General features: G+C 68.7%; 57 protein-coding genes (2 of these 57 cut by a window edge). 21 read left to right on the forward strand and 36 right to left on the reverse strand.

Annotated elements, in window-relative coordinates:
* Positions 1 to 284, reverse strand: partial view of a DEAD/DEAH box helicase gene (locus ABD156_RS06190; protein ID WP_344268507.1) — the beginning only. The gene continues 1,462 nt to the left of window position 1, outside the view; the window shows 284 of its 1,746 coding nt (coding positions 1-284); the start codon lies at positions 282 to 284; its stop codon lies off the left edge, out of view.
* Positions 285 to 511: 227 nt separating this feature from the next.
* On the opposite strand from ABD156_RS06190, the gene ABD156_RS06195 reads away from it, so the two are divergent.
* On the forward strand, positions 512 to 1,750 hold the full coding sequence (locus tag ABD156_RS06195; protein ID WP_344267622.1) for a YihY/virulence factor BrkB family protein: 1,239 nt from the start codon (positions 512 to 514) through the stop codon (positions 1,748 to 1,750).
* A 1-nt stretch (position 1,751) separates the two neighbouring features.
* Here ABD156_RS06195 and ABD156_RS06200 read toward each other — a convergent pair whose 3' ends face one another.
* Both ABD156_RS06200 and ABD156_RS06205 read right to left on the reverse strand, forming a co-directional pair.
* A complete protein-coding gene (locus ABD156_RS06200; protein ID WP_344267624.1) occupies positions 1,752 to 2,600 on the reverse strand; it encodes a hypothetical protein in 849 nt (282 codons plus the stop codon).
* Positions 2,601 to 2,725: 125 nt separating this feature from the next.
* The gene (locus tag ABD156_RS06205) at positions 2,726 to 2,968 is read right to left on the reverse strand and encodes a DUF3039 domain-containing protein (protein WP_020657970.1); all 243 of its coding nucleotides are present in this window, start codon (positions 2,966 to 2,968) and stop codon (positions 2,726 to 2,728) included.
* 84 nt (positions 2,969 to 3,052) lie between these two features.
* On the opposite strand from ABD156_RS06205, the gene ABD156_RS06210 reads away from it, so the two are divergent.
* Genes ABD156_RS06210 through ABD156_RS06220 form a run of 3 tightly spaced genes read left to right on the forward strand, consistent with a single transcriptional unit; the run spans position 3,053 to position 5,499 of the window.
* Positions 3,053 to 3,709 carry an HD domain-containing protein gene (locus ABD156_RS06210; RefSeq protein WP_344267626.1) on the forward strand — a complete coding sequence of 219 codons (657 nt, stop codon included), beginning with the start codon at positions 3,053 to 3,055 and terminating at the stop codon, positions 3,707 to 3,709.
* Positions 3,710 to 3,718: 9 nt separating this feature from the next.
* Positions 3,719 to 4,633, forward strand: a complete 915-nt coding sequence (locus ABD156_RS06215; protein ID WP_344267628.1) for a pseudouridine-5'-phosphate glycosidase — start codon at positions 3,719 to 3,721, stop codon at positions 4,631 to 4,633.
* Positions 4,630 to 5,499, forward strand: a complete 870-nt coding sequence (locus ABD156_RS06220; RefSeq protein ID WP_344267630.1) for a carbohydrate kinase family protein — start codon at positions 4,630 to 4,632, stop codon at positions 5,497 to 5,499. Before ABD156_RS06215 ends, ABD156_RS06220 begins: the two co-directional genes overlap by 4 nt.
* Before the next feature lie 379 nt (positions 5,500 to 5,878).
* Here ABD156_RS06220 and ABD156_RS06225 read toward each other — a convergent pair whose 3' ends face one another.
* Both ABD156_RS06225 and ABD156_RS06230 read right to left on the reverse strand, forming a co-directional pair.
* The gene (locus ABD156_RS06225) at positions 5,879 to 6,223 is read right to left on the reverse strand and encodes a DUF3099 domain-containing protein (RefSeq protein ID WP_344268510.1); all 345 of its coding nucleotides are present in this window, start codon (positions 6,221 to 6,223) and stop codon (positions 5,879 to 5,881) included.
* An 8-nt stretch (positions 6,224 to 6,231) separates the two neighbouring features.
* A complete protein-coding gene (locus tag ABD156_RS06230; RefSeq protein ID WP_344267632.1) occupies positions 6,232 to 7,524 on the reverse strand; it encodes an amidohydrolase in 1,293 nt (430 codons plus the stop codon).
* Positions 7,525 to 7,543: 19 nt separating this feature from the next.
* Here ABD156_RS06230 and ABD156_RS06235 point away from each other — a divergent pair, with 19 nt between their 5' ends.
* The 4 genes from ABD156_RS06235 (at position 7,544) to ABD156_RS06250 (ending at position 13,699) form a co-directional block, all read left to right on the forward strand.
* Positions 7,544 to 9,049 (forward strand): DUF7782 domain-containing protein, encoded by a 1,506-nt coding sequence (locus ABD156_RS06235; RefSeq protein WP_377928211.1) that lies wholly within the window; start codon positions 7,544 to 7,546, stop codon positions 9,047 to 9,049.
* Positions 9,046 to 9,471, forward strand: a complete 426-nt coding sequence (gene dtd, locus ABD156_RS06240) for a D-aminoacyl-tRNA deacylase (RefSeq protein WP_344267634.1) — start codon at positions 9,046 to 9,048, stop codon at positions 9,469 to 9,471. The genes ABD156_RS06235 and dtd overlap by 4 nt, the downstream gene beginning before the upstream one ends.
* A gap of 277 nt (positions 9,472 to 9,748) precedes the next feature.
* Positions 9,749 to 10,780, forward strand: a complete 1,032-nt coding sequence (locus ABD156_RS06245; RefSeq protein ID WP_344267636.1) for a sigma-70 family RNA polymerase sigma factor — start codon at positions 9,749 to 9,751, stop codon at positions 10,778 to 10,780.
* A 1,257-nt stretch (positions 10,781 to 12,037) separates the two neighbouring features.
* On the forward strand, positions 12,038 to 13,699 hold the full coding sequence (locus ABD156_RS06250; protein WP_116206878.1) for a fumarate hydratase: 1,662 nt from the start codon (positions 12,038 to 12,040) through the stop codon (positions 13,697 to 13,699).
* 18 nt (positions 13,700 to 13,717) lie between these two features.
* On the opposite strand, the gene ABD156_RS06255 is transcribed toward ABD156_RS06250, so the two are convergent.
* The 11 genes from ABD156_RS06255 to ABD156_RS06305 all read right to left on the reverse strand — a co-directional run bounded on the left by ABD156_RS06255 (position 13,718) and on the right by ABD156_RS06305 (position 22,636).
* A complete protein-coding gene (locus tag ABD156_RS06255; protein WP_344267639.1) occupies positions 13,718 to 14,155 on the reverse strand; it encodes an SRPBCC family protein in 438 nt (145 codons plus the stop codon).
* A gap of 495 nt (positions 14,156 to 14,650) precedes the next feature.
* On the reverse strand, positions 14,651 to 15,169 hold the full coding sequence (locus ABD156_RS06260) for a hypothetical protein (protein ID WP_344267641.1): 519 nt from the start codon (positions 15,167 to 15,169) through the stop codon (positions 14,651 to 14,653).
* Between the two features lie 44 nt (positions 15,170 to 15,213).
* Positions 15,214 to 15,708 carry a hypothetical protein gene (locus ABD156_RS06265; RefSeq protein ID WP_344267643.1) on the reverse strand — a complete coding sequence of 165 codons (495 nt, stop codon included), beginning with the start codon at positions 15,706 to 15,708 and terminating at the stop codon, positions 15,214 to 15,216.
* A 75-nt stretch (positions 15,709 to 15,783) separates the two neighbouring features.
* Positions 15,784 to 16,581, reverse strand: a complete 798-nt coding sequence (locus ABD156_RS06270; protein ID WP_344267645.1) for an ABC transporter permease — start codon at positions 16,579 to 16,581, stop codon at positions 15,784 to 15,786.
* The gene (locus tag ABD156_RS06275) at positions 16,559 to 17,422 is read right to left on the reverse strand and encodes a 2-aminoethylphosphonate ABC transporter permease subunit (RefSeq protein WP_344267647.1); all 864 of its coding nucleotides are present in this window, start codon (positions 17,420 to 17,422) and stop codon (positions 16,559 to 16,561) included. The genes ABD156_RS06270 and ABD156_RS06275 overlap by 23 nt, the downstream gene beginning before the upstream one ends.
* Positions 17,419 to 18,486: an ABC transporter ATP-binding protein gene (locus tag ABD156_RS06280; RefSeq protein WP_344267649.1), complete on the reverse strand. Its 1,068-nt coding sequence runs from the start codon at positions 18,484 to 18,486 to the stop codon at positions 17,419 to 17,421. Before ABD156_RS06280 ends, ABD156_RS06275 begins: the two co-directional genes overlap by 4 nt.
* Positions 18,483 to 19,517 carry a 2-aminoethylphosphonate ABC transporter substrate-binding protein gene (locus ABD156_RS06285; RefSeq protein ID WP_344267651.1) on the reverse strand — a complete coding sequence of 345 codons (1,035 nt, stop codon included), beginning with the start codon at positions 19,515 to 19,517 and terminating at the stop codon, positions 18,483 to 18,485. The genes ABD156_RS06280 and ABD156_RS06285 overlap by 4 nt, the downstream gene beginning before the upstream one ends.
* Positions 19,514 to 20,206 carry a phosphonatase-like hydrolase gene (locus ABD156_RS06290; RefSeq protein WP_344267652.1) on the reverse strand — a complete coding sequence of 231 codons (693 nt, stop codon included), beginning with the start codon at positions 20,204 to 20,206 and terminating at the stop codon, positions 19,514 to 19,516. The genes ABD156_RS06285 and ABD156_RS06290 overlap by 4 nt, the downstream gene beginning before the upstream one ends.
* Positions 20,200 to 21,318 carry a TIGR03364 family FAD-dependent oxidoreductase gene (locus tag ABD156_RS06295; RefSeq protein WP_344267653.1) on the reverse strand — a complete coding sequence of 373 codons (1,119 nt, stop codon included), beginning with the start codon at positions 21,316 to 21,318 and terminating at the stop codon, positions 20,200 to 20,202. Before ABD156_RS06295 ends, ABD156_RS06290 begins: the two co-directional genes overlap by 7 nt.
* Positions 21,319 to 21,423: 105 nt before the next feature.
* Positions 21,424 to 21,804 carry a DoxX family protein gene (locus ABD156_RS06300; protein WP_344267655.1) on the reverse strand — a complete coding sequence of 127 codons (381 nt, stop codon included), beginning with the start codon at positions 21,802 to 21,804 and terminating at the stop codon, positions 21,424 to 21,426.
* Positions 21,805 to 21,859: 55 nt separating this feature from the next.
* A complete protein-coding gene (locus ABD156_RS06305; protein ID WP_344267657.1) occupies positions 21,860 to 22,636 on the reverse strand; it encodes a GntR family transcriptional regulator in 777 nt (258 codons plus the stop codon).
* 76 nt (positions 22,637 to 22,712) lie between these two features.
* Here ABD156_RS06305 and ABD156_RS06310 point away from each other — a divergent pair, with 76 nt between their 5' ends.
* On the forward strand, positions 22,713 to 23,930 hold the full coding sequence (locus ABD156_RS06310) for an APC family permease (RefSeq protein ID WP_344267659.1): 1,218 nt from the start codon (positions 22,713 to 22,715) through the stop codon (positions 23,928 to 23,930).
* 294 nt (positions 23,931 to 24,224) lie between these two features.
* Positions 24,225 to 25,034, forward strand: coding sequence for a S1 family peptidase (locus tag ABD156_RS06315; protein ID WP_344267661.1), 810 nt, complete (start codon positions 24,225 to 24,227; stop codon positions 25,032 to 25,034).
* Between the two features lie 674 nt (positions 25,035 to 25,708).
* On the opposite strand, the gene ABD156_RS06320 is transcribed toward ABD156_RS06315, so the two are convergent.
* Positions 25,709 to 26,170 (reverse strand): MarR family winged helix-turn-helix transcriptional regulator, encoded by a 462-nt coding sequence (locus ABD156_RS06320; RefSeq protein ID WP_344267663.1) that lies wholly within the window; start codon positions 26,168 to 26,170, stop codon positions 25,709 to 25,711.
* Between the two features lie 61 nt (positions 26,171 to 26,231).
* Here ABD156_RS06320 and ABD156_RS06325 point away from each other — a divergent pair, with 61 nt between their 5' ends.
* Positions 26,232 to 27,125 (forward strand): alpha/beta hydrolase, encoded by an 894-nt coding sequence (locus ABD156_RS06325; protein WP_344267665.1) that lies wholly within the window; start codon positions 26,232 to 26,234, stop codon positions 27,123 to 27,125.
* A 3-nt stretch (positions 27,126 to 27,128) separates the two neighbouring features.
* On the opposite strand, the gene ABD156_RS06330 is transcribed toward ABD156_RS06325, so the two are convergent.
* On the reverse strand, positions 27,129 to 28,235 hold the full coding sequence (locus tag ABD156_RS06330; protein ID WP_344267667.1) for an NAD(P)H-dependent flavin oxidoreductase: 1,107 nt from the start codon (positions 28,233 to 28,235) through the stop codon (positions 27,129 to 27,131).
* An 8-nt stretch (positions 28,236 to 28,243) separates the two neighbouring features.
* Positions 28,244 to 29,839, reverse strand: a complete 1,596-nt coding sequence (locus tag ABD156_RS06335; RefSeq protein WP_344267669.1) for an acyl-CoA synthetase — start codon at positions 29,837 to 29,839, stop codon at positions 28,244 to 28,246.
* Between the two features lie 65 nt (positions 29,840 to 29,904).
* Between ABD156_RS06335 and ABD156_RS06340 the strand changes: the two genes are divergently transcribed.
* Entirely contained in the window at positions 29,905 to 30,693 is a 789-nt protein-coding gene (locus ABD156_RS06340) for a crotonase/enoyl-CoA hydratase family protein (protein ID WP_344267671.1), read from the forward strand.
* Between the two features lie 225 nt (positions 30,694 to 30,918).
* Here ABD156_RS06340 and ABD156_RS06345 read toward each other — a convergent pair whose 3' ends face one another.
* Complete coding sequence (locus ABD156_RS06345) at positions 30,919 to 32,448, reverse strand: acyl-CoA synthetase (RefSeq protein WP_344267673.1); 1,530 nt, start codon at positions 32,446 to 32,448, stop codon at positions 30,919 to 30,921.
* Positions 32,449 to 32,527: 79 nt separating this feature from the next.
* Here ABD156_RS06345 and ABD156_RS06350 point away from each other — a divergent pair, with 79 nt between their 5' ends.
* Genes ABD156_RS06350 through ABD156_RS06360 form a run of 3 tightly spaced genes read left to right on the forward strand, consistent with a single transcriptional unit; the run spans position 32,528 to position 35,727 of the window.
* The gene (locus tag ABD156_RS06350; RefSeq protein WP_344267674.1) at positions 32,528 to 33,511 is read left to right on the forward strand and encodes a Zn-ribbon domain-containing OB-fold protein; all 984 of its coding nucleotides are present in this window, start codon (positions 32,528 to 32,530) and stop codon (positions 33,509 to 33,511) included.
* A gap of 6 nt (positions 33,512 to 33,517) precedes the next feature.
* Positions 33,518 to 34,570, forward strand: a complete 1,053-nt coding sequence (locus tag ABD156_RS06355) for a thiolase domain-containing protein (RefSeq protein WP_344267675.1) — start codon at positions 33,518 to 33,520, stop codon at positions 34,568 to 34,570.
* Positions 34,567 to 35,727 carry a thiolase domain-containing protein gene (locus ABD156_RS06360; protein WP_344267676.1) on the forward strand — a complete coding sequence of 387 codons (1,161 nt, stop codon included), beginning with the start codon at positions 34,567 to 34,569 and terminating at the stop codon, positions 35,725 to 35,727. The genes ABD156_RS06355 and ABD156_RS06360 overlap by 4 nt, the downstream gene beginning before the upstream one ends.
* Here ABD156_RS06360 and ABD156_RS06365 read toward each other — a convergent pair.
* The 3 genes from ABD156_RS06365 to ABD156_RS06375 all read right to left on the reverse strand — a co-directional run bounded on the left by ABD156_RS06365 (position 35,724) and on the right by ABD156_RS06375 (position 38,883).
* Positions 35,724 to 36,752 carry a YhjD/YihY/BrkB family envelope integrity protein gene (locus ABD156_RS06365; RefSeq protein WP_344267677.1) on the reverse strand — a complete coding sequence of 343 codons (1,029 nt, stop codon included), beginning with the start codon at positions 36,750 to 36,752 and terminating at the stop codon, positions 35,724 to 35,726. The two genes, ABD156_RS06360 and ABD156_RS06365, sit on opposite strands and share 4 nt — an antisense overlap.
* Before the next feature lie 43 nt (positions 36,753 to 36,795).
* Entirely contained in the window at positions 36,796 to 37,572 is a 777-nt protein-coding gene (locus ABD156_RS06370) for a transglutaminase-like domain-containing protein (protein WP_377928402.1), read from the reverse strand.
* 84 nt (positions 37,573 to 37,656) lie between these two features.
* Complete coding sequence (locus ABD156_RS06375; RefSeq protein ID WP_344267681.1) at positions 37,657 to 38,883, reverse strand: cytochrome P450; 1,227 nt, start codon at positions 38,881 to 38,883, stop codon at positions 37,657 to 37,659.
* 255 nt (positions 38,884 to 39,138) lie between these two features.
* Here ABD156_RS06375 and ABD156_RS06380 point away from each other — a divergent pair, with 255 nt between their 5' ends.
* A complete protein-coding gene (locus tag ABD156_RS06380; protein WP_344267683.1) occupies positions 39,139 to 40,269 on the forward strand; it encodes a steroid 3-ketoacyl-CoA thiolase in 1,131 nt (376 codons plus the stop codon).
* A gap of 186 nt (positions 40,270 to 40,455) precedes the next feature.
* Here the strand turns inward: ABD156_RS06380 and ABD156_RS06385 are convergent, their stop codons facing one another.
* Both ABD156_RS06385 and ABD156_RS06390 read right to left on the reverse strand, forming a co-directional pair.
* A complete protein-coding gene (locus tag ABD156_RS06385) occupies positions 40,456 to 40,833 on the reverse strand; it encodes a VOC family protein (protein WP_344267685.1) in 378 nt (125 codons plus the stop codon).
* Positions 40,834 to 41,105: 272 nt separating this feature from the next.
* Positions 41,106 to 41,588 carry a pyridoxamine 5'-phosphate oxidase family protein gene (locus ABD156_RS06390; RefSeq protein ID WP_344267688.1) on the reverse strand — a complete coding sequence of 161 codons (483 nt, stop codon included), beginning with the start codon at positions 41,586 to 41,588 and terminating at the stop codon, positions 41,106 to 41,108.
* A gap of 82 nt (positions 41,589 to 41,670) precedes the next feature.
* Between ABD156_RS06390 and ABD156_RS06395 the strand changes: the two genes are divergently transcribed.
* Positions 41,671 to 42,486 (forward strand): alpha/beta fold hydrolase, encoded by an 816-nt coding sequence (locus ABD156_RS06395; RefSeq protein ID WP_344267690.1) that lies wholly within the window; start codon positions 41,671 to 41,673, stop codon positions 42,484 to 42,486.
* A gap of 25 nt (positions 42,487 to 42,511) precedes the next feature.
* On the opposite strand, the gene ABD156_RS06400 is transcribed toward ABD156_RS06395, so the two are convergent.
* From ABD156_RS06400 to ABD156_RS06415, 4 genes are read right to left on the reverse strand one after another with little or no spacing between them, the layout of a single operon-like run.
* Positions 42,512 to 43,675, reverse strand: a complete 1,164-nt coding sequence (locus ABD156_RS06400; RefSeq protein ID WP_344268516.1) for a low temperature requirement protein A — start codon at positions 43,673 to 43,675, stop codon at positions 42,512 to 42,514.
* Between the two features lie 41 nt (positions 43,676 to 43,716).
* Entirely contained in the window at positions 43,717 to 44,919 is a 1,203-nt protein-coding gene (locus ABD156_RS06405) for a metal-dependent hydrolase family protein (RefSeq protein WP_344267692.1), read from the reverse strand.
* Complete coding sequence (locus ABD156_RS06410; protein WP_344267694.1) at positions 44,916 to 46,349, reverse strand: sodium:solute symporter family protein; 1,434 nt, start codon at positions 46,347 to 46,349, stop codon at positions 44,916 to 44,918. Before ABD156_RS06410 ends, ABD156_RS06405 begins: the two co-directional genes overlap by 4 nt.
* Before the next feature lie 2 nt (positions 46,350 to 46,351).
* Positions 46,352 to 46,549: a hypothetical protein gene (locus tag ABD156_RS06415; protein ID WP_344267696.1), complete on the reverse strand. Its 198-nt coding sequence runs from the start codon at positions 46,547 to 46,549 to the stop codon at positions 46,352 to 46,354.
* Positions 46,550 to 47,049: 500 nt separating this feature from the next.
* Between ABD156_RS06415 and ABD156_RS06420 the strand changes: the two genes are divergently transcribed.
* The 3 genes from ABD156_RS06420 (at position 47,050) to ABD156_RS06430 (ending at position 49,537) form a co-directional block, all read left to right on the forward strand.
* Positions 47,050 to 47,337 (forward strand): hypothetical protein, encoded by a 288-nt coding sequence (locus ABD156_RS06420; RefSeq protein ID WP_344267697.1) that lies wholly within the window; start codon positions 47,050 to 47,052, stop codon positions 47,335 to 47,337.
* A gap of 105 nt (positions 47,338 to 47,442) precedes the next feature.
* Positions 47,443 to 48,477, forward strand: coding sequence for a fatty acid desaturase family protein (locus tag ABD156_RS06425; protein ID WP_344267699.1), 1,035 nt, complete (start codon positions 47,443 to 47,445; stop codon positions 48,475 to 48,477).
* A 10-nt stretch (positions 48,478 to 48,487) separates the two neighbouring features.
* Positions 48,488 to 49,537, forward strand: coding sequence for an MBL fold metallo-hydrolase (locus ABD156_RS06430; RefSeq protein WP_344267701.1), 1,050 nt, complete (start codon positions 48,488 to 48,490; stop codon positions 49,535 to 49,537).
* Positions 49,538 to 49,625: 88 nt separating this feature from the next.
* Here ABD156_RS06430 and ABD156_RS06435 read toward each other — a convergent pair whose 3' ends face one another.
* A complete protein-coding gene (locus tag ABD156_RS06435) occupies positions 49,626 to 50,804 on the reverse strand; it encodes an FAD-dependent oxidoreductase (protein ID WP_344267703.1) in 1,179 nt (392 codons plus the stop codon).
* Positions 50,801 to 51,394, reverse strand: a complete 594-nt coding sequence (locus ABD156_RS06440; RefSeq protein ID WP_344267705.1) for a PadR family transcriptional regulator — start codon at positions 51,392 to 51,394, stop codon at positions 50,801 to 50,803. Before ABD156_RS06440 ends, ABD156_RS06435 begins: the two co-directional genes overlap by 4 nt.
* 84 nt (positions 51,395 to 51,478) lie before the next feature.
* Here ABD156_RS06440 and ABD156_RS06445 point away from each other — a divergent pair, with 84 nt between their 5' ends.
* Entirely contained in the window at positions 51,479 to 51,733 is a 255-nt protein-coding gene (locus ABD156_RS06445; protein WP_009075408.1) for a Smr/MutS family protein, read from the forward strand.
* 21 nt (positions 51,734 to 51,754) lie between these two features.
* On the opposite strand, the gene hsaB is transcribed toward ABD156_RS06445, so the two are convergent.
* The 5 genes in view from hsaB to ABD156_RS06470 are tightly spaced (at most 32 nt apart) and all read right to left on the reverse strand, a layout consistent with a single transcriptional unit that may run on beyond the window.
* Complete coding sequence (gene hsaB, locus ABD156_RS06450; protein WP_344267709.1) at positions 51,755 to 52,342, reverse strand: 3-hydroxy-9,10-secoandrosta-1,3,5(10)-triene-9,17-dione monooxygenase reductase subunit; 588 nt, start codon at positions 52,340 to 52,342, stop codon at positions 51,755 to 51,757.
* Positions 52,339 to 53,238 (reverse strand): iron-dependent extradiol dioxygenase HsaC, encoded by a 900-nt coding sequence (gene hsaC, locus ABD156_RS06455; protein WP_344267711.1) that lies wholly within the window; start codon positions 53,236 to 53,238, stop codon positions 52,339 to 52,341. The genes hsaB and hsaC overlap by 4 nt, the downstream gene beginning before the upstream one ends.
* Positions 53,238 to 54,083: a 4,5:9,10-diseco-3-hydroxy-5,9,17-trioxoandrosta-1(10),2-diene-4-oate hydrolase gene (gene hsaD, locus ABD156_RS06460; RefSeq protein WP_344267713.1), complete on the reverse strand. Its 846-nt coding sequence runs from the start codon at positions 54,081 to 54,083 to the stop codon at positions 53,238 to 53,240. Before hsaD ends, hsaC begins: the two co-directional genes overlap by 1 nt.
* Positions 54,083 to 55,252, reverse strand: coding sequence for a 3-hydroxy-9,10-secoandrosta-1,3,5(10)-triene-9,17-dione monooxygenase oxygenase subunit (hsaA, locus tag ABD156_RS06465; RefSeq protein ID WP_344267716.1), 1,170 nt, complete (start codon positions 55,250 to 55,252; stop codon positions 54,083 to 54,085). The genes hsaD and hsaA overlap by 1 nt, the downstream gene beginning before the upstream one ends.
* A gap of 32 nt (positions 55,253 to 55,284) precedes the next feature.
* Positions 55,285 to 56,017, reverse strand: partial view of an FAD-binding protein gene (locus ABD156_RS06470; RefSeq protein WP_344267718.1) — the 3' end only. Its footprint extends 854 nt past the window's final position; 733 of the gene's 1,587 nt are visible here — the last part of the coding sequence; the start codon falls outside the window, past its right edge; its stop codon occupies positions 55,285 to 55,287.

Below are 56,017 nucleotides of genomic sequence, written 5' to 3' on the forward strand. Positions count from 1 at the left end.
GGGATGCCCGCCGCCGCGGCCGCGGACGCCCACTGGTGCTTCAGGTGTTCGGTGGGGGTGACGATCGTGACGGCCTCGACGGTGCGGTCCGACAGCAGTTCGGCGGCGATCCGGAGGCCGAAGACGGTCTTGCCCGCGCCCGGCGTCGCGACCGCGAGGAAGTCCTGCGGCCGGCTCGACAGGTACTTCGTGAGCGCTCGGCGCTGCCAGGCGCGCAGCGGGCGCGCGGTGGAGTCCTTCTCTGCGGGCGGCGCCCCGAGGACCGGCTGGGTCGTCTCGGACAAAACTCGGTTCACCCCCTCCTCGGGCCGCTCGGCGCGGCCGTGACGTGCGAAAACCCCCACTGTGGCACCGGCTTCGCCGCCGGGCGCCGCGATGAGGGCACGTCGGCCAGCTTACCTTCCGCGCCCGCGGGCGCCGGGCACCGCCACGGGTGGTGTCCTCCGACACGCCCCCTCTCGGCGGGGGTGACGAGCCAAAACCGCGCGCATGGACCATGCTGGGACACACCATGGGCGAGGTGACACCGGACGCCGGCGAGGCAGAGCCGGACGGCGAGGCAGTGCCGAAGAAGAGCGTGCCGGAGAAGACCGTGCGCAGGGGACCGTGGCGGCTGTTCACCCGCACCCTCGCGAAAGCGTGGGAGGGCAACATCTTCTCCGAGGCCGCCGAGGCGGCCTTCTGGCAGACGCTGTCGCTTCCGCCGCTGCTGCTCGGGCTGCTCGGCAGCGTCGGGTTCATCGGCGAGTGGTTCGGCCAGAACGTGGTCACCGCGGTGCACGACCGGATCATCACCTTCAGCCACACCATCTTCAGCGCGAACGCGGTGCAGGAGATCATCGAACCGACGGTGAACAGCATTCTCACCGTGGGCAAGGGCGAGATCGTGTCCGTGGGCTTCGTCATCTCGCTGTGGGCGGGTTCGTCGGCGATGTCGTCGTTCGTCGACGCGATCACCGTCGCGCACGACCAGTACGGCGTGCGCAACGAGGTGTGGCAGCGGATTTTCGCGCTGCTGCTGTACCTGTGCGCGCTGATCGGGCTCGTGATCGGGCTGCCGCTGCTGGCGATCGGGCCGGACCTGCTGCCGGAGTTCTTCCCGGTCGACTGGCGGCCGACGGTCTCGTCCTGGGTCGGCACGCTCTACTACCCGGTGCTGGGCGTGATGATCGCGCTGGCGCTGACGACGCTGTACAAGCTCGCGCTGCCGCGCCGGCTGCCCTGGCACCGAGGGCTGCCGGGCGCGATGCTCGCCGGCGTGGTGTTCCTGGTGTCGAGCATCGGGCTGCGGATCTACCTGAACTGGATCACCAAAACCGGCTACACCTACGGCGCGCTGGCCGCGCCGATCGCCTTCCTGCTGCTGATGTTCTTCATCGGACTCGCGGTGGTCGGCGGCGCGTATTTCAACAGCGCGATCCAGGAGCTGTGGCCCGCGAAGGCGACCCGGCGGCAGCGGCGCAAGTGGCGGCGGCTGGAGATGGAACGCGCGACCGAGCGGATGCGGGCCGAGGAAGGCCGCAAGCTGTGGGACCGCACGACGATGCCGTTGCGCCGGCCGAAACGGCATCCCGAACACGACACTGACGACTCCGCCGCTGGCCACGAGGAATCGAACGGCACCGAGGTCAACCACGCCGGGTCGGAGACCGTGCAGCTCCCGAGGCCTGAGCGCCCGTCCGAGGAGCGAGCCGGTTCCGAGCCGTCTCCCGGCCCGGAACCGCGTCAGCGCCGCCCGCAGCAGGGCTGAGTCAGCCCTGGCGGAACCGCCACGTCTTGCTGTCGAAGGCGATGCAGACGCTCGGCGACATCACGACCACGCGCAGGGTGCCGTCGCGTTCGTCGTAGTCGATGCCCTCGACCTCGAAATTGCCGCTGCAACCGCTTTGCAGCGGAAGCTGGCCGAGCGAGGTGACGTGCCCGGTGACGTCGGAGCCGGAGACCGGACCGGAGAGATCGACCTGCAGCAAGGGTTTGGTGGTGCCGAAGAGGCTGCCGTCCGGGTCGTCGGAGGAGCACATCATCCGGGTCGCGGACACGAAATCGCAGCCCTGGACGTCGCGCACCGGGTGGTCGAGCCGGATCGCCGAGGCGTACGGGAGGTTCTGGCCGGGATCGGTGGCCGCGACGCCGGGCATCGGGTAGACGAGCAGGCGGTCCATCGTGCCCCACTCGCCGGACACCAGCCAGCGCGCGTCGGGCGACACCGCGGCGAACGAGTTGTTGTTGGCCTCCCACGATTCCAGCGCGTGCTGGTAGTCGGCGCGGGAGCCGTCCGGGGCCTCGACGCGGAAGAGCTTCGCGCCCCGGTCGTCACGCTGATAGGGCTCGACGTACCAGCCCTTCGCGGATCCCGGGTCGCCGATGTGGTTCCAGCCCTTGGCGGCGAGACCGGGGTCGATCGTGCCGATGCCGGTGTAGCGGATGCTGGTGCCGGACGGGCGCTCGACAGTGGCGAGGCCCTGGCTTTCGTCGAGCGGACGGGCGCGGTCTGAGCCGACGGTGGTCCATCCGGTCACCGCGTTCGCGGCGCCCGCCGCGACGGCGCTGAAGGCGGACAGCAGGACGACGAGGGAAAGCACGATCCCGGTTGCGCGCATGCGGGGACACTCCTGCGGGGAGGCGACTGGCCGGACTGCAGGTCTACCAGTTCCTCCCCGGGTGCACAGCCACCGAGTGAAGGATTTTCACCTTTGTTCCCGCGCACCGGGACGCGCGGGAAGGATCAGTCGTCGCCGCCGGGACGGAGGCCCTCGTAGATCTTCTTGCACTTGGGGCAGACCGGGGACCCCGGCTTGGGCGACTTCGTGACCGGGAAGACCTCGCCGCAGAGCGCCACGACGTGCGTGCCCATGACCGCGCTCTCGGCGATCTTGTTCTTGCGCACGTAGTGGAACATCTTCGGCGAGTCGTCGTCGGTCGACTCGGTGCTGTCGGTCTCCGGCTTGGTCAGCGTTTCGGTGCTCACCCCACCATCATGCCTCAGCGCCGCGCCCGCGGTAATGCCCGGCTAGGCTCGCCTGACCTGCCAAGGGACCCCTCAGGAGCCCGGATGCCGCACGAGCCCGCACCCCGGTGGCACAGCGCGCTGACCCGTCTCGGCGGCGACCACCACGTCGGCCGCGACGCCTGGGCCGACCTCGAAACGCGCTACACCGAACCGCACCGCCGCTACCACGACCTAGCCCACGCCACCGCCGTCGCGCACGACGCGGAGCAGTTGGCCGCCGACCTGCCCTTCCACGAACGCGCCGTCGTCGTCCTCGCCGCGTGGGCACACGACGTGGTCTACGACGCGGTACCAGGCCAAGACGAACAGCGCAGCGCCGAATGGCTACGCCACTGGCTTACTCGCGCGGGGGTTGCCGACGCGCACATCGACCAGGCCGAAGCACTCGTACTCGCCACCGCCGCCCACGAAGCACCCGAAGGCGACTTCGCCGCAGCAGCCCTCCTCGACGCCGACCTAGCCATCCTCGGCACACCGCCTGCCGTGTACGCGGCGTACGTGGACAACGTGCGCCAGGAGTACGCGCGCTACCCCGACGACGCCTGGGCAACCGGCCGCGCCGCCGTCCTGGAAAGCCTCCTCGCGCGCCCGGCGTTGTACCTCACCGAAGCCGCCCGCTCACGCTGGGAATCCGCCGCGCGGCGAAATCTGCAGGCAGAGCTGACCCGATGCCGCGGCGCACGCGGCGATCACAGATGATGTCCGTTCGTGACCACCCAGACCACTCCCCTGTTCGTCCACGAGGAAGTCGCCTCGGCGTTGCGCGACGGTCACCCCGTCGTCGCCCTTGAGAGCACGATCCTCTCGCACGGCCTCCCGTACGGACGGAACCTCGACGTCGGCCGCCGAATCGAGCAAACCGTGCGAGACGGCGGCGCCGTACCGGCCACCATCGCGGTACTGGACGGCCGGCCGGTCATCGGCCTCTCCCCCGCCGAGTTGGAGCGCGTCTGCGCCCCGGACGCCGACCTGGACAAGCTGTCCCTGCGCGACCTCGGCCCCGCAGTCGGCCTAGGCCGCTCCGGCGCGACGACGGTCGCCGGCACCTCCGCCCTCGCCGCGGCAGCCGGAATCGGCGTCTTCGCCACCGGCGGACTCGGCGGCGTGCACCTGGGCGCGGCACAGAGCTGGGACGTCTCGGCCGACCTCGGCGTCCTCGCCAAGGTGCCGACCGTGGTCGTGTGCTCCGGCGTGAAGTCGGTCCTGGACATCCCCGCCACCCTTGAGGTCCTGGAAACGAACTCGGTGCCGGTCCTGGGCTACCGCACCGACGACTTCCCCGCCTTCTACCTCCGCTCCTCCGGCCACCCCGTCGGCTGGCGCGTAGAGGACGCGAAACAAGCCGCCGCCGTAATCTCCGCCCACCGCCGCTACGCGAATTCCGGCGTACTGCTGACAAACCCGATCCCCGCGGAGTCCGAAATGGACCGTGCCCTGCACGACCGCCTCTTGCGAGAGGGTTTGGCAAAACTGGCCGACGCCGACGTGCACGGCGCAGACGTGACTCCCGTGCTGCTGGAACACTTCCATACCGCCAGCGAAGGCGTCAGCATCGACGCGAACGAAGCGCTGGTGCTCTCCAACGCCAAACTCGCGACCGAAGTAGCGGTGGCCCTGTCGTGACCGGAATCGTAGTAGTAGGCGACGCAGGCCTGGACGTAGTCGCCCGACACGACCAACCCCTCCCCCACGGCGGCGACGCAAGAGCAGCAATCCGCTTCACCGGCGGCGGTGCGGGAGCGAACACCGCCCTGTGGCTGCGTTCCCTGGGCGCGGAAACCACCCTGGTAGCCCGAATCGGCAACGACTCCGGCGGCCGCCTGATCAAGGCGGAACTGGAAGCCGCAGGCGTCCGCTGCGCCTTCGCGACGGACCCGGAAGCCCCGACCTGCTGCGTAGTCGTGCTGGTAGACGGAGAAGGCCAACGCAGCATGCTCGCCGACCGAGGCGCGAACAAACGCTTCGCCCCCGAAGACGTCACGCCCGAGTCGCTGACCGGCTCCACTCACCTGCACCTGTCCGGCTACGTCCTGCTGGACCCGTCGTCGCGCCCCGCAGGCCTAGCCGCACTGGCCGCTGCGAAGGAAGCGGGCCTGACCACCTCCGTGGATCCCCAAGCAGCCGCCCACATCCACGACCCCGCAGCCTTCCTGAACGACGTACGCGGCACCGACCTCCTCATGCCGAACACCGAGGAACTAGTCGCCCTGACCGGCTCCGCAGACCCGTCCTCCGCCACCGAACTGCTTGCCACAGTCGGCGCGGTCGTAGTCACCGCAGGCTTGGACGGCGCAAGCTGGATCGACGCGACCGGCGTCGCCTCAGTCCCCGCAGTAGAAACAACCTGCGTGGATTCGACCGGCGCAGGCGATGCCTTCGACGCAGGCGTCCTCACCACCTGGCTGGCCGGAAAGTCCACAGTGGACGTCCTACGCGCAGGCACCCAACTAGGCGCACTGGCAGTAAGCCGAATCGGCCCCCAACCCTAAGCCACGATCCGTGAGGGGAACCCTGAGGGACTCAGAGTCCCTCAGGGTTCCCCTCACGAACAAGCATTCCCTCAAGGGGCCCCTCACGGAACCAGATTCCCTCAAGGAGCCCTTCACGGCCCACCCAACAGGCACCCGCGAACACGCCCCAGCCAAACACCCAGGCCCCGCGCCCACCCACTCAACCGCACCAGCGCACCCAACAATCGAGGCACCCAGCCCCTCCCCCGCACCCCGATACGAAGCCTCCCTGCGGTTCGGGGGTGCTTGTCAAGGCATCTTTCCCGCCTTGACAAGCACCCCCGAACCGTCAGCACAATCAAGCTTCGGGGTGCCCCACGCAACCAACGGAGGGCCAATGTCGCCGCCAGGCGACGAGCTACCCGTCGATCACCCGATGCTTCCGCCCCTCAATCTGCTTCGCATCCCGCGCATACCTATTAACCTTCTCCGACTTCCGCGGCGGCCGATCATTGGCAATCAACACAGCAATCCAAGGCAACGGAATAGAAATCACCAAAAACAAAATAGCCAGCCACCACGTGTGATAAGTCAGCCCAGCCAAAACAAGACAAGGAATCCGGCAAACCATCATGATGACGTACTTCCGCTTCCGCGCCGCCAGCTGATCGTCCAGCGACGGCTCGGCCTCGGTGATCAACACAGGCTCGGGGCGGGGATCCGGTCCGTGGGGTGCGTTCACAGCACCACCTCCGCGTTCCATCGTCTCACTCACCGCCCTTCCGCGACACCCGGGCGAGCAAACCGGGACAGCGCGGCGACGACCAGCGTCTCGACCCCGGTCCGCAACGTCGGATGCAGCACCGGCGCGAACTTCGACGAGTGATTCGAAGGCACGTCGGTCTCGAACCGCCCCTCCGTCATCGCGGTGATCACCTGCTGCGCGTCAAACCCGCCGACCAGCCAAAACACCGACGGCACCCCGGCCGCCCGGCCGAACTCGCTGAAGTCCTCACTGCCGGTGACCAACGGCGCGGGCATCGTCGTCTCGGCCCCGAAGTGACCCCGGAACACCTCAGTCAGCTCATCCGACGCGGCGGCGTCGTTCGCCGTGACCGGATAGGACGCGACAACCTCCACGGTCGGCGGCTGAGGCGCTCCCGCGGCCGCGGCCTCACCGTTCACAATCCGCTCGATCGCCTTGCGCAGCCGCACCAGCACAGCGTCGTCGAAGGCGCGAGTGTTGACCTCCAACACCGCATGATCAGCGATCACGTTCGCCGCGGTCCCGACATGCATCGAGCCGACGGTCACCACCGCGGGCTCAGTCGCGGCGATCTCCCGCGACACGATCGTCTGCAGCTTGAGCACCACAGACGCCGCCAGCACCGCCGGGTCGACCGTGGTTTCCGGCCGCGACCCATGCCCGCCGCGACCGTGCAGGGTGATCCGCAAGGTGTCGGTCGCCGCCATGATCACGCCCGGACGAGTCAGCACCCACCCGGCCGGACCAGGCACGATGTGCTGCCCGAAGACCACGTCAGGACGCCCGACCCGGTCGAAGAGACCGTCGCGAACCATTCCCGCGGCCCCGTCCCCGGCCTCTTCCCCAGGCTGGAACACCGCGAGCAGCGTGCCGGACCACTCGTCCCGCGAAGCCGCGAGAAGATGCGCGGCACCGGAGAGCCACGTCGCGTGCATGTCGTGTCCGCAGGCATGCATCAGCGGCACGTCGCGGCCCTCGGAGTCGACGCCGCGCGCAGTGCTCGCGTACGACAGCCCCGTCTGCTCCTCGACCGGCAACGCGTCGATGTCCGCGCGAAGCAGCACAGTCGGTCCTTCGCCGTTACGCAGGACTCCTACGACGCCAGTGCGACCGATGCCGGTGTGCACCTCGAAGCCGTCTTCAGTCAGCCGTCGCGCCAGCTCTGCCGCCGTACGGGTTTCGGTGAACGCCAGCTCGGGATGAAGGTGCAGATCGACGTACAGCGCTTCAAGCTCCGGCAGTGCCGCTTCAAGCGGAGCCAGGACACGCTCGGTGGTCTCGGTGGTCACGATGCTCATCGTGGCAGGCTTACCCACCGTGAGCACGAACACGCCTCTTCCTGACCTTTCCGACGACGTCTGCGCGCGGCTGCGCGAAGCGTTCCGACGCACCGGCTACGACGCTGACGGCGTCGTAGACGCACTCGGCGGCGCGGCGCACACGGCGCTCGGCCGCGGCGAGCCCGAACCGGCCCGCCGCGCGAGCCTCGACGCCGGGGACCTCGGCGTCTTCATCCGGCTGTTCCTGCTCGGTCTCGCCGAGCCGGAGAAGACCGTCTCGTCGGCGTTCGCCCCGCTCAGCGCGGACGACGCGGTGGCCGCGGGCATCCTGCGGACCGTCGGGGACGAGTTCCGCGCCGCGCTCGACATCCGGCCGCACGGCGACGACGACGGCTCGTGGTGGGTCGTCTCCGACCTCGACGCCGACATGCTCGGCCACGTCGTGCCCGAGGACCACGTGCTCGGCGTCGGGCATGCGTCGCTGAGCCTGATCCGCGCGACCAGCCGCCGCCCCGTCGGCACCCTGCTCGACCTGGGCACCGGCAACGGCGTCCAGGCGCTGCACGCGACCCGGCACGCGCAGCGAGTGACGGCGACCGACGTGTCGGCCCGCGCGCTCGCCCTCGCCGCGGGCACGTTCCGGCTGAACGAGCTGGAGGTCGAACTGCTGCGCGGCGAGTGGTTCGCGCCAGTCGCGCGCCGCCGCTTTGACCAGGTGGTGTGCAATCCGCCGTTCGTGGTCGGCCCGCCGCGCGTCGACTACACCTACCGCGACTCCGGCCTAGCCGGCGACGACGCTAGCGCGCTGGTTGTCCGTCAGCTGCCGAGCTTCCTCAACGACGGCGGCACCGGTCAGCTCCTCGCGTCGTGGCTGCACCGACGCGGAGAAGACTGGGGCGACCGCGTCGCGCGCTGGCTGCCGCCTGAGACTGACGCCTGGTTCGTACAGCGCGACGTCGCCGACCCGGGCCTGTACGTCGGCACCTGGCTACGCGACGAAGGCATCGACCCGCGCTCGCCCGAAGGCCGCGCCAAAGCAGCGGCGTGGCTCGACTGGTTCAGCGAAAACGACGTACAGGGCATCGGATTCGGCTTCGTGACGCTGCGGCGCGCAAACGGTCAGACGCCGACTGTTGTCTGCGAAGACCTTCGACAGGCTTACGACGACCCGCTCGGCCCCGAAGCAGCGAACTGGCTCGACCGCGTCGAGTGGCTGCGTACGCACGGCGACAACGTGTTGGACGTAGCGTTTCGGGTACCCGAAACAGTGCTGCTCGAACGCGTCGATTCACCCGGCGACGAAGGCTGGGAAACGACCGTGCGTCGGCTGCACCGCACTGACGGACCGGGTTGGCAGCACGAAGTCGACGAACTCACGACGCGGCTTCTCGCGGGTTGCCGCGGGGCGCTGCCGTTGTCGGATCTGCTGGATCTGCTGTCCGCCGCGCAGGGCCTCGATTCGGCCGAGCTGACCGCCTCCGCGTTGCCGATCGTCCGCGAACTCGTGCGGCACGGCATGCTCGTGCCCGGTTCGCCGCAGTGAGGGCGGTGGCGGCGCGGGTCACCCGCGCGAGCGTGACCGTCGCGGGGGAGATCGCCGGAGAGATCAAGGAACCGGGCCTGCTCGTGCTGCTGGGCGTGCACCGTGACGACGATCTCGGGAAAGCCGAAACGATGGCTCGCAAACTGCACGAACTCCGGTTGCTGCGCGACGAAGAATCCTGCGCGACGACCGGCGCCCCGCTGCTCGTGGTGTCGCAGTTCACGCTCTACGGCGACACCCGCAAGGGCCGTCGCCCTTCGTGGACCGCCGCCGCCCGGCCGGAAATCGCCGAACCCCTGGTGGACGCCGTGGTCGCGGAACTGCGCGGCCGCGGCGCCACCGTCTCGACCGGACGGTTCGGCGCGGAGATGGCGGTGGAAAGCGTGAACGACGGCCCGTTCACCGTTCTCATTGAGGTCTAGACCACATTGGATCGGCGCGCGTAACATCGAAGGCACAGTGCGCGATTCGCACGCATTTCCCGGAGCGGGGCGGTTCTCAGCAAAACCTCAGTTTTGGTGGAGCAACCGCGAGGCGGGTACGCCCGTCCTCATTTCAGCGAGCCGGGAACGTTTCAGGTTCCCGGGGCGTTGAGACCAGTGTCCAGCCAAGCCGGCTGGGCCCGCGGACACGGGATTCCACAGGCCCCGTCCCGCAGGCGCCGGCGAGACACGTTCAGCCCGTGACCGGGGAGGCAGAATGTCAGTCCAGACTCTCGAACGCGAAGCGCGCGGGATTCGCGAGCGCCGGATTCCAGCACAGCAGACCGAGGAGCGTCCGAGCGTGGGGGCGCTCACCGACGCCGACCTCGACGCCCAGAGCCCCGCCGCCGACTTGGTGCGCGTGTACCTGAACGGCATCGGCAAGACCGCGCTGCTCACCGCGGCCGACGAGGTCGAGCTGGCGAAGCGGATCGAGGCCGGGGTCTTCGCCCAGCACATGCTCGACACCGCCGAGGACCTCACGCCGCAGCGCCGCAAGGAGCTGCGCGCGCTGATGCGCGACGGCCACGTCGCGAAGAACCACCTGCTGGAGGCGAACCTCCGGCTCGTGGTGTCGCTCGCGAAGCGCTACACCGGACGGGGCATGCCGCTGCTCGACCTGATCCAGGAGGGGAACCTGGGCCTGATCCGCGCGGTGGAGAAGTTCGACTACTCCAAGGGGTTCAAGTTCTCCACGTACGCCACGTGGTGGATCCGCCAGGCCATCACGCGCGGCATGGCGGACCAGGGCCGCACGATCCGGCTGCCGGTCCACCTGGTCGAACAGGTGAACAAGCTGGCGCGGATCCGCCGCGACCTGCACCAGCAGCTGGGCCGCGACGCGACGCACGAGGAATTGAGCGCCGAATCGGGCATTCCGGTGCACAAGATCTCCGACCTGCTCGACCAGTCGCGCGACCCGGTGAGCCTCGACATGCCGGTGGGCACCGAGGAAGACGCCCCGCTGGGCGACTTCATCGAGGACTCCGAGGCGACCGACGCCGAGAGCGCGGTGATCTCCGGTCTGCTGCAGGACGACCTTCGTCGTGTCCTGGCGACGCTGGACGACCGCGAACAGCACGTCATCCGGCTGCGCTACGGCCTCGACGACGGCCAGCCGCGCACGCTCGACCAGATCGGCAAGCACTTCGGCCTGTCCCGCGAGCGCGTGCGGCAGATCGAGCGCGAGGTCATGGCGAAGCTGCGCCAGGGCGAGCGCGCCGACCGGCTGCGGGCGTACGCCAGCTGAGTTTCTTCCCTCTCCGGGCCGGGGTTCGGGGCCCGGGTTCCGGAGAGGGCGGAGAAGCCTGCCGGCGAGCCGATTCGGGCTGCCGCGGCAGGCTGACCGGGCGTGGGGTCCGGTGAGCCAGGCCGAGGCAAGCACGCGGGCAGGCAGGTCGAGGTTTCCGCGGGGACCGGGTGGGGCCCGGTCGAGCGGGGCGGAAGCTTTCGGCCGCATCCATCATTCCGGTGAGCAGCGGGTGGTGCCGCTGGTTGCGGTTTCGATGGGCATCGGGTGGTGCAGCTGGCAGCGACTTCAGTGGCCAACATGCGGTGCCGCTGATCGCGATTTCAGTGGCCAGCGGATGGTGCGGCTAGCCGAGCTTCAGTGGCCAGCGAGCGGTGTCGCTGGCAGCGACTTCGATCGGCAGCAAGTGGTGCCGCTGATCGCGGCTTCAGCGGCCAGCGGGCAATGCGACTAGCCGCGCCTTCAGCGGCCCCGCCAGCGGTGCCACTAGCCAGCGACTTCGGTCGGCAACAATTGGTGCCGCTGATCGCCACTTCAGCGGCCAGCAAGCGGTGCTGCTAGCCGCGATTTCAGTCGCCAGCCAGCGGTGCCGCCGATCGCGACTTCGGTCGGCAGCGGGGCGGTGCCGCCGATCGCGATTTCAGGTGCCAGCGAGCGGTGCCGCAGGCAGCCGCAAAACCCTCGGTTCGATCTCCGGACCGGGGGTTTTCTCACGCCCAAGCCCCGATCTCACCCGCCCTGGCCGCCCCGGCGACCGCCGGGCAATTGACGACAAATCGCCTCATCAACACCACCAGCCTCACCAGCCACTTGAGCCCCACCAACCCCTTTAGCCCCCATAGCGCGCACGATCCTCCTTCCGTGCCCTGATTAATCCCATTAATCCCTCTTCGAGTTACACCCACCGCAATCCCGTCACCACTCTGTGCACCCGATCGTGGAATTCGCGTCTCGTTCGCGTTTGGCGGTTCCGGGCACTGGGTAGCAAGCGTTCGCGACCCCCGCTGTGCGGCGTCCGGTCAACGCGCCGGCGGGGGTCCCGTTAGTCACGCGGGACGGGTGTGTGCGCATCCGGTCCGCTTTCCCCGGGAGGTCGGGTCCGTCGGGGTGGGCCCGGCCTCCCGACCATGCCTGCCGGGAAGCCCGCGGGGAACGCCGTCGGCGTGCGCTATCCCACAGCGTCCCCGCGCCGGTGCGACCGGGCGGAATCCGCTGAGTACCGTGAGCCAATCCCGATCAGGGCAAAGGAGCCTCGCTGTGCCGCCCACCACGTTCCAGCACACCGAAGTCCTGCCGCTCGGCAAGGACACCACCACCGAATACCGGCTGGTCACCGCCGACGGTGTCGAGACCGTCGAAGCCGCCGGGCGGAAGTTTCTGAAGGTCGATCCGGAAGCGCTGACGACGCTCGCGCGCACGGCGATCACCGACATCCAGCACCTGTTGCGCACGTCACACCTGCAGCAGCTGCGCGCGATCGTCGACGACCCCGAAGCCAGCGGCAACGACCGGTTCGTCGCGATGGACCTGCTCCGCAACGCGGCCATTTCGGCAGGCGGTGTGCTCCCGATGTGCCAGGACACCGGCACCGCGATCGTCATCGGCAAGCGCACCGAGGGCGTGCTGTCCGGCGGCGACGACGAGCGCGCCCTCTCGCAGGGCATTTTCGACGCCTACCAGCAGCTCAACCTGCGCTACTCGCAGATGGCCCCGATCAACTTCTGGGAAGAGCGCAACACCGGCACGAACCTGCCCGCGCAGGTCGAGCTCTACCACAAGGATTCGGACGCGACGGACCCGTCGTACGAGTTCCTGTTCATGGCCAAGGGCGGCGGCAGCGCCAACAAAACCTTCCTGTACCAGGAAACCAAGGCGGTCCTGAACCCGAAGCGGCTCGCCCGGTTCCTGGACGAGAAGCTGCGCAGCCTGGGCACCGCCGCGTGCCCGCCGTACCACCTGGCGATCGTCGTCGGCGGCATGTCGGCCGAGTTCAACCTCAAGGTCGCGAAGCTCGCCTCCGCGCGCTACCTCGACAACCTGCCCGCCGAGGGCTCTGAGCTGGGCCACGCGTTCCGCGACCGCGACCTCGAGCAGCAGGTGCTGGAGATGACGCGCCAGTTCGGGATCGGCGCCCAGTTCGGCGGCAAGTACTTCTGCCACGACGTCCGGGTGATCCGTCTCCCCCGCCACGGCGCGAGCTGCCCGGTCGGCGTCGCCGTCTCGTGCTCGGCCGACCGCCAGGCGAAGGCGAAGATCACCAGCGAAGGCGTGTTCATCGAACAGCTCGAACGCGACCCGGCCCGCTTCCTCCCGGACGTCACCGAGGACGACCTGTCCGACGAGGTCGTGTCGGTCGACCTCAACCAGCCGATGGACCAGATCCGCGCCCAGCTGGCGCAGCTGCCGGTGAAGACGCGCCTGTCGCTGACCGGCCCGCTGGTCGTGGCCCGCGACATCGCGCACGCCAAGATCGCCGAGCGCCTGGACGCCGGCGAGGAGATGCCGCAGTACCTCCGCGACCACCCGGTCTACTACGCGGGCCCGGCGAAGACCCCCGACGGCTACGCGTCCGGTTCGTTCGGCCCGACCACGGCCGGCCGGATGGACTCGTACGTCGCCCAGTTCCAGGCCGCGGGCGGCTCGCTGGTGATGCTGGCGAAGGGCAACCGCTCGAAGCAGGTCACCGCCGCCTGCAAGGAACACGGCGGCTTCTACCTGGGCTCCATCGGCGGCCCGGCCGCACGGCTGGCGAAGGACTGCATCAAGAAGGTCGACGTCCTCGAGTACGCCGAACTCGGCATGGAAGCAGTCTGGAAAATCGAGGTCGAAGAGTTCCCCGCGTTCATCGTCATCGACGACAAGGGCAACGACTTCTTCTCCGAAACCAGCGAACCGGTACTGCAAATCAGCTTCCGCTGATCTCCAAGCACGCCGAGGTCACCCGGGAAACATCCCGCCCAACCGGGCGAGAGTCTTCTCGATGGCCTCGGCGTTGCGCTTGGGAAACCCCAGCAACCGAATCGCGAGCGGCGACCGAGCAGTAGACCAGTCAAAGGTCTCGGTCACTTCGGTGCGCCCGTCCCCCGTCGGCTCAAGCAGCCAGCGCCACCGATGCCCCGCGAAGTGCCGCCAGGCAATCAGCCGATTCTCCTCGAACTCGACCACGGTGTTCTGAATCCGGTACGGCGCCCCCATCCGCATCTCCATGCCGAACTCGGAGCCCAACGACAACCGATCCGGCGCCGCGCCACGACTGGCGCGCACCGTCCCGGACCCGTCGATGAGCGGATGCTGAGCCGGATCAGCAAGCAACGCGAAAATCCGTTCCGGCGCAGCAGCAACCACCGCACTGCGCGAAACCTGGCGAGTTCCCATAGCCGCAAAGCCTAGAGCCGCACGGCCACTGAGGCCATCGACGCACCCCCCGAACAGCCCAACGCGTCCACAGTGGACTCCCAACAAGAAGTCCGTGAGGGGAACCCTGAGGGACTCAGAGTCCCTCAGGGTTCCCCTCACGGACCACTCACCGCCGCAACGCACCCAACGCCACATTCGGTGCATCCCACGCACCCAACGCCACATTCGGTGCGTCACATGCACCCAACGCCACATTGGGGCGCAAGCCCCGCCCCACCTCGACCCGCAGCCGATGCACCCAACCATCGAGGCACCCACACCACCCCCGCACCCCGATACGAAGCCAAAAACGCGGCGCGGGGGTGCTTGTCAAGGCATCTTTCCCGCCTTGACAAGCACCCCCGCGCCGTCGTAACAATCAGCTTCGGGGTGCCCCACGCAACCACTCAAAGCAATGTCGCCGCCAGGCGACGAGCCGAATAACCCCCCGACGAAGTCATCCGGCAACAGGGGTCACCGAGGAGCAGACCGCTTCAAAACCACAGTCCTCTCCCCCAACGGCGCCGCCAACGCCACCGAAATCACCGGATGCCGCAAATCCATCGTGCACATCTGCCCGGTTTGCGCCTTGGTCTCGCTCAAATCCACCACAACCTTCTGGGCACTCTGCTCAACAGCCTCCCCAAGCGCATGCCCACACCCCCCTTCCTCAGCCCGCACCACGAGCACCGTCCCCCCGTTGTCCGAATAAACCTCCTTGGGAAACGTCTTAGGCAACGCCGCCCCGTCAACCCGATTGTCAGGAACCCGCACCGCCCCTTGCGGAGGGTCGAACTGGGGTTTGCCCGGCGGCGGCACCGGAGTCGAGGCGCTGGCACTGGCACTGCCGCTGCCGCTCGGCGGCGCGCTCTCGGTCCCGGACGCTGGTGCGTTCGCCATGCTCGTCGGACTGCCGCACGCGGCCGCCATCGTGAGCACCAGTGCCGCGCCCGCCAGTCGTGTCGTTCCGATCAGCTTCGTCGAGTACCTCATGATCCCTGGACGGATCGACCGCCCCGAGGGGTTGCACGCGATCTTCACGGGCCTGGCTTCAACACCAATTCCCGCCCGCCCAGCGGCGCGGCAAGCCGAACCGGCAACGAAATCTCGCGCACATGCATCGGACACATCTGCCCGTGCGGCGGCTTGGTAATCGTCACCAGCACCACAACCTGAGTAGCTGTCTGCTCTCCAGCCTTCGCGCTGAGCTTGTCGCATCCGCCCTCTTCCGCCTGGATCACCACCACCGAGCCACCCTCAGCGAGCGTGACGTCGTGCGGATACCCAGCCGGAAGCGCCGAAGCGTTGATCTGCCCGGCAGCAGGCGCGGTATCCCCAGGCGGCACGCCCTGCGTCGGACGGCTCTTCGGCGGCCCGGACGCCGGCGGCGGCGCGACCGACGGCGAAGAAGAGGTCGGCGGCGGCGAGGAAACCGACACCGAACTCGACGCCGGGCCGGAGGAAGCCGGCGCGGCTGTAGTCCCGTTGCTCCCGCACGCCGCGACCGTCAGCAGCAGCGCGCTCGCTCCCACGATTTTCCCTGTTGTCCGCATGCACCGCGGACGGAATCGAGCCCCCGGAGGTTGCATCCGCGCGCGAAAACTATTTCACCGAGCGGAAGCCTTCCCCCGCACCAGCCCCAGCAGCACCACCCCGGCCAGCGTCACCACCAGCAACAGCACCGTGCTGGCCGACGCGAGAAACACCTGTCCCCGGTCGGTAAGGGAGAAAATGGTCGCCGGGAGCGTTCGCCAGTCCGGCGGATAAAGCATCATCGTCGCGCCCAATTCGCCCATCGACATCGCCAGCGCCAAACCGGCCGAAGCCGACATCGCGGGCAACAGCACTGGCAACCGGACACGCAGCAGCACCCGCAACGGACGCGCGCCGAGACTCGCCGCGGCCTGCGCGAGCAGCGGGTCAACGCGTTGCAGCGCGGCGGAAACCGTGCTGTACGCAAACGGCAGCAGGATCATCAGGTGTCCGGCGAGGACGATCCAGCGCGTGCCGTTGAACGCCACCGGCGGGCGGCTGAAGGCCACGAGCAACGCCAGCCCCAGCACCACCGACGGCACCGCGATCGGCAGGTGGAACAGCGAATCCGCGATCCGGCGCAGCCGCGGCGGCGCGTGGTCGACAGCCAGCGCGGCCCAGGTCCCGATGAGCACCGAGACCAGCGACGTGATCACCCCGGTCTGCACGCTCACCGACAGGCTCGCGAACGTCTCGCCGGAGAGCGCCTCGGCGTAATGCGCTCCGGTGAGCCCGCTGGGGAGTACACCCGTCCAGCTCCCGGCGAACGACGCCAGCACGATCATCACCAGCGGTGCGGCCACTACACCGAGGAAAACCACCCCGAAAACCAGCCACACCAGCAACCGGCTACGCCGCGTCCACAGCAGCACGACGGCCTCCCCTTCCGACCACTCGCCGGTAAACCGTGTAGAGCACCAGCGACAGCACCACGTTCACCACCGCGACCACCGACGCGGCCGGGAAATCGAAGGTGACGATTCCCTTGCCGTACACCAGCATCGGCAACGTCGAGACGCCCTTGGCCCCGAGGAACAGCACGATGCCGAACTCGTTCATCGTCAACAGCAGCACCAGGCACGCGCCGGACGCGAGCGACGGCAATGCTTCCGGCAGCACGACCCGCCACAGCACCCGGCCTGGCCGCGCGCCGAGACTCGCCGCTACGTCCAGTTGCGCCGAAGGAACTTGACTGAACGCGGCGAGCGCGGGCCGCATCACGAAGGGCGTGTAGAAGGTAATCTCGGCGAGCAAAACACCCCATGGCGAGTACAGAAACCCAGCGGTGCCAAAGACTCCCGCGCCGCCGTAGAGGAACGTGAAGGCCAGCGCGATCAGGAACGACGGGAAAGCCAGCACCGTGTCGACCAGCCGGGCCAGCAGTGTCGCGCCGGGAAACGGGACGAACGCGACGACCAGCGCGAGAAATCCGCCGAGCAGCACACAGCCGACCGTGGAACCCAAGGCCAGCAACACTGTCTGCCACACCGCACGGCCGAATTCCGGCGACGACAGCACTTGCGTCCACACCGAAAGCCCGAAACTGCCGTCCTGCGCGGTGAACGACTGCAGAATCACCAGCACGAGCGGGTAACCGAAGAATCCGGCGACCACGATCGCGGGCGGCAGCAGCCAGCCGATCCGGTACCGGCGGGGCCGAGTGCCGCGACGGGCCGGGGCGAGCGCGGCGGTGCCGAGGGCGAGGCCGGTCATCCGCCCACCCCCACCAGCGGGCAACCGTCCGGAATGGACACTCCGACCCGGTCGCCGACCGCGGGCAGCACCGGGCTGTCCGGCACCTCGGCGCGGAGGTCGCAGACCTCGTCGGTGAGCCGGAGGTCGAGCCGGTACCCGGAACCGCGCCACTGCACGCCGCGCACGAGCGCCGGGAAGGTGTCCGGTCCGGGTTCGCCGACCGAAATCCGGTGCGGCCGCACGCCGAGCGCCACCGGCCGCTCCGGCTGGAGCGTGCCGGACGGTTCGGCGGACAGCTCGCGCCCGGCCAGCCGGACGGTCGCAACCGACCCGTCCGCGCGCACCAATTCGACCGGGATCAGGTTCGCCGCACCGAGGAAGCTCGCGGTGAACTCGGTGGCCGGGCGACGGTAAAGCTGTTCGCACGGACCGAGTTCGACCAGCCGGGAATCGCGCAGCACCGCGATCCGGTCCGCGAGCGCGAGCGCTTCACTCTGGTCATGAGTGACGTAGATCAGGGTCGTGTCCGGCAATTCGGCCCTGAGCCGCAGCAATTCCGCGACCATGTCCTCGCGCAGCGCCGCGTCCAATGCGGACAGTGGCTCGTCGAGCAGCAGCACGTTCGGCCGGATCGCCAGCGCCCGCGCCAACGCGACCCGCTGCTGCTGCCCGCCGGACAGTTCACGGGGATACCGGCGCGCGTACTCGCTCATCCCGACCAGTTCCAATACCTCGCCGACGCGCTGCGTCACGTCCGCGCGGCGCATCTTCCGCGCCTTCAGTCCAAACGCGACATTGTCGGCGACCCGCTGATGCGGGAAGAGCGCGTAACTCTGCACCACCACGCCGAGCCCACGCCGGTGCGGCGGCAGATCGGTGACGTCCTGGCCGTCGAGCAGCACCCGCCCGGCGCTCGGCCGGAGGAACCCGGCGAGCGCCTTGAGCGCGGTCGACTTGCCGGAGCCGGACGGTCCCAGCAGGGCCAGCGTTTCGCCGCGCGCTACCGAAAGATCCAGCGGGGCAAGCGCTTGCGTCGCTCCGAAATGGACGGATACGCCGCGGAACTCTACTGCCGGAGTCACTGTCCGGTGGCCTTCCGGTACGCGGCGAGGTCGGCGTCGAGACGGCCGAGGACGGAGTTCCAGTCCGGCGTCCAAATGTCCACTCCGGACATCGCGGCGGTGATCTTCTCCGCCTTCGGTCCCTGCGGCTTGACGTCGGAACGGGCCGGGATGCCGTACGCGTCGCTGGCCTTAGCCTGGGTCTCCGGCGAGAACAGGAAGTCGAGCAGCTTGCGGGCGTTGTCCGAATGCGGCGCGTTGTTGACCAAACCCGCGAAGTACGGCAACGCGAAGGTCGAGCGCTTTCCCTGCGCGTCGGCCGGGAAGAACACCGAGAACCCGCCGCTCTTGTCGATCTCGGCGAGGTTCATCTGCAGGTCCCCGTTCGCGACGAGCACCTCGCCCTTCGCGACCTTCGGCTGCAGCTTGCCGGTGGACGACGACGGCCCGACGTTGTTCGCCTGCAGCTTGCCGAGGTATTCGAGCGCGCCCTGGTCGCCGAACACATGCTGGGCCTGCAGCAGCACCGCGGTGCCGTCGCCCGCCTCGCCGGGCGTGGAGTACTGGAGCTTGCCCTTGTACTTCGGGTCGAGCAGATCGTTCCAGCTCTTCGGGGCCGGGTTCGCCTGCTGCGGGTTGTAGATGAAGCTGAGGTAGTTGTTCATCAGCGCGTAGTAGCGGCCCTGCGGGTCCTTCTGCGCGGCCGGAACCTGGTCGACGCCCTTCGGCGCAGACGTCGCGAGCAGGCCTTCCTTCGCTGCCTGCTGCACGAACGGCGGGAGCGTGACGAGGACGTCGGCCTGGGTGTTGGCCTTTTCCTTGCCTACGCGCGAAACAACCTCGGCGGAACCGGCGGTGACCGCCTGGACGGTGATCCCGGTCTGCTGCTTGAACTCGGCGAACCGGGCGTTGTACCAGTCTTCAAGGCCATCCGCGGTGTACACGGTGACGGTCTGGTCGCCGGACGCGCCGCCCGCCGTGCCGCCGCACGCGGACAGCAGGCCGGCGAGGGTGGCGACGAGAGCGACGACGGTCGCTTTCCGGATTCTCATGACTGGGTGGCTCCTTCAAGATCGAGCACGGCGGGGAGGGCGGAGACGGAGTCGAGAACGTGGGTGGCGTGCGCGGCTTCCAGTTCGCCGCGGTTGCCGGCACCGGTGAGCACCCCGGCGACGATTCCGGCACCGGCGGCGAGGCCGGTGCGGACATCAGTGGGGGTGTCGCCGACTACCGCGATGTTGCGGACGTCGGTGACCTTCAGCTTCAGTGCGACAGCGAGGATCAAATCGGGATACGGACGGCCGCGCACGCCATCGCCAGGCGCAAGCGCGAGGTCGGCGAGGTCGTGCCAGCCGAGCGCGTCGAGCAGCGCGCGCTGAGTCGTGGGTGCGAAGCCGGTGGTCAGCGCGACGCGGACGCCCTTCTCCCGCAGGCCGCGGATGGTTTCCTCGGCACCGGGAATCGGCTTGCACTCCCCGGCCGCGACCAGACGTCCGTACGAGCCTTCGAATTCGGCGTTCGCGCGCTGGGCGAGGTCTTCGTCGCCGAGCAGCGCGCGGAACACGGTGATCTTCGACTGGCCCATGGTTTCCCGGACGTAGTCGAGCATTCCGGCGTAGCGTTCGTCCTCTTCGGACACTCCGGCGGCGGCGATCGCGGCGGTGAAAGCCCGTTCGACCAGTCCGTCGTCCGCGACGGTCGTTCCGGCCATGTCGAGCACGACGAGTTCGGTGGTCACCAACCCAGCTCCTTTGCGGTGTCTTCGGCGATTGCGGGCGAGCAGGTCATGCCCCGGCCACCGGGACCGGTGACGAGGAAAGCGTTGCCGGACAACCGTTCCCGGTGCACGACCGCGGTCTGATCGGTTGCCTGTGCGTACACGCCGGCCCAGCGACGGCGGATCTTCGGCAATGGACGACCGAGCAACGCGCCCGCCACTTCGGCGAGGTGTTCGTACGGGTCTTCGGTGACATCGAAGGAGAACGGCTGCGCGTACTCGTGCGTGTCGCCGATGGTGAGCGAGCCGTCGCGACGCTGCACCATCAGCAGCTGCATCGCGTTCTGCGCGGCGATTTCGCCCTGCGGGTGACCTTCGTTCATCGCGTCGAGCGCCGCGCCGCGGTAGGCCGGGTAGTACCGGAAGCTGTCGCCGTCCGCGACGCTGGTGGGCAACGGCTCGTCCAGCGGTTCGGTCTGCGCCATCTGCAGCCGGACCCGCCGTACCGGGATCTCGCCCGCGATCTCGCGTACCAGCCCGCCGAGCCACGCGCCGGTGCAGAACACCACGACGTCGCCTTCGTGGCGCCCGCCGTGATCGTCGACGACGCCGTTTTCGGTCAGGTTCCGCACCTCACGGCCGGGCAGCCACTGGTAACGACCGCTCGCCTTGAGCGCTTCGCGGAGAGCAGGCTGCGCGGTCCGCGGCTCGACCGCCGCGTCGCGCTCGCACCACAACGCGCCGGCGAAGTTGCCGCGCAGAGCCGGGTTCAGCGCCCGGGTCTCGTTCGCGTCGAGGAGTTTGAAACCGCGCTCAGCCGCCTCCGGCCCGGAGACGACCTCCTGCGCGACAGCCAGCTCGGCGTCCGTGCGGACGACCGTCAGCGAGCCGTTCGGCCGGAAACCCAGCGCGGGCACGCGTTCGCCGATCCGCTCCCACAGCTCCCGGGCGCGCACCGCCGTCTCCAGCTCCGGACCGGCCGCACGACCGCCGACCCACACCAGCCCGAAGTTCCGGACGGACGCTCCGCGCGCCTCCGGCTCGCGTTCGAGCTGGAGGACTTCGTGACCGCGTTCCACGGCCTGCCAGGCGTGCTGGGTGCCGAGCACACCGCCGCCAACGATGATGATTCGCACGGCCGCAACAGTCGCCGCCCGCGCTCAACGGAGCCTGTCGGCACGGGGAACGCCAGGTGAAGCAGCCTCGAATATTGGACCAGATGAGTTACCGTTCCGTTATCTTCAGAGTCGGCCCGCCGCGACGAACACGCATACCGCCAGAATCACGACATTCGCCGCGACGTTGCGGTACTCCGCGGGGCGGTGCTCGGTGACGGCCAGCCTGGCGTGGCCCGCCATCGCGCCGACCATCACCACGGCCAGGCCGATCGCCGCCCACCCGGTGAGCGCCGGGGCGATCCCGGTCAGCCTCGGCAGGATCAGGCCGGCCACCGCGACGAGTTCGCAAATCGCGGCGAAGCGCACGACCGGCATCGGATACGCGGCCACCCCGGTTTGCCCGGTCTCGATCAGCCGTTGCCGCGACATCGTCGACTTCAGCACGCCGGACAGGGCGAAGAGCAGGGCGAGAGCCGCCTGGGCGATCCACAGTGCGATGTCCATGGTTGTCCCTCCGTTCGACGCAGAGGGAACGAAGGGGCGACGCCGGATGTGACAGCTACTCGACGCGGCTCAGTCGCGTGACGAAACTCAGCCGGTCACCGCGGTACAGCGACCGGACCCGCTCGAACGGCTCGCCGTCCGGACCCCACGACACGCGGTGCATCAACAGCATCGGCAGAGCCGGGTTCGTGCCGATGAGCAGCGCTTCGCGGGGTGTCGCGAGCACGGTCTCCACGCGTTCCTCGGCCCCGTCGAAGACGACGCCCAGTTCGTCGCGCAGGAACGCGTACAGCGACTGCTCCGGGTCGAAATCCTCCGGCAGCGTGGGGAACTTGTCGGCGCGGAGGAAGGTCGATTCGAGACCGACGCGCTCGTCGTCGGCGAGCAGGACGCGCTCCAGGTGAATCACCTCGGCGGCCGGTTCGATCCGCAGGTCGGCGGCCAGTCCGGTGCCCGCCGCGCGACGTTCGAGCGTGATCAGCGTGCGACCGGGCCGGATGCCTTGGCGGCGCAGGCCTTCGGTGTAGCTGACGAGCGCGAGCGGCTGGACCAGCTTCGGCGCGGCGACGTACGTTCCGCTCCCCTGCCTCCGCGACAGCCTGCCTTCGAGCACCAGCTCGCCCACCGCTTGCCGGACCGTCGCGCGGGACACCTCGAACCGTTCGCACAGTTCGCGTTCCGTGGGCAGCGCACTGCCTTCGCCCAATTCGGCGATGACGGCCAGCAGTTCGACCTTCACGGCGTAGTAGCGCGGCACTCGGCCGTGATCCGGGATGCCGTCGCGGACCGGTCCGTCGGCGGACAGGCGGGACAGCGGCGAAGACGTGGGCACGAGACCCGAGCCTATGCCAGACACGCGGCGCGTGGTTCGCTGTCTCGCGAACTGACCCCACGGGAGGACCCCCGCAATGCCGTTGGCCCGCCGGTTAGGCCTCGCTGACGCCGTATTCATCGGACTCGGTTCGATGATCGGCGCCGGCGTTTTCGCCGCGTTCGCTCCCGCCGCGCGTGCCGCGGGTTCGGGATTGCTGCCCGCGCTCGCCGTGGCCGCGTTAGTCGCCTACTGCAACGCGACTTCTTCCGCCCGGCTTGCCGCGCTGTATCCGGAATCCGGTGGCACCTATGTGTACGGACGCGCTCGGCTCGGTGAATTTTGGGGATACATAGCGGGTTGGGGATTCGTCGCCGGGAAAACGGCGAGCTGTGCGGCGATGACGCTGACCGTTGTCGCGTATGCCGCTCCCGGGCTCGGGCAGCCTTGGCGGAGCTTGCTCGCAGTGGGCGTGATCGGCTTGGTCACCGGCGTGAATTACCTGGGCGTGCACCGGTCCGCTTTGGCTACTCGGGTGATCGTTTGCATCACTCTCGTGGTGCTTGCCTTGGTCGCGGTTTTCGGTTTTTCCGGCACGCACGTTTCCCCATGGACTCCGTTCCACGGCGGCGGAGTGCTCGAAGCGGCCGGATTGCTGTTCTTCGCGTTCGCCGGCTATGCCCGGCTGGCGACGCTGGGCGAGGAAGTCCGCGACCCGGCCCGTACGATTCCGCGGGCGATTCCGCTCGCTTTAGGACTGACTCTCGTGGTGTACGCCGTGGTGGCGGTGGTGCTGCTGGTGACGTTGGGGCCAGACGGGATCGGAGCGAATCCCGATCCGCTCGCTGCCGCCGTGCCGTGGCTGTCACCGGTGGTTCGCGTTGGTGCGGTGGTGGCTGCGTCGGGGTCGTTGCTGGCGTTGGTGCTGGGCGTTTCGCGGACGACCCTCGCGATGGCGCGGGACGGGCATCTGCCGCGGTTTTTGACCGCGGTGCATCCTCGGTTTTCGGTGCCGCACCGGGCTGAGCTGACGGTGGGCGTGGTGGTCGCGGTGCTGGCCACGACGACGGATTTGCGTGGTGCGATTGGATTTTCGTCCTTCGCGGTGCTCGCGTACTACGCGGTGGCGAACGCTTCCGCGCTGACGCTGCGCCGGGACGAAGGGGCCGCGCCGAAGGTGGTTGCGGCTGGCGGGCTGGCGGGGTGTGCGGTGCTGGCGTTCAGCTTGCCGCTCTCTTCGGTGCTCAGCGGGTGTTTGGTGCTGGGGCTCGGAGGGGTGGCGTACTTGGTGCGTCGGCGAAGGGTTGCGCGCTGAGTTTTTGTTCTCTGGCACGGGTTCCAGCCGGTGCCGCCGTATCCGGTGCGCGAAAGTCCCCCTCGCTCCGCCCCCGACCGGTTACTCCGAAAATCATCCACCCCCAGGTCAAAGCCGCTTTTACCGCGGTTTCCGGTGCCGAAATCTGCCGGATCCGGTGAAGAATCCGAAAGATCCGAAGAAAGTTGGTTGTCCACTTACCGTCGCTCTGGTGTAGTCGATTCGTCACCGCACGACACCTCCCCGCCCCCAGGGAGCGGAAGCTCCACAGTGGACACCGGAAGGACAATCCCCTTGGCCGACAAGCGAAACTTCAGCATGCTCACGCGAGTACTGGCAGGCGCGGCAGCACTCGCGGCCGCCGCCGGACTGGCGACGCCCGCCATGGCGTCGACGCCGCCGTCGCCGGGCGCGGAGCCTCAGGTTGTTGGCGGGACTCGCGCCGACCAAGGGGAATTCCCGTGGATGGTCCGGCTTTCGATGGGCTGCGGCGGGGCGCTGTACACCGATCAGCTCGTGCTGACCGCCGCGCACTGCGTCGACCGCACCGGAGCGGACTCGTCGATCACCGCGACGCTCGGCGTGGTCGATCTGCAGAGTTCGAGCGCCAAGAAGGTGCGCTCGACCTACGTCTACCGCTCCCCGACGTACGACTCCACCGGCGGCGACTGGGCGCTGATCAAGCTCGCGAGCCCGGTGAGCGGCGTCCCGACCCTGCCGATCGCGAAGAACGCCGACAACAACTCCGGCACGTTCACCATCGCCGGCTGGGGCGCGGCCCAGGAAGGCGGGGCGCAGCAGCGCTACCTGCTGAAGGCCGAGGTCCCGTTCGTGGACGACTCGACGTGCCAGTCCCAAGGCGGGTCCTACGCCGACCTGAAGCCGGACGCGGAACTGTGCGCGGGCAAGCTCGACACCGGCGGAGTCGACACCTGCCAGGGCGACTCCGGCGGCCCGATGTTCCGCCGCGACGGAGCGGGCGAATGGATCCAGGTAGGCATCGTCAGCTGGGGCGACGGCTGCGCCAGGGCGCACGCACCCGGCGTGTACACCGAGGTGAGCTCGTTCGCCTCGGACATCGCGTCGGCGGCCGGGAAGATCTGACGTTCTGACTGCACACCGAGCCGGGTGCGGGACTCCGTCGGGGTTCCGCACCCGGCCTGTGCGGCGTTTTCCGGTGCGGTGGTGCGGTGCGGCCGGGAACCGCGAGGATGGATCGGGCACGCCGCACGCGAGCATCGGTCCGCCGGGTCTCGGGCCGCGCGGGGTGAAGTCCGGGACGGGGTCCCCGCTCCGCCGGCACGCCCGAAGCGGGGCCAGTGCCAGAACGCCAAGCCGTCAGCCACTCCGGTAGCCCGCCGGAAACTCCGCGCGCCGCTCCACGAGCACCACCTGACGCGCGGAAAGCACCGCAACACCAAGGCCAGCCCCGTTAACCGCCGGAAACCCCGCGCCGCCCACCAACACCCCCGGAGCAGGGCAACCACAGCAACACCAGATCGTCAGACAGCCCTGCCGACCCACCAGAAGTCCCGCGTTCCGCTCCAGCAACACCGCCCCACGCGCGGCAAGCACCTCAACACCAAGCCCGCCAGACAACCCCGCCAACCCGCCAGAAACCCCGCGCACCGCCCCACCAACACCAGCGAAGCAGGGCGAGCACCGCGCCTCCAGCTCGTCAGCCAGCCCCGCTAACCCGCCAGAGACCCCGCGCAGCGCCCACCAACGCCAGGGAAGCAGGGGCCAGCGCCGCAGCTCCAGCTCGTCAGCCAGCCCCGCTAACCCGCCGGAAGTCCCGCGTTCCGCTCCTCCAAAGCCCCCCGAAGCGCGGCGAGTGCCGCAATGACCACCTCGGTCTGGTCCTCTCCGAGCACCGAGCCGACCAGCGTCTCGAGCTCCGTGCGAAACGTCTCTCCCGCCGCCGCGGCCAGGTGCCGGCCTGGAGGGGTCAGCTCGACCAGTGACGACCGCCGGTCGTCCGGATTCCGCACCCGGCGCACCCAGCCGCGCGCTTCGAGGCGGTCGATGCCCTTGCTCGTCGCCCCGATGCCGATGGCGAAGTTCATCGCCAGGTCCGCGACCCGCGACTGCGGATGCCGCTCCAGATACCGCAGGAACTCGAACTGCGAAGCGACGATCCCGTGCTCGGCCTTGAGCCGCTCCCCCACCGCGTTGTAGAGCCGGGTCTCGGAGCGCACCAGATGGTCGAAGAGCTGCTCGTTTGCCGAAGTACCTGCCACGGCATATAGTCTACCATTACATGCCTCAGAATATACTTCCGCAGAATCTTCAGGAGCACAGATGAGCAGGGAACAGCGCCGCGCGATCGACGAGCAGCTGCGGCGGGTACCAAAGGGGGCCGGACCGGTGCCGGTCGAGCAGATGCGGGCCGGGTTCGCCGCGTTGATGAGCGGGTTTCCCGTCCCCGCCGAACCGCGGCAAAGCAGCGCCACGCTCGCCGGGCGGCCAGCGGTCCTGGTCGAACCGCCGGCCACACAGCGGCCGGGCACGATTCTGTACTTCCACGGAGGATCGTTCTCGCTGGGATCGCCGCACACCGCGATGGCGCTGACGGCGAATCTCGTTCTGCGCACCGGAATCCGCGCGCTCTCGCTCGACTACCGGCTAGCGCCCGAGCACCCGTTCCCGGCCGGGATCGAGGACTGCCTCGCCGCCTACCGGAGCCTGCTGGAGGACAACGACCCGTCCTCGATCCTCTTCGCGGGCGATTCCGCGGGCGGCGGCCTCGCCGTGACCACGACTCTGGCCGCCCGCGACGCGGGGCTGCCGATGCCCGCCGGGATCGTCGCGTTCTCGCCGGGGCTGGACCACACCCGCACCGGGGCGTCGATGAAGACTAAGGAAGCCCTCGACCCCTTCTTCACCAGGGAAAGCATGGGCCGCACCGGCGAGCTGTACCTGGCAGGCGCGGATCCCGCCCAGCCGCTGCTCGCCCCGGCGGCCCACGCCGACCTGACCGGGTTCCCGCCGATCCTGCTGCAGGTCGGCACGAACGAAGTCCTGCTGGACGACTCGGTCCGCCTAGCGGAACGCGCGCGCGACGCGGACGTCGACGTGATCCTCGACATCACCGCCGACGTCCCGCACGTCTTCCACACCTTCACCGACACCCTCGACGAAGCAGGGCAAGCCCTCGACCGCGCCGCCCTCTTCATCCAGCAGCGCCTCGCCTGAACCTCAGCGGATCTTGTCCAACCGGGACACCGTCTCCTCGAACCCCTGCACCAGATCCGCCATCACCTCGGCCACCGGGCGGACCCGGTTCATCCTGCCGACGATCTGGCCCACCGGCATCGACACCACCGACGGGTCCGCTGCGGCGTGGATCCGGTTGTGCGCGTGGGAAACCAGCAGGTTCTGCAACGGCATCGGCAACGGTTCCGGCGCGCCCGGCGCTGCCCACGCCTCCGTCCAGCGGGTCCTCAGCAGGCGAGCGGGCTTGCCGGTGTAGATCCGGGTCCGGACGGTGTCCGCGGAGGTCGCTTCCACCAAGGCGTTCTGCATCGCCTCCGATTCGGGCATCGTTTGCAGGTATTCCTGCGTCGCGAGCCAGTACGAGCCCATCCACGCGCCCGAAGCGCCCAAGGCCAGCGCGGCGGCGACCTGGCGGCCGGAGCCGATGCCTCCGGCTGCCAGCACCGGGGCGCGGTCGCCGACGGCGTCGACGATTTCCGGCACCAGCACCATGGTCGCGATTTCGCCGGTGTGGCCGCCTGCTTCATGTCCTTGCGCGACAACGAGATCCACGCCGTTGTCGACGTGCCGAGCCGCGTGTGAGCCCTTTCCGGCGAGGGCTGCGACCGGAACGCCCGCGTCGTGGGCTCGGGTGATGACGTCGGTCGGAGGCGAGCCCAGCGCGTTGGCGATCAGGCTGATCCGGTGGTTCAGCGCAACGTCCACATGGGACCGGGCGACGGAGTGCAGCCAGCCGAGAACGCCGGCTCGTTCGTCGGTGTCGTCGGGCAGGGGCGGGACCGCGAGGTCCTTCAGCACTTTATCGACAAACGCCCGGTGCCCCGGCGGGATCAGCTCGTTCAGGTCGGTCTGGGTGCCTTCGGAAGGGATCTTCGCCGGCATCACGATGTCGACGCCGTAAGGCTTTCCGTCGGTGTTCTCGTCCATCCAGGACAGCACCGCGTCGAGTTCGGCGGCGTCGTTGAACCGGACGCAGCCCAGCACGCCCATGCCGCCCGCGCGGCTGATCGCCGCCGCGACGTGTTCCGACGGGGTGAATCCGAAGATCGGCACCTCGATGCCGAACCGGTCGCACAACGATGTGCGCATGCGCCCTCCTAGGCGGGTTCGTGTTCGGCGGCGTACCGCTGGGCCCACGGATAATCCGGCTTCCCGCTCGGCGAACGGCCGATTTCCTCGGCCAGCCACACCGTCCGCGGCACCTTGTACCCGGCGACCTCGGTCCGCACATGCGCTTCCAAGGCGGCCAGATCCGGCTGCACGCCGGGACGCGGCTGGACGACAGCGGCGACGCGCTGGCCGAGCCGGTCGTCCGGGATGCCGATGACCAAGGCGTCGAAAACGTCCGGGTGCGATTTCAGCGCGCCCTCGACTTCTTCCGGATACACCTTTTCGCCGCCGGTGTTCACGCACTGCGATCCACGGCCCAGCAACGTAACCGTGCCGTCTTCCTCGTAGCGCGCGTAATCGCCGGGCACGACGTAACGGACGCCGTCCACCTCGGTGAAAATGGTGCGGGTTTTCTCCGGATCGCCGTAATAGCCGAGCGGAACGTGGCCGCGGCGGCCGATCAGCCCGATCGCGCCAGGCTTCGGTTCGACCACTTGGCCGTCGTCGTCCAGCAGGATGGCGTCCTTGCCGAAGTTCACGCGCGGGCCCGCGGAATGGTCGGAATCCTTGCCCACCATGCCGATTCCGGTAAACCCGCTCTCCGACGAACCGATCGCGTCGGTGATCACGACGTTCGGCAGCATCTCCAGGAATTCCTGTTTCACCGAATGCGAGAACAGCGCCGCGTGACTCGACACCGCGACCAGCGACGACGCGTCGTACTCACCGGAGCGGTAGGCGTCCACGAGCGGCCGGGCCATCGCGTCGCCGACGATCGTCAGCACCTGCACCTTGTGTTCCTGCACCGCGCGCCAAACGTCGTGCGCGTCGAACTGCGGGACGAATACCACCGGGCTGCCGGTGAACAGCGCGCCGAACGCGGCCCACTGCGCCGCTCCGTGGATCAGCGGCGCGGCCGGCAGGCGCACGAGCGAACCGGATTTGCCTTGTTCGCTGAGCGTCCATTCGTCGGGCACGTACTCGCCGGTGACGAAGTTGATGCCGCCGCCGAGCGCGCGCCAGATGTCCTCGTGCCGCCACAGCACACCCTTGGGATAACCCGTGGTGCCGCCGGTGTAGAGGATGTACAGGTCGTCGGCGCTGCGCTCGCCGAAGTCGCGTTCGTCCGACTCGCCCTCGAGCGCCGCCTCGTACTCGACGCCCGTCTCGTACGGCGTGCCCGAACCGTCCTCGACGACTACAACGTGTTTCAGTTTCGGCGTTTCCGGAAGCACCGCCGCCACCCGGTCGGAGTAGCGCCGCTCGTGCACCAGCGCCACCAGGTCGGCATTGGTGAACAGATAGCGGAGTTCTCCGTGGACGTAGCGGTAGTTCACGTTCACCGCGATCGCGCGCAGCTTGTACGCGGCGAACATGGCTTCCAGTGCCTCGATGGAGTTCCGGGAATAGACACCGATGTGGGAGCCGGGTCCCACGCCGTGCGCGGCCAGATGGTGCGCCAGCCGGTTCGCGCGCTTCTCCAGTTGCGCGAAGGTGACCTGGCGTCCGCCGCACACGACCGCGACGCGTTCCGGCACGGCGTCGACGGCGTGCTCGAGTAGATCCGCGATGTTGAGTGCCACGCACCCAAAGTAGAACATGTTATCGTTCTGGGCAATGACCCCGGCCCGTTATTAAGGAGGCCCCGGTGGCCGAACCCCACGCACTCGTCAGCCTCGAAGGCCACACGCTCGTGGTGACGATGAACCGCCCGGAAGCCCGCAACGCCCTCACCGGCGAGATGCTTTCGATCATGGTCGAGGCCTGGGACCGAGTGGATTCGGACGACCAGGTGCGCAGCTGCGTCCTGACCGGCGCCGGCGGAGCGTTCTGCGCGGGCGCGGACCTGAAGTCCATGTCCCGCAACGCCCCCGACAAGTCTTTCTCGAACGGCTCCTTCGACCCGAGCCGCATCGAAGGCTTGCTCAAGGGCCGTCGTCTCACCAAGCCGCTCATCGCCGCCGTCGAAGGCCCGGCCATCGCAGGCGGCACGGAGATCTTGCAAGGAACCGACATCCGGGTGGCCGCGGAAAGCGCGAAGTTCGGCGTCTCCGAACCCCGCTGGGGCCTGTTCCCGATGGGCGGTTCAGCCGTGCGGCTGCCCAGGCAAATCCCGTACACCGTCGCCGCCGACCTCCTCCTCACCGGCCGGCACATCACCGCGGCGGAGGCGCGCGACATCGGCCTGGTGGGCCACGTCGTCCCCGACGGTCAAGCGCTGGCTCGCGCGCTAGAACTCGCTGACCTGATCAACGACAACGGCCCCCTGGCGATACGCGCGATCCTCAAGACCATCCGCGACACCGAAGGCATGCACGAGGAGGAAGCCTTCAAACTCGACGCCAAGTACGGCATCGAAGTCTTCGCCTCCGCAGACGCGAAGGAAGGCCCCAAAGCCTTCACCGAAAAACGCAAGCCAAACTTCCAAGGCCGCTGACCACTGTCCGTGAAGGGCTCCTTGAGGGAATCTAATTCCCTCAAGGAGCCCTTCACGGACCTCAGCACACCCACCCAAGCCGCACACGGGGGCACCCAGACCCCCACAACCCCGATACGAAGCCAAAAACACGGGCGGCGGGTGCTTGTCAAGGCATCTTTCCCGCCTTGACAAGCACCCGCCGCCCGTAGTCACCATCAGGCTGAGGGGTGGTGGGCCCCCACCTCACGACACGTACTGATCCCGCAACTTCCGCTTGTAAAGCTTCCCATTGGGATCCCGAGGCAACTCCGGCAAGTAATCCACCGAGCGAGGCAACTTGAACCGAGCCAACCGAGTCTCCGCATACGCGAGCAACTCGGCAGTCAACTCCGCAGACCCCGAAACCCCGTCCGCAGGCTGCACCACCGCCTTGATCTCCTCGCCCCAATCCTCATGCGGCACCCCGAACACAGCCACATCCGCGACCTTCGGATGCATCACCAGCTCACCCTCGATCTCCGCCGGATAAATATTCACCCCGCCGGAAATGATCATGTCCGCCTTGCGGTCATGCAGGAACAGATACCCGTCCTCGTCGAGATGCCCGACGTCGCCGAGCGTGAACAAGTCCCCGACCCGGGCCTTCTCCGTCTTGGCCTTGTCCCGGTGATACTCGAACTTGGAGTCGCCCATCTTCATGTACACCGCGCCGGTCTCGCCCGTCGGCACCTCTTCCCCGGCGTCGTCAAGAATCCGAATCGTCGACCCCGGCCAAGGCAGCCCGACAGAACCAGGCTTGCGCAGCCAGTCCTCGCCGTTGATCACCGTTCCGCCGCCCTCAGTCGCCGCGTAGTACTCGGTGACGACGGGACCCCACCAGTCGAGCATCTGCCGCTTCACCTCAAGCGGACAAGGCGCCGCCCCGTGAATCATCACCCGCAGTGAACTGTGGTCATATTTCGCGCGCACGTCGTCCGGCAAGCCCAGCAACCGACGGAACTGCGTCGGCACCATGTGGCTGTGCGTAACCCGATGCCGTTCGATCAACCGCAGCATCTCCTCTGCATCCCACCGGTCCATCAGCACCGCGGTATGCCCCAACTGCAGCGAAATAGCCACAAAATTCAGCACCGCCGTGTGATACAGCGGCGACCCGCACAAATGCACGTGATCGTCGAACGGCCGCAGCCCGAACACCCCGAAGAACCACGTCGAAGCAGCAGGCACCTGATCCGGATCAGCCCCGGTCAACGGCCGCTTGACGCCCTTGGGCCGCCCGGTCGTACCGGACGTGTAGAGCATCGGCGACCCGGCAGTCCGCTCGTCCGGCCGCCCGTCCCCGAGCCCGGCGCCCAATTCCTCGGCTCGACGGAAGCCAGGCACCGCACCGACAGCGAACCGCGCCGAAGCAGGCAGCCCGGCCTCATCAGCCGCAGCCACCGCGACGTCGGCGAACCGCTCATGCGCCAGGAACGCCTTCGCCCCGCTGTCGGAGAGGATGTACGCGACTTCCGGCCCGACCAGATGCCAGTTCACCACCACCACGTACAGCCCGGTCTGGATCGCCGCGAAGTACGCCGCGACCAGGTCGTCGCCGTTCGGCAGCAACAGCACCACCGAATCGCCGACGCCCAAGCCCAGCTCTCGCAAGCCAGAGGCGTACCGGTTGGCTTTCGCCGTCAGCTCGCCGTAGGAGATTTCCCGCCCGTCCGGATCCACCAGCGCCACCCGGGCGGGCTCGGCCGCGGCGATGGTCCACAGTCCCAGGTCCATCTCCCAAATCTAGAACGCGTTCCACCTAGACACAACAGGTTCCTTGCCTCGGATTCGAGAACGTGTTTCACTCGGAGCTGTGACGGTTTCGGATGCCCCTCTGTCGGCGCCGCTCAACGTCGGCTTCGACTACACCCGTTCCACCGGCCCGGTGCTCGGCCGCTTCGTCAACGCGCTGCGCGAACGCCGGATCGAGGGCGTGCGCGGCAGCGACGGACGCGTGCACGTGCCGCCGGTCGAGTACGACCCGGCCACCGCGGACCCGTTGACGGAGTTCGTCCCGGTGAGCGCGGAAGGCGTTGTCGTTTCCTGGTCCTGGTGCGCGGATCCGCTCGACGGCCAGCCGCTGTCGCGTCCGTTCGCCTGGGTGCTGGTGAAACTCGACGGCGCGGACACCAGTCTGCTGCACGCGCTCGACGCCGGTTCCCCGGACAATGTCCACATCGGACAGCGCGTGCGCGTGCGGTGGGCGGACGAGACCGTCGGCCACATCCGCGACATCGCGTACTTCCTGCCCTCCGGCGCACCGGACACCACGCCCACCGAGACTCCGCCGCCGGTGGCGAAACGCGAGGAAGGCGCGCCGGTCAGCGTGATCATCACGCCGGTGCACCTGAAGTACCAGCATTCCGCGTCGCCGGAGGAAAGCCGGTACCTGCGCGGCCTCGCCGAAGGACGGATGCTCGGCCAGCGCTGCCCGGAATGCGGCAAGGTCTACATCCCGCCGCGCGGCGCGTGCCCGGTGGACGGCGTGCCGACCACCGACGAGGTGGAACTGCCCGACACCGGCATCGTCACGACCTTCTGCATCGTCAACGTGCCGTTCCTCGGCCAGCGTCTCAAACCGCCGTACGTCGCGGCGTACATCCTGCTCGACGGGGCCGACATCGCCTTCCTCCACCTCGTGCTCGGCTGTGCCGCCGAGGAAGTCCGGATGGGCATGCGCGTGCGCGCCAACTGGCGGCCGCGCGAGGAATGGTGGACGTCGCTGGAGAACATCAGCCACTTCGAACCCACCGGCGAGCCGGACGCCGCGTACGAGACTTTCGCCCACCACCTGTGAGGAACCATGCCTGAAGTAGCCGTAGCCGGTTTCGCGCAGGCGCCCAACGTCCGCAAGACCGAGGGCACCACCAACGGCGTGGAAATGCTCGTGCCGATCCTCGCCGAGGCCTTCGCCGCCACCGGACTGTCCAAACAAGACATCGGATTCTGGTGCTCCGGTTCGTCGGATTACCTTGCCGGACGCGCGTTTTCGTTCATCGCCGCGGTCGACGCGCTGGGTGCGTTCCCGCCGATCAACGAGTCCCATGTGGAAATGGACGCCGCGTGGGCGCTGTACGAGGCGTGGCTGAAGATCCGCACCGGCGAGGTCGACACCGCGCTCGTGTACGGCTTCGGCAAAGCCAGCGCCGGACAGCTCCGCCGCGTCATGGCGATGCAGCTGGACCCGTACCTCGTCACTCCACTGTGGCCGGACTCGCTGGCGATTGCCGGCCTGCAAGCCCGGCTGGGCCTCGAAGGCGGGCTGTGGTCCGAAAAGGACCTCGCCGAAGTCGCCGCCCGGTCTCGCGCGGATGCGGCGAACAATCCGGCCGCGCAGCTGTCCGGAACCGTGGACGTCGCTGATCTGCTCGACACCCCGTATGTCGCCGATCCCCTTCGTGCGCATGACATCGCGCCGGTAACCGATGGCGCGTCGGTGATCATCCTGGCGTCGGAGGAACGAGCCCGCGACCTCGTGGAGCGGCCCGCGATCATCTCCGGGCTGGAGCACCGCATCGACTCCCCCGTGCTGGGCGCGCGCGACCTCACACGCTCCCCGTCCACCGCCATCGCCGCAGATCGGCTGGATCTCGACGGCGTCGAGCTGGCCGAACTGCACGCGCCGTTCACACATCAGGAACTCATCCTCCGCCGCGAACTTGGTTTCGACGACAACGTACGGATCAATCCGTCCGGCGGCGCGCTCACCGGGAATCCGATGTTCTCCGCCGGTCTCGCGCGGATCGGCGAGGCCGCCACGCGGATCCATCGCGGCGAGGCGGCCAAGACGCTCGCCCACGCGACCAGCGGACCCGCCCTGCAGCAGAACCTCCTCGCCGTGCTGGAGGCACGATGACCAAGCAGCTCGCTGCGGTGCTCGGGACCGGGCAGACGCACCACCGCGCGAAGCGCACCGACGTGTCGATGGCCGGTCTGCTCCGCGAAGCGATCGACCGCGCGATGGCGGACGCCCAGGTCGGCTGGGACGACATCGAAGCCGTCGTGATCGGCAAGGCGCCGGACCTGTTCGAGGGCGTCATGATGCCCGAACTGTTCCTCGCGGACGCGTTGGGCGCGAACGGAAAGCCGCTGATTCGCGTCCACACCGCGGGTTCGGTCGGCGGCTCGACCGCACTGGTCGCCGCTTCGCTGGTCCAGTCCGGAGTGCACCGGCGCGTGCTGACGGTGGCGTTCGAGAAGCAGTCCGAATCGAACGCGATGTGGGGCCTGTCGATCCTGCCGCCGTTCCAGATGCCGGTCGGAGCTGGAGCCGGCGGGTATTTCGCGCCGCACGTGCGGTCTTACATCCGCCGTTCCGGTGCGCCCGAACACATCGGGGCGATCGTGGCGGCGAAGGATCGACGCAATGGCGCGCTGAATCCGTTCGCGCACTTGCAACAGTCCGACATCACGGTCGAGTCGGTGCAGGCGTCGCAGATGCTGTGGGATCCGATTCGGTACGACGAAACGTGTCCGTCCTCCGACGGCGCTTGCGCGATGGTGCTCGGCGATGAAGCCGCCGGAGACGCCGTGCCCGGCGGCGCGGCCTGGATCCACGCGACCGCGATGCGGACCGAGCCCACGACGTTCGCCGGACGCGACCAGGTCAGCCCGCAAGCCGGTCGAGACGCGGCTGCCGCGTTGTGGCGCGACGCGGGCATCACCGATCCGCTGTCCGAAGTGGACGTCGCGGAGATCTACGTGCCGTTCTCCTGGTTCGAGCCGATGTGGCTGGAGAATCTCGGCTTCGCTGCCGAAGGCGAAGGCTGGAAGATCACCGAAGCCGGGGACACCGCGATCGGCGGACGGCTGCCGGTGAACGCTTCTGGCGGCGTGCTGTCGTCGAATCCCATTGGCGCGTCCGGGATGCTGCGGTTTTCCGAGGCAGCGAAGCAGGTGATGGGCCGCGCTGGGGATTACCAAGTGGACGGTGCCCGAGTCGCATTAGGACACGCCTACGGCGGCGGCTCGCAGTACTTCAGCATGTGGGTCGTCGGATCGGAAAAGCCCTAGTCTTTTCGTCGGCCTCGCAACGCGAAGAGTGTCCCTAGCGCCCCGACCATCGCGCCCAGCACAGCAGCTCGCGCACTGTGCTGCTTGGGCGCGATGATCGGGCGCAGCTGCGTCGCGGCCGGAGGCTGGATCGGTTTGCGCGGCGCGTCGCGAGCGGTGGCGGTCCAGGCGGTGATGTACACGAGCATCCGCGCGATCAGCGAGATGAAGAACAGCAGACCGATCACCGAACCGAACGCGACTCCGGACGGCGACACGCTGATCAAGTTGAGGTAGAACCCGCCAGCCTGTTTGAGCAGCTCGAATCCCACTGCCGCCGCCACCGCGCCGCGCATCGCGCTGCGCCAGCCGACGCGTTCGCGCGGCAGCCGGGTGAGAACCCACAGGAACACCATCCAGTCGGCCAGCAGCGCCAGCGGCACCGAAACGAACGACAGCACGGTGTGGCCCCAGCTCGTGTCCTCGACACCGACCAGGCTCAGCAGCGAGCGGCCGACCGCGGTGCCGGACGCGGAGATCCCGAACGACACCAGCAGCGCGGCGGCCAAGCCGAGCAGCGCGAGCACGTCCATCAGGATGGTGCGCAGCAGCGGCCCCTCGGACCGGTTCTGGCCGTACATCGCTGTGAGCGCGTCCCGCAGTGCGTTCATCCAGTTCCAGCCGGAGTACAGGCCCACGACCAGACCGGCGACCCCGACGCCGGTGCGCTGGTCCACGAACTTCGTCAGGATCGACGACACCTGCTCGCCGATCGGGCCGGGCAGCGAGCCGGAGATGCCGCGCACCAGCGCGTCGAGCAGGTGCGGTTGCGTCGCCAGGACGAACCCGGCCGCCGACGACGACAGCATCAGGATCGGCACCAGCGACAGCAGGCTGAAGTAGGTGATCGACGCGACGTAGTGGTAGCCGCCGTAGTCGATGTACCGGTTGGTGGCGCGAGCGATGTGGTCCAGCCATCGATACCGGGCACGCGCGCGGGCCCATCTGCTCGGCCCAGGGGTCTTGCGGGAACGCTTCACTGTCACTGTCTACCCAGCGGACGCGCTGTTTGTCGCAAAAGACACGCATTCAGGCCAGTACGACCGGGGCGTGCCCGTCGTCACGCGGCAGCGGCCCGTCGGTCGTGGCGAAGACGGTCGCGCCGAGGAAGTCGAGTTCGCAGCCCAGGGTCGCGAGGAACGGGGTGTCGGCGGCGTCGCGTCCGGTCGCGATGCGGAGCATGGTCTGGCGCGGGGCCAGCCGGGTGGCGTCGAAGACGTACCAGCGGCCGTCGATGCCCGCTTCGAAGACCGCGTGAAAATCCATCGGCTGCAAGCCCGGCGCGTACACCGACGTGTAGCGCGCGGGGACGTCCACGATTCGGCAGAGCGCGACGCATACATGGGCGAAGTCGCGGCACACGCCTTCGCCGGCGAGGAGCGTGTCGATGGCGTCGTGAGTGGGGCCGCCGGAGCCGACGACGTACGCGAGCCTGCGGTTCACGTGCTCGACGATCGCCTGCACCCGCTCGCGCGCAGTGGCGAGATCGCCGATGCCCAGCGGAAGGAGCCCGCCCATCCGGTCGGACGGGCAGTACCGGCTGGGCCGCGTATAGCGCGCGACGTCGGCGAGCGTGACCGGTTCGGCGCTGCCGCGGTGCAGCACGCGTTCGCCGTGATAGGCCACGCGATGCTCGCCCTCGGCTAGGTCGTACACCTCCGCGCGCGTGCCGTGTTCGAACTCGGCGGTGCGTGCGGAACCGGCGTCGGACACGGTGAGTTCACCGGCGTCCGCGCGCACGGCGGCGACCGAGATCGCGGCGAGGCCGGGTTTCGTCACCCGGACGCCGAATTCCGCGTCTACCATCGTGCGCACGGGGCCATCATGCCGGTGCGCCGTGCTCCTTGCCGATCAGGTGCGTCACCCGGGCGTTTCGCCTGTTCAGTCTGCTCAGGCGTAGCGGACCTGGTAGTGCTTGATCCCGTTGAGCCAGCTGGAACGCAGCCGCTCGGGCGCGGCCGCCTCGGCGATGTTCGGCATCACGTCGGCGATCGCGTTGAAGATCAGGTCGATCTCCAGCCGGGCCAGGTTCGCGCCGATGCAGTAGTGCGAACCGGTGCCGCCGAAGCCGACGTGCTGGTTGTCCTCGCGCATGATGTCGAACTTGCCGGGATCGTCGAAGACCTCGGGGTCGAAGTTGGCCGAGCTGTAGAACATCCCGACGCGGTCGCCCTTGCGGATCCGCGCGCCGCCCAGTTCGGTGTCGCGGGTCGCGGTGCGCTGGAACGCGACGACCGGCGTCGCCCAGCGGACGATCTCGTCCGGCGCGGTCTTCGGGCGCTTTTCCTTGAAGAGGTCCCACTGCTCCGGGTGGTCGAGGAACGCCTTCATGCCGTGCGTGATGGCGTTGCGGGTGGTCTCGTTGCCCGCGACGGCCAGCAGGATCACGAAGAAGGCGAACTCGTCGGAGCCGAGCGATTCGCCGTCGACGTCGGCCTGGACGAGCTTCGTGACGATGTCGTCCATCGGGCAGCGGCGGCGGTCCTCGGCCATGTTCCAGGCGTAGCCGACGATCTCGGCGGAGGCGGCGAGCGGCTCGACGTCGTACTCGGGGTCGTCGTAGGCGATCATCTGGTTGGACCAGTCGAAGATCTTGAGCCGGTCCTCCTGCGGCACGCCGATCAGCTCGGCGATCGCCTGCAGCGGCAGCTCGCACGCGACGTCGATGACGAAGTCGCCCGAGCCCTTTTTCTTGGCCTCGTGGACGATTCGCTCGGCGCGGTCGCGCAAGGTGTCCTCGAGCTTCGAGATCGAGCGCGGGGTGAACCCCTTCGACACGATGCGGCGGAGCTTGGTGTGCTGCGGCGCGTCCATGTTCAGCAGGACCAGCCGGTTGGCGTCGAGGCCTTCCTGGGTCATCTGGTCGTCGAACCGGATGATCGCGGTCTTCTCGCCTGACGAATAGAGCTCGCTGTCGCGCGAGACCGCCTTGACGTCGGCGTGTCGCGTGACGACCCAGTAGCCGTCGTCGCCGAATCCGGCGGTGTTGTGCGGCTGCGGGTTCCACCAGACGGGCGCCGTGCGGCGGAGTTCGGCGAACTCCTCCAGGGGCAGCCGGCTGGCGTAGAGGTCCGGATCGGTGAAGTCGAAACCGGCGGGCAAAAGCGGGGCTGCCACGGCTTGGCCTCCTGCGCGGGATCGGCGGTGATACCCAACTGCAACGCGTTCTATGACCCCAGTAGAGCATACGGTGTTAACCAACGGAACCCGCTTGAGTGAAACCTGTTTACTTTACCGTTCCAGATCCGGTTGGCGCAGGTGAGCGCTTGCTCAGGATCCAGTGATCGACTTCCGCTTTTTCGTGGGCTTGCTTGTGTTGAATAGGAACGTGTTCTAGTTTTGCGGGGTACGGAGCTCGGAAAGGGGACACTCGTGGGCGAACCGGTGATCGTGGCGGCGGCACGCACGCCGATCGGCAAGCGCGGCGGCTGGCTGTCCGGCCTGCACGCGGCCGAACTGCTGGGCGCGGCCGTGCGCGGGGTGGTCGACCGGGCAGGCATCGACCCGGCCCAGGTGGAGCAGGTGATCGGCGGAGCGGTCACGCAGGCGGGCGAGCAGTGCGGCAACCTGACCCGCACCGCGTGGCTGCACGCGGGCCTGCCGGAATCGACCGGGGCCACGACGATCGACGCGCAATGCGGTTCGGCGCAGCAGGCCGCGCATCTGGTCGCCGGCCTGATCGCGGCGGACGCGATCAGCGTGGGCGTGGCATGCGGGGCCGAGGCGATGAGCCGCGTGCCGCTCGGCGCGAACCGCGGAGAGGGCGTCGGCTCCCCCAAACCGGACGCGTGGTCGATCGACATGCCGGACCAATACGGTGCGGCAGAACGGATCGCGGCCCGGCGAGGCATCACGCGCGAAGACGTCGACGCCTTCGGGGTGCGCTCCCAGGCCAATGCCGCGGCGGCCTGGGCGGCCGGGCATTTCTCCCGGGAGATCGTGCCGGTGACGACGGAAGCCGGTGTGGTGGACCGGGATCAGGGACTGCGAGAGACCACAATGGAGGGTCTGGCCCGGTTGAAGCCGGTGGTGCCGGACGGAATCCACACGGCAGGCTCGTCGTCCCAAATCTCCGACGGCGCCGCCGCGGTGCTGATCATGGACGCTTCGTTGGCCCGCTCGCTGGGCCTGCGCCCGCGCGCCCGGATCCGGCGGCAGGCCTTGGTCGGAGCGGAGCCGTACTACCACCTGGACGGTCCTGTTCAAGCCACTGCGCGGGTTTTGGACGCGGCCGGGATGAAGATCGGCGACGTGGACCTGTTCGAGGTGAACGAGGCGTTCGCGTCGGTCGTGCTTTCGTGGCAGCGCATGCACAATCCGGACGAGTCGCGAGTGAATGTCAACGGCGGCGCGATCGCCCTCGGACACCCGGTAGGAAGCACCGGCGCGCGGCTGTTGACGACGGCGTTGCATGAACTGGAACGCCAGGACAAGACGACGGCCCTGGTGTCGATGTGCGCTGGCGGCGCGATGGCTACGGCGACGATTTTGGAACGGATGTGAGCTGCTGGCCCGGGTCGTGGATCCGGGCCAGCTCTTGCTGTGGTGGGTCCCGCGTCAACTTTGCGGTGGCAGGGAAACTCTCGCGGGCAGAACCGGCCGGGATCGATGCTGCCGCTGTCGCGCGCGGCGTATCCACGTGATCGCCCGGACGTTCTCGAGCCGTCGCTGACCCGCTTGTCAGCCGGGTCAGGGCCGGTCGTCAGTCCAGAAGCAGAACGGATGCCCGGCCGGGTCCAGCAGCACCCGCACGTCCCGCTGCGGCTGAAATTCCGCCATTTGCGCCCCCGCAGCGACCGCCTTCGCGACCGCGGCTTCCAATGCGCCGCGGCCGTCGACCTCGAAGTCGAGGTGCAGCTGCATCTGCTGCTGCCCGGCGCCGGCCGGCCACACGGGCGGCACGTACCGCGCCTCCAGCTGAAACGACAGCCCCGGCCCGCCTCCGGGCGGACGCAAGGTGACCCAGTCCGGCTCGTCAGCGCCGATCGGCCACCCGAGCAGCTCCCGGTAGAACTCGGCCAGCGCCCGCGGTTCGGGCGCGTCGAGCACGGTGGACGTGAGTTTCATCAGCCCAGGTTAGAGCTTCGACCGGCTCGTTCCCTGTCGTTGGCGCTCACCGCTTCTCGCGGCCAGTTCGCCTCGATCGGCGTGCGCCGCCGCGACGCGCGGCCAATTGGCTCGACAAGCCAGCCCCAGCCACGCGACCTGACCGCCTTGCCTCGACCGCCTCACCACCAATGCGCCCAGGCCGCCTCACCTCGATCCGCTCGCCCCGCCACACCAGCGGGCCAACCACCCCTCAACCAGCCGACCTCCTCAAGCCCTCCGTCCCCTCCCCTTCACCCCAGCTCCAGCTCCGTCCGCACCGCGGGACCGTTGTCCGGCCTCGCGAAGCGCACCCAGCTCCCCGGGTGCCACGATTCGATCCACAGCGTGTTGTCCTCCACCCACGTCACCACGGCCTCCCGCAGGTCCAGCCGGAACAGGTGGCTCTCCTGTCCCTCCTGGATCCGCGCTACCTCCGCCGGGTCGGTGATCTCCACCGCGCGGCCGGCGATTTTCGCGTCGCCGCCTTCCTCGATGCCGGGGTAGGCGTGCAGGGCGAAGCGATCGTCGCGCCGGAGGTCGCGGGCCTTCAGCGCGTCGAGCATCGACCCGAGGTAGGCCTCGCCGTCCCGGAAGTCGATCTCCGAACCGCTCACCCGCGGCGAACCGTCGCTTCGGAGGGTCGCCAGGACGTGCGAATCCGCGGCATCGAAACGGGCTCGTACGCGCGAGGCCAGCGACGGGACGGCGGCACTGAACTCATCCCAACTCGTCATCTCCGGAGTCTCGCACCCCCCACCGACAAAAACCGGCGTCCCGGAAGCGATCGGGTGACCCTGGTTGTGCTTGACTCTCGGCATGATCGCGGAAGATGCGGAGACTGCCGAGCATCGCTGTCCGGTCGAGGGCGGCGAACTGGCCGTCCGCACGACCGGCGAGGGGCCGCACCTGCTGCTGGTCCCCGGCGGGACCGGCGCGGCGGACTCGTTCCGGGCGCTGGTCAAGCTTGTGCGCACCGACTTCACCGTGATCACCTACGACCGTCGCGGGCATTTCGCCAGCACCGACACCACGACCGGGCCGGTTCCGGTGCCGCTGCAGGCGGACGACGCGCTCGCCGTTCTCGACCACGTCGCCGGGAGCGGGCCGGTTTCGATGTTCGGGACCAGTGCCGGCGCGCTGATCGGGCTGGATCTCGTCGCGCGGTATCCGGACCGGGTGACGACGTTCGTCGCGCACGAACCGCCGGCGATCCAGCTGATGCCGGACGCCGCGGGGATTCTGGAGGCCGCGGCGGCGCAGGTCCGGTTGGCCCGTTCGGGTGATCTGATGGGTGCGGTCACGCGGTTCGCGGACGGCATCGCTGGTGCCGCGCTGCCGGACCTGCCGCATCTGCGGCTGCCGAACGAAAGCGACTGGCTCCGGCTGTTCGACCGCGAGCTGACCGAGTTCTTCGACTATCTCCCGGACTTGCGCGCGCTGCGCCGCACGAACACCGAGATCGTGCCGGTCGCCGGGGAGGCCAGCCGCGGCTGGTATCACTACCAGCCCGCCAAAATCCTCGCCCTCGAGCTGGGACTGCCGTTCACCGAGACGCCGGGCGCGCACCTGGCGCCGCAACGGAATCCGGCCAAATTCGCTGCCGCGCTGAAGGATCTTCTCGCCAACGCCTGAGAACTGTGCGGCGGCAAAGAGCCCCTCACGCAGCGGAACCGGCAGCGGCAACCCGCTTCCGCCGCGGAAACTCCCGCACCAAGCTCGGGACGATAGCCAACAGCAGCAGCCACAAGAACCGCGCCGGAGTCAGGCCCCCGCCCACCGCGCCGAGGACGGCCGGAATTCCCCATCCGGCGAGCACGCCGACGAAATCCCACCGTTTCCACGTCCCGGAAGCCACCCGCGCGACCGCGCCCACCACGGTGAACGCCGCGACGCACCCGCACAGCAACCACCGCGTCCCGGCGGCGACGTGGCCGTGCGCGACAGACTCCACCGCGTCCCCGAAACCCGCCGCCGACGCGGCCAGCAACCCCGCCACCAGGCAGTGCACCGGCAGCAAAACCCGCGGCCCCCAAGCGGTCTGGGACAAATACGGGATCCCGCCGAACCCCTGGAACAGCGCCGCTCCCCACAAAGCCGCCAGCAGCGCCAGCACCCCGAGAACAGTCGAGAGCAACGACCAGTCCCAGTCCGGGATCTCCGTCATCGCGTCGGTGACCGTCAGCACGCCCTCGCCCAGCACGATGATCGTGAACAGGCCCAGCCGCTCGCCGAAATGCGCGATATCCAAGTGCGCGAAGGCCAGCCCCGGCGCCGGCCGCTTCGACTGGGTCGCCCGTTCCGCCACCTTGGCCGCGAGCTGCTCCCCCGACATGGTCAGCCCGGCCACCAGGTCGATCCCCAGTCCCAGCGCCCACAGCGCGTACTTCCAAGGCGCGTCGACCCAGAACGAGACAAACCACGGCACCACGCCCATCCCGGCGTGCACGATCGGCCATTCGACGATGATCCGCGTGCTTCCCTGGCCTTCCCACACCCGGCTCGCGAGCCCGCGCACCGCGACGTAAGCGATGGCGAAGCCCTGCGCGTGCTCGCCGATGTCATGCACCGAACCCGCCATGAAGACCAGCCCGGCCATCGCGAGCAGCAGCGGCATGGTGCGCGCCGCCGAACCGGTGACGTTGCCGTACACGGTGAAGCACATCCACGCGGTCCAGAACGCGAGGAAGCACACGACGTAGAGGCCGGCGTCGCTCCAGGAGGTCGTTCCGCGCACGAGATGCGAAAGCTGGGCGACGCCGGCGACCGCGACCAGGTCGAAGAAGAGTTCGAGCCAGGACGCGTGGCGTTCCTCGGTTTTCATGATCACGGCGCACAGTATGCCGTGATCATGAAACCGCCACCTCAAACCGCGCGCGCTCCGTCCTGCCACACTTCCCGAACGTTCCCCGCCAAAGCCGGGAAATCGTAGATATCGCCCGAAACGACCACGAGGTCCGCGCGGTACCCCGGAGCCAGCCTGCCCAGTTCGGCGTCCTTGCCCAGCAGCTGGGCGGCCGACGAAGTGGCGGCGACCAGCACGTCCGCGGGACTCATCCCGGCCGAGCGCATCAGCTCCAACTCTTCGAGGTTGGTCCCGTGCGGGCCGACGCCGCTGTCGGTGCCCATCGCGATCCGGACCCCGGCCGCGACCGCCCGGCGCACCGAATCCAGATGCACCTCCGCGACCTCTTTCGCCTTCTGCACCACCGCATCCGGCAACGCCGCGCCCGCGGCCGCCGCGCGGATGACGTTCACCGGCGCCACCAGCGTCGGGACCAGCCACGTGCCGCGCGCGAGCATCAGTTCGATCGCCTCGTCGTCGAGGTAGATGCCGTGTTCGATCGACCGGATCCCGGCGCGGACGGCGTTCTTGATCCCCTCCGAGCCCTGTGCGTGGGCCATCACCGCACGCCCTTGCATGGTCGCTTCGGCGACCAGGACGTCCAATTCCTCAAGCGTGAACTGCGAATGCCGAGGATCGTCCCGCGGCGACAGCACCCCGCCGGTGGTGCAGACCTTCAGCACGTCGGCCCCGGCCCGCAACAGAGTGCGCGCGACCCGGCGCATCTCGTCCGGTCCGTCGGCCAGCGCGCTCGGGCGGCCGGGATGCGGGAGCGACAGCGGAACGCAATGCCCGGACGGCATCCAGCCGTCGCCGTGCCCGCCGGTCGGACTGATCAGGCCGATCGCGATTTCCAGGCGCGGCCCGGGAATCAGGCCGTCCGCGACCGCCTGCTTGATGCCGAGGTCGGCCCCGGCGGCGTCGCGCACCGTGGTGATGCCGAGCTTCAGCGTGGTCCACAGGTTCCGCGCCGCCTCGTAGAACTGGTACGAGAACGGCTTCTGCACCCGCTGCAGCAACCCGAGATCCGACACCGTGACGTGCACATGGCAGTCGAACATCCCGGGCAGCAGCATCGCGCCGGTGCAGTCCACCGCGCGGTCGCCGTCGAGGCCGGCGCCGACCGCGACGATCCGGCCGTCCTCGACCGCGACGTCCGCCGGCGCGGGCGGGCTGCCCGTCCCGTCGAACACCGTGCCGCCGGCGAAAAGGGTCCGCGTCATACCGGTTCTCCTGTCTCCACAATGTCTCCGGACCGGGTCGCGGCCCGTTCGACGGCCGCCGCGATCGCGAGCACGACCACGTTGACCGCCAGCCCGACCAGCCCGACGTTCACCGTCCCGACGAGCTTGGTGTCCACAAAGGTCAGCCAGATCACCACGACCTCGCCCGCCAGCAGCCCGGCGAACACCGGGACTTTGCCCACCGGGACCTTCTTCAGGAAGCCCAGCAGGTTCGCCGGGGCCAGCTGCACCGACCCGGAATAGGTGAGCAGCAGCAGGTTCGCCAGCAGGTCCGGCCGGTAGATGCCGAGCACCAGGGCGAGCGCGCTGGCCAGCACGACCGTCCCGTGATTGATCCAGAACTGCTTGCGTTCGCTGCGCACCCGGGTGATGTTGCGGGCCACCAAAGAGGAAATGCCGATCAGGATCCCCGCCGCGGGCACCATCGCGGTGGCCGTCGCGGCGACGACCACCAGACCGGTGACCCAGCCCGGCAGCGCGTCCTTGCTCAGCGTCAACAGCACGCCGTTCGGGTCGCTTCCCTTCGGCACCACCAGAATCGCCGCGAAACCGATGATCATCGGCAGCAGCAGGCACAGCTCGTACACCGGCATCCAAGTGTAGTTGCGGCGCAGCACCTTCGGATCGCGCGCGGACATCAGCGCCGGCCAGGTGTGCGGCAGCGTCATCAGCCCGACGCCGATCGCGCTCACCAGCATGCTCGTGATGAACCACGTGTGGTCATTGGCCCCGGCGTGCACGAACAGCTTCTCCGGATGCAATTGGTCGATCTTGTGGAACACGCCCGACACGCCGCCGGCGAAATGCGCGGGCACCGCGACGATCAGCACCACCAGGACGACGAGCATGATCGCGTCCTTGAAATACGACGTCGCCGCCACGCCGCGCAGCCCGGCCCACAACACGAACGCGACCACCAGGACGCTGCCCGCGATCATGCTGAGCGTGCCGGACGCGTGGTCGCCGGTCACGAGCCGGACGATCAGCCCGAGCCCGGTGATCTGCAACTGCAGATACGGCAGCACGAACACGACGCCGAGGATCGCCGACACCGTGCCGAGCGCGCGGCTCGAGAACCGGTCTTCGAGGAAGTCGCCCTGGGTCAGATAGCCGCGCTCCTTGCCCATCCGCCAAATCCGCTTGGCCAGGAAAAACAAGACCACGTAAGCGATCGGCACATACGGCAGCGCGTACATCGCGGCCACGCCGCCGGAGAACGCCAACCCGGCCATGCCGAGGAAGGTGAAGGTCGTGAAAACCTCCCCGGCCTGCAAAAACCACATGGTGAGCGCGCCGAACTTCCGGCCGCCGACGGTCCACTCCGCGAGATCCGCGGCAGGACGGCGACGGCCGACGAAGCCCAGCACGCCGATCAGCACGATGCCGACGAGAGTGAAAGCGAGGATCATCGTCAATCCTCCTGTCCGCTGCGGGACATCAGCCGTTCGGACAGCAGCAGAGCCGGGGTGAACATGAGACACCAGAAGGCGCCCCAGACCATCATCTTCGGCAAGCCCAGCCAGAGGCCGGACGAGTTGACGAACGGCAAGAACGGCATGAGGACGAGTGCGGCGACGGGGACGGCAGGAGGGAGATAGTAGCTACGCATGGGATCACGCTGCCAGAACAGTGTTGATGGCGCCGACTTCGTCGGCGCGGGCGGGATCGCCTTTAAGTCGGCGTGTGGAGAGGCAGTGCGCCCGGCCCGGGGGGCCGTGCACACTGCCTCTCCACACGCCGACGCGATCCCGCGGTTGGGTTCAGTGGGGCGATCCCGCGGTTGGGTTCAGAGGGGTTTGCGGGTTTCCGGTGGGCGGGAGGGGCGGAGATGAGGAATCTGCCGCGTTGAGGAGAGCGAGCTCAGGCTTCTCGACGCATTGTGGACCGATCCGCGGGGATGATGTGCTGCAACGGCTTCGCTGCGGCCGGGCGTCGTTCGGATCGGGACGAGCCTGTCGCTGCGGATGTTCGTCGAAGGCAGTCGCTGGGGATCCGCGCGATCTCGCCGGTCGAACGCTAGGCGCTCGGCGAGGACGGCTGTGCCTCCGCCGTTCGTTGGCATTGCGGCTGGGAATCGGTGTGACGACGGTCCGCCGAAGGATGGAAGGGTTGCTGGCACACGGAGCAATCCGGCTGCGCTGCGAGATCGCGCGGCGCTGGCCAGCGAGGCGGACCTGCTGGCCGTGGCGTGGCTTGGCGGTCGCGACGACGTCGGCGCCCTGGGGGGCGGGCCTGGCCGCGAAATTGCCGTGGCTGGAGATGGTGAACCGGGCGGTCCTGCTGCGGGCGCTGAAGCCGATGGGCCATGTGCTCGACGGGACCGGCCGTTCGGAGGGTGTCGTCCCGATGAATTTCTGGGCTCCGGGGCGTCCGCTGAACGGCGTTTTCCCCGCCTGAGCAGCGCGCTTGGGCCAGGCACGGGCCGAAGGTGGGGGCAACCCCAGCACCGGCTGTCGGGCCTGCCGGTTTCCCGCGGGGGCCGGGCGCCGCAATACTCCCCCCGTGACCACCGACAAGCTCGTCCTCCCCTCGCCCCCACGGCCGGGAAGCGACTTCGCCCGGCTCTGCCGCCGGATCACCGACGCCGGTCTGCTCGACCGCCGCCCCGGCTACTACACCGCTCGAATCGCGCTCGTGACCGTGCTGTTCGCGGGAGGCTGGGTCGCGTTCGCGCTGCTCGGCGACTCGTGGTGGCAGCTCGCCGTGGCCGCGTTCCAGGCTTTCATGTTCGGGCAGATCGCCCTGCTTTCGCACGACCTCGCGCACCGCCAGGTGTTCAAGACCCGCCGTTCCGCCGAGATCGCCGGGCGGCTGGCCGGGAACCTCGGCATCGGCATGAGCTACGGGTGGTGGATGGACAAGCACACCCGCCACCACGCCAACCCGAACCACGAGGAACTGGACCCCGACGTCGACCCGGACGTTCTCGTCTGGTCCCAGCGCCAGGCCCGCGAAGCCCGCGGCGTGCCCCGGTTCATCGGCCGTCACCAGGCGCTGCTGTTCTTCCCGCTGCTCACCCTCGAAGGCCTCAACCTGCACGTCTCCGGCATCCGTGCGGTCGCGCGCCCGGGTCTGCGCCGTCGCGGGCTCGAAGCGGCGTTGCTGTTCACCCACATCGCGGTGTACCTCGCCGCCCTGTTCATCGTCCTTCCGCCGGGCCTCGCGCTGCTGTTTTTCGCGGTTCACCAGGGGCTGTGGGGCGTGTACATGGGTTCGATCTTCGCCCCGAACCACAAGGGCATGCCGACGCTGACCGGCAAGACGGATCTCGACTTCCTGCGCAAGCAGGTGCTCACCTCGCGCAACGTCGCGGGCGGACCGGTGATCGACGTCCTGCTCGGCGGCCTCAACCACCAGATCGAGCACCACTTGTTCCCGAGCATGCCGTCGGTGCATCTGCGCCGGGCTCAGCCGATGGTGGAGGCATACTGCGCGGAGATCGGGATCTCGTACCTGCGGACCGGCCTGGTGTCTTCGTATCGGCAGACCCTAAAGCACCTGCACGAAGCTGGGGCCCCTCTCAGGAAGGCTTCGTAGACTCGGTGGCATGACGTTCCAAGCACTGACTCCGGCGGCCTTCGGCGCGAAGGCGGCCGGAGCACGTGCGGAGCGGATGCGGCGGTCTCCGCAGTACGCCGACGGCTTGTTCCACAACGCCGCCTCCACTCGCGCGACGCCCTCCTCCCCCGGCGGGCTCGTGCGCGAATACCTGTTCGGCGAAGACCGGGCCCGCCGCCGGCCGGGCGGTGCGGTGCCGGTGATCGCGTCGCCCGCCGTCTCCTCGGCCGACGGTCTCTTCCTCACCTGGTACGGGCACGCGTCCACGCTGGTGGAGATCGACGGCGCCCGGGTGCTGTGCGATCCGGTGTGGGGCGACCGGGTTTCGCCCGCCGCCTTCGCCGGGCCGCGGCGGCTGCACGCTCCCCCGGTTTCGCTGCGGGAGCTGGGCAGGCTGGACGCGATCGTGATCTCCCACGATCACTACGACCACCTGGACCTGCCCACCGTCCGCGCGTTGATCGCGCTGACCGACGCGCCGTTCCTCGTTCCGCTCGGCGTCGGGGCGCACCTCGAACGGTGGCACGTCCCGGCCGCGCGGATCATCGAACTCGACTGGCACGAGGACGCGCACGTGGCCGGGATCCGGTTCGTCGCCACGCCCGCGCAGCATTTCTCCGGCCGCGGCCTCGCGAACGACAGCACCCTGTGGGCGTCGTGGGTGCTCGCCGGCCCGGAGGATCGCGTCTACTACAGCGGCGACACCGGGTATTTCGCCGGTTTCGCCGAGATCGGCGCGAAGTACGGGCCGTTCGACGCGACGCTCGTCCAGGTCGGCGCGTATGCCCCGCACTGGCCGGACATCCACATGACGCCGGAGGAGGGCGTCGCCGCGCATCTGGACGTGCGCGGCGGGCTGCTGGTCCCGGTGCACTGGGCGACGTTCACGCTCGCGACGCACAGCTGGTCCGATCCCGCGGACCGGGTGTGGCGGGAGGCCAAGGCCAACGACCTCCCGCTCGCGATCCCGAAGCCGGGGCAGCGGATCGACGCCTCCGCCCCGCCGCCCGTGGACGGGTGGTGGCAGACCCTGGGCTGACGGACGGTCGCCCCGTCCGCCAGCGCCAGGACCCGGCCGCGCTGGGATTGCTCGGCCGCACGCGCCGGTCCGCGCTCGCGTGCCTCCGCTAGACCGAGGCGCGCGAAGGCGCGAACTCGATCCGGTGCCGATGCAGGTCGCCGAACATCTTCTCCGGCTTCATCACCGTCTTCATCACCACGGGCATCAGCAAGTCACGCATAATCCGCGCTACCGGACCCGCCCCCTTGTCGTTGTTGATCTTCCCCGCCCGCGCGATGATCCGTTCGACCCGTTCCCGCCGGGCCGCCTCGTATTGGGCGAAGGCCGTTGCCACGTCAGGAGAATCCCGCAACGCACGAGCGAGTTCGAGCGAACTCTCGATCGCCTGCGACGCTCCCTGCCCGGAACTCGGCGACGTCGGATGCGCGGCGTCTCCGACCAGGACGACCCGGCCGCGGTGCCACGTCCGCACCGTCGGGATGTCTTCCAGGACTCCAGGCTGTCCAACGTCTTCCGGCTTCAGCAGGGCGATGATGTCACGCGCCGGGACGTCGTCCGCGTGCCGTTCCCGCAGCACAGAGAGCCAGTGCTCCGGCGAAGCGGTCTCCGCCTCCGCCGGGTCGGCGGCGGGCACGTTGCTGAACCAGAGAATCTCGTCCGCGTCGATGAAGTAGCCGAAGAACGCCCGCTTGCCGAAGGCGAAATGCTGGTAGTTCCCGGTCACCGGCAGGCCTGGGTTGCGAATCCAGCCGCCGAGGCCGAGCAATCCGGCGTAGCGCGGGGAAGCCGCCGCTGGGTCCAAAGTGGACCGGACGGCCGACCGGATGCCGTCCGCGCCGATCAGCACGTCGCCCGCCGCGGAGGAACCGTCCGCGAAATGGGCGACCACCTGGTCCGGTTTGTTCTCGATCGTCTTCAAGCGCTTGCCGAATTCGACCGTGATCCCCCGGCTCAGCGCTTCGTCCATCAGCGCGCGGTACAGCCGGTCGCGGCGCATCAGCAGGCTCGACGGCAGGCCCGCCAGCCCGTCGAATCTGCCGACCGCGCGGCCTTTGTGGTTCTGCATCACCATTCCGGGCACCTCGAGGCCGGCCGCAGCCACCGCGTCGTCGGCGTCGATCTGGCGCAAAGCGTTGCGGCCGTTGGGCGACAGCGTCAGCGCGCCGCCGACTCCGTCCGCCGCCTTGGGGTAAGCCTCGTAGACGGCGGCTTCGATTCCGGCTCGTTGCAACGCCATCGCGGTGGTCGCGCCGGCGATGCCCCCGCCGATCACTAGTACGTTCATGTTCTCCCCTTGAAATAGGTTTCCCACGCCTGCCGGTAGTCCTCCCCGGCGACCGACTGGGCGAGCCGTTCGACGAAGCCGCGCTCCGCCTCGACTTTCGTCAGCCGGTAGTCCTCCTCGACCAGGAACCACCAGGCGAGCCCCTGCTCCCGCCCGCTTTCGATCGCCGCGCGGATGTCGTCGGCGATGGCGGTGAGCGCGGCGAGCCGCTGCTGGAGCAACTCGCCGAGCTCGTCCGCCGGCAGCACGATGAACAGCGACAACGCCGCCCCGAACAGCGGGTACTCGGTGGCCGGTTCGGCGACGAGTTCGCGCATCCAGTCGAACAGCTCGAGCCGTCCGGTGGGCGTGATGGCGTAGACCGTCCGCTCCGGGCGCGCCGAATCGCGCAGCGTCTCCCGCGCCGCGATGAACCCGGCCTTCTCCAACTGCCCGACCACCATGTACAGCGAGCTGCGGGTGTATTTGAAATCCCGCTCCTTGCCGTACTCCACGAACCGCCGCGCCATCTCGTACGGATGCATCGGCTCCTCGGTCAAGCCCGCCAGCACGGCCAGCCCGAGCGGATTCCCCACTACGCGTCGCTTCACCACAGCTCCTTAGTCAGGATCGACTATACGCAGAAGAGTAGTTGATGTCGACTATAAGGTCGCGACGTGGGGTAGGAAGGAGGAATGAAGCTCAAGCTCGATCTTCACGACATCTACAACCGCGGCGGGGAGATCGACCGGGCGCTGCGCGCGGTCATCGACGAGGCGGTCGCGAAGAAGGCGCCGCTCGTGGAGATCATTCCCGGCAAGGGGTCCGGGCAGCTGAAGAAGCACGTGCTGCGGTTCCTGGAGCGCAAGGACGTCAAGGCGCTCTACCACCGCGTCGAGAAGGACAAAGACAACTTCGGGCGGGTGTTCGTGCACTTCCGCTGGAAGTGACGCGATCACCCGCCCGAAGCGTCAGAGCCAGTCGTCCGGGCGGGGCCAGGGCATCAGCGCGGTGAGCGCGTCCGGCACCGGTTCGGTGACTGTGTAGCGGCCGCGGTGGAACAGCAGCGGGCGGGCGTCGGACGTCTCGCCCAGCGCGGTCACCCGGCCGACCACCACGTAGTGGTCCCCGGCCGGGTGGACGGCCTGTACTTCGCAGTCCACCCAGGTCAGGGCTCCGTCCAACAGCGGCGCGCCCGAGGGGGCGGGCCGCCAGGACACTCCGGAGAACTTGTCGCCGCCGCGGCGGCCGAACTCGGCGCAGACCGCCTGCTGGTCTTCGGCGAGCACGTTCACCGCGAACGTGCCCGCCGCGGCCAGCGCGGGCCAGGTGCGCGACGTCCGGGCGACGCAGAACAGCACCAGCGGCGGATCCAGCGACAACGCAGCGAAGGACTGGCAGGCGAAACCCACCGGTCCGGTCGGCGTGCCGGAGCTGGCGTAATCGGCCAAGGTCTGAGCGCCCTCGACGTAGCCGGTCACCACGGTCACGCCGGTGCAGAAGTGGCCCAACACCTCGCGAAACCGATCCGGCACCGCCTCCGGAACCGCGGCTGTCATTGCGAGCCCACCGAGAAATCGTGGCCCCACAACGAAACCGCGGTGCTCTCGCGGGCGATCCAGTCCTCGTCCTCGACTTGCCGGCCCTCGCAGCCGAACTCGACGTCGAAGCCGCCGGGGGTCTTCATGTAGAACGACAGCATCAGGTCGTTCACGTGCCGGCCCAGCGTCGCGGACATCGGGACGTTCTTGCGTTTCGCGCGGTCCAGGCACAACCCGACGTCGTCGGTCTCCTCGACCTCCACCATCAGGTGCACGATCCCGCTCGGCGTCGGCATCGGCAGGAACGCCAGGCTGTGGTGGCGCGGGTTGCAGCCGAAGAACCGCAGCCACGCCGGGTCGCCGTCGGCCGGGCGGCCCACCATCTGCGGCGGCAGGCGCATCGAGTCGCGGAGCCGGAAGCCCAGCACGTCCCGGTAGAACCGCAGCGCGGCCTCGTCGTCGTGGGTCGACAAAACCACGTGGCCCAAGCCCTGCTCGCCGGTGACGAAGCGGTGCCCGTACGGGCTCACCACCCGCCGATGTTGCAGCGCGACCCCGTGGAACACCTCCAGCGTGTTGCCGGACGGATCGGTGAAGCTGATCATCTCCGCCACGCGGCGGTCGGCCAGCTCGTCGGGCGTGCCTTCCTTGTACGGCACCGAAGCCGCGTCGAGCCGGGTGCGGACCTCGTCCAGTTCCGCGGCGTTGGCCGCTTCCCAGCCCGCGACCGCCAAGCGGTCCTTCTCCCCCGGCACGATCACCAATCGCGCCGGGAAATCGTCCATGCGCAGGTAAAGCGCGTTCGGGTCGGTGCCCGAACCCTCCACCATGCCGAGCACCTTCAGCCCGTAGACGCGCCAGGCGTCCATGTCCGTGGCTTCGATGCGCAGATATCCCAGCGAACGGATAGCCATCACGAACTCCCGAGGAAGTCGAGGGCGAGTCGGTTGAACTCGTCGAACTTCTCCAGCTGCGCCCAGTGGCCGCAGCCGCCGAACACGTGCAGTTGCGCACGCGGAATCGTCTTCAGCGCGAGCAAAGCGCCGTCGAGCGGGTTGACCCGGTCCTCCCGGCCCCAGACGAGCAAGACCCGCTGGCGCAGGCGGTAAGCCTCGCGCCACAACATGCCTTCCTCGAAGGAATCCGGCAGGCTGAACGACTTGCCCATCGCCCGCATCGCGGCGAGCGACTCCGGCGAACGAGCGATCTCGAAGCGTTCGTCGATCAGCTCGTCGGTCACCAAAGCCTGGTCGTGCACCATGATCCGGAGGAACGCTTCCATCCGCTCCCGGGTCGGATCCCCGGCGAACCGGGACAGCAGCCGCACGCCTTCGGTGGGGTCCGGGGCGAACAGGTTGACGCTCAACCCGCCCGCACCCATCAGCACCAGCCGCCCGGCGCGTCCGGGATGGTTCAGCGCGAGCCGGACCGCCGCGCCCGCGCCGAGCGAGTTGCCGACGATGTGCGCTTTTTCGATGCCGAGCTGGTCCATCAGGCCGACGACCGCGTCCGAGCTGTGCCGGAAGTACTGCGGGTGGTCAGTCGGCTTGTCGGACCGGCCGAAGCCCGGCTGGTCGATCGCCAGTGTGCGGTAAGACTTTCCGAACACCGGCAGGTTCCGGCCGAAGTTGCTCCACGCCGAGGCACCGGGGCCGCCGCCGTGCAGCAACAGCACCGTCTCGGCGTTTTCCGCGCCGGACTCGTGGTAGTGCAGACGAATGCCGCCCGCAGTGTCTACATAGGAACCTTCGGGTGCCATCAGACCATCGCATTCTCGACGGGCAAACCGAATTCGCCGGTACCGAACATGACGTACGCGCGCTCGGCGTCGTTCGCCGCGTGCACCCGGCCCGCGTGCGCGTCGCGCCAGAAGCGCTGGATCGGCGTGCCCCGCTGCAGCGCGCGGCCGCCGGAGTTCTCGAAAAGCCGGTCGATCGCGGAGATCGCCCGCTCGGTGCCGCGCACCTGGTCCCGGCGCACCCGCAACCGCGTGCTGAACGGCAGCTTCTCGCCCTTGCAGGCCAGCTGGTACAGCTCGTCGATGTTGTGCGTCAGCTGCAGCCAGGCCGCGTCGATCTCGCTGCTCGCTTCCGCGATCCGCACCTTCGAGAACGGGTCCTCTTTGGACTGTTCGCCCGCGTACGCCGCCCGCACCCGCTTGCCCTGGTGCTCCACGTGCGCGTCGTACGCGCCTTGCGCCATCCCGATGATCGGCGCGGTGATGGTGCTCGGGTGCACCGAGCCGTACGGCAGCCGGTACAGCGGGCCCGGGTTGACTTCCTGACCCGGGGTCTTGCACTTCGACGTCGCCATGAAGCTCAGCGCGCGGTGCTTGGGCACGAACACGTCCTCGACGACAATGTCGTTGGACCCTGTGCCGCGCAGCCCGACCGTGTCCCAGACGTCCACAATGGAGTAGTCCGAGATCGGCACGAGATACGTGCAGAAGTCCACCGGCTTGCCGTCGGCGAACGCCGGCCCGCCCAGCAGCACCCACGTGCAGTGGTCGCTTCCGGACGAGAAGCTCCATCGCCCGGACAGCCGGTAGCCGCCCTCGACGACGGTCGCCTTGCCCATCGGCGCGTACGAAGAAGAAATCCGCACGTCGTGGTCGTCGCCCCACACGTCCGCCTGGGCTTGCGCGTCGAACAACGCGACGTGCCACGGGTGCACGCCGAGAATCGACGCGACCCAGCCGGTGGACCCGCAGGCGCTCGCGATGAGCTTGACCGCGGTGTAGAAGGTGACCGGGTCGGCTTCCAAGCCGCCGTACGGTTTCGGTTGCAGCAGGCGGAAAAATCCGGTCTCCTGCAGCGCTTTCACTGATTCGGCGGGGATCCGACGGGCGTCCTCGGTCTCCTGTGCGCGTTCCCGCAGCACGGGAAGAAGGTCGCGCACCCCCGCGATCACGGCAGCCAGCTCGCTCATCGGCCGTCCTCTCTCGCTCGACACGCTCAAGACTAGAACACGTTCTCGTTTTTGTCGACGCGGTCTGCCCCATGCGCGCCGTGCAACCCTGCCCGGCGGCCGGAAAACACGCAGTCAGCCAGCGAAAGACCGCTCACATACGACCTGGAACAGATTCCCACCGCGGTGCGTCCGGCGGCGTAAAGCCCGCGTACGCCGGCCACCGCGCCGGTGTCCTCGTCGACCACCAGGCCGCCCAGCGTCAGCATCGGACAGGGGTAGCCGAGGTTGGGTTTCACCGACACGTCGATCAGCGAGTACGGCGGCGTGTCCAGCGGGCGCGCGAAGTCCGCCGGCTTGCCTGCCGGGTCCGGACCGCGCTGATACTCGGCATAAGTCGCGGCGAGCCCAGCCGGATCAACCCCTGCGCGCGCGGCCGCTTCCTCGATCGTCCCGGCGGTCACCCGGCCCTTGCCCAGCAGATAGCGCAGCTGCAGCGTCGCGAACCATTGGCCTTGTTTTCGCCCGTCACGCCGGGCTTCGGCGACGATCGGCTCGTCGACCAGCAGCCAGCCGCGTCCGCCGTGCTCGGCGATCATCCGCTCGCCGATCGCCGCGCCGTACCGGGACTCGTCGATGATCCGCCGGCCGTCCGCGCCCACCAGCAGCCCGCCGAGAAACGCCGACGGCGGCGTCAGAAACCGCCATGCCGACACCCGGTCCAGCTCCGCCGTACGGCCACCGACTTCCACGCCCATCCGGATGCCGGAACCATCGTCGGCGGAA

Origin of the sequence: Amycolatopsis albidoflavus (assembly GCF_039525725.1) — a bacterium.
In the GTDB taxonomy this organism is placed as follows: Bacteria; Actinomycetota; Actinomycetes; order Mycobacteriales; family Pseudonocardiaceae; genus Amycolatopsis; species Amycolatopsis albidoflava.

Coding starts and splice junctions, on each gene's coding strand:
- hsaD (WP_344267713.1), bottom strand. CDS start 54,083: ATGGCACCCGAAGGTTCCTATGTAGACACTGCGGGCGGCATTCGTCTG.
- ABD156_RS06355 (WP_344267675.1), top strand. CDS start 33,518: ATGCCTGAAGTAGCCGTAGCCGGTTTCGCGCAGGCGCCCAACGTCCGC.
- ABD156_RS06435 (WP_344267703.1), bottom strand. CDS start 50,804: ATGAACGTACTAGTGATCGGCGGGGGCATCGCCGGCGCGACCACCGCG.
- hsaC (WP_344267711.1), bottom strand. CDS start 53,238: ATGGCTATCCGTTCGCTGGGATATCTGCGCATCGAAGCCACGGACATG.
- hsaA (WP_344267716.1), bottom strand. CDS start 55,252: ATGAGCGAGCTGGCTGCCGTGATCGCGGGGGTGCGCGACCTTCTTCCC.
- ABD156_RS06405 (WP_344267692.1), bottom strand. CDS start 44,919: ATGACGCGGACCCTTTTCGCCGGCGGCACGGTGTTCGACGGGACGGGC.
- ABD156_RS06360 (WP_344267676.1), top strand. CDS start 34,567: ATGACCAAGCAGCTCGCTGCGGTGCTCGGGACCGGGCAGACGCACCAC.
- ABD156_RS06395 (WP_344267690.1), top strand. CDS start 41,671: ATGATCGCGGAAGATGCGGAGACTGCCGAGCATCGCTGTCCGGTCGAG.
- ABD156_RS06275 (WP_344267647.1), bottom strand. CDS start 17,422: ATGACCGGCCTCGCCCTCGGCACCGCCGCGCTCGCCCCGGCCCGTCGC.
- ABD156_RS06445 (WP_009075408.1), top strand. CDS start 51,479: ATGAAGCTCAAGCTCGATCTTCACGACATCTACAACCGCGGCGGGGAG.
- ABD156_RS06345 (WP_344267673.1), bottom strand. CDS start 32,448: ATGGACCTGGGACTGTGGACCATCGCCGCGGCCGAGCCCGCCCGGGTG.
- ABD156_RS06430 (WP_344267701.1), top strand. CDS start 48,488: ATGACGTTCCAAGCACTGACTCCGGCGGCCTTCGGCGCGAAGGCGGCC.
- ABD156_RS06415 (WP_344267696.1), bottom strand. CDS start 46,549: ATGCGTAGCTACTATCTCCCTCCTGCCGTCCCCGTCGCCGCACTCGTC.
- ABD156_RS06200 (WP_344267624.1), bottom strand. CDS start 2,600: ATGCGCGCAACCGGGATCGTGCTTTCCCTCGTCGTCCTGCTGTCCGCC.
- ABD156_RS06310 (WP_344267659.1), top strand. CDS start 22,713: ATGCCGTTGGCCCGCCGGTTAGGCCTCGCTGACGCCGTATTCATCGGA.
- ABD156_RS06385 (WP_344267685.1), bottom strand. CDS start 40,833: ATGAAACTCACGTCCACCGTGCTCGACGCGCCCGAACCGCGGGCGCTG.
- ABD156_RS06210 (WP_344267626.1), top strand. CDS start 3,053: ATGCCGCACGAGCCCGCACCCCGGTGGCACAGCGCGCTGACCCGTCTC.
- ABD156_RS06255 (WP_344267639.1), bottom strand. CDS start 14,155: ATGGGAACTCGCCAGGTTTCGCGCAGTGCGGTGGTTGCTGCTGCGCCG.
- ABD156_RS06245 (WP_344267636.1), top strand. CDS start 9,749: ATGTCAGTCCAGACTCTCGAACGCGAAGCGCGCGGGATTCGCGAGCGC.
- ABD156_RS06230 (WP_344267632.1), bottom strand. CDS start 7,524: ATGAGCATCGTGACCACCGAGACCACCGAGCGTGTCCTGGCTCCGCTT.
- ABD156_RS06330 (WP_344267667.1), bottom strand. CDS start 28,235: ATGCGCACATCGTTGTGCGACCGGTTCGGCATCGAGGTGCCGATCTTC.
- ABD156_RS06390 (WP_344267688.1), bottom strand. CDS start 41,588: ATGACGAGTTGGGATGAGTTCAGTGCCGCCGTCCCGTCGCTGGCCTCG.
- ABD156_RS06300 (WP_344267655.1), bottom strand. CDS start 21,804: ATGGACATCGCACTGTGGATCGCCCAGGCGGCTCTCGCCCTGCTCTTC.
- ABD156_RS06325 (WP_344267665.1), top strand. CDS start 26,232: ATGAGCAGGGAACAGCGCCGCGCGATCGACGAGCAGCTGCGGCGGGTA.
- ABD156_RS06370 (WP_377928402.1), bottom strand. CDS start 37,572: ATGGTAGACGCGGAATTCGGCGTCCGGGTGACGAAACCCGGCCTCGCC.
- ABD156_RS06400 (WP_344268516.1), bottom strand. CDS start 43,675: ATGAAAACCGAGGAACGCCACGCGTCCTGGCTCGAACTCTTCTTCGAC.
- hsaB (WP_344267709.1), bottom strand. CDS start 52,342: ATGACAGCCGCGGTTCCGGAGGCGGTGCCGGATCGGTTTCGCGAGGTG.
- ABD156_RS06410 (WP_344267694.1), bottom strand. CDS start 46,349: ATGATCCTCGCTTTCACTCTCGTCGGCATCGTGCTGATCGGCGTGCTG.
- ABD156_RS06225 (WP_344268510.1), bottom strand. CDS start 6,223: ATGGAACGCGGAGGTGGTGCTGTGAACGCACCCCACGGACCGGATCCC.
- ABD156_RS06260 (WP_344267641.1), bottom strand. CDS start 15,169: ATGAGGTACTCGACGAAGCTGATCGGAACGACACGACTGGCGGGCGCG.
- ABD156_RS06195 (WP_344267622.1), top strand. CDS start 512: ATGGGCGAGGTGACACCGGACGCCGGCGAGGCAGAGCCGGACGGCGAG.
- ABD156_RS06285 (WP_344267651.1), bottom strand. CDS start 19,517: ATGAGAATCCGGAAAGCGACCGTCGTCGCTCTCGTCGCCACCCTCGCC.